This is a genomic window from Campylobacter sp. MG1, assembly GCF_026616895.1.
Taxonomy (GTDB): Bacteria; Campylobacterota; Campylobacteria; order Campylobacterales; family Campylobacteraceae; genus Campylobacter_E.
The window spans coordinates 1-57,671 of the sequence record NZ_JANYME010000009.1; the positions used below are offsets into that span (position 1 = coordinate 1).

Genomic DNA, 57,671 nt, shown 5'->3' on the forward strand with positions numbered 1-57,671 from the left:
AAACCAGTTGATGTAGTAACTCCAGTAGAACCTAAACCTGAACCAACTCCAGTAGAACCTGAAGATAAACCAGTTGATAATTCAACTAATGGAATGAAAGTTACTATTTTAGTAGGTGATGAATCAGGCTCATTTAATAATCAAACTCCAGTAGAACCTGGAACAAAAACAGAAGATAGAACCCCAACATTTGTTGGTGAATTTGATGCTAAAGGTGCACAAAGTGTTGTAATTACTATAGTTGAACCAAATGGTAAAATGACTCAAGATTCATTCATATCAATTGATGGTAAATTTACATATACTCCAACATTACCTTGCAATGAATTTGGTAATTATGAATATCACTTTGCTGTAGTAGGTAATACAAATGTATCAGCTAGTACAAATCTAGTTTATGCTGATTTATCAGGTAATGTAGTTGATAATAATATGAAAATTGAATTCTTTGAAAATAATGGTGCATTTGGTAGTATTTTAAATATTGAAGCAAAAGCTACTGATGATTTAAGTCCGATAGTAAAAGGTGAATTTAATGGTAAAGGACATCAAATAGTAAATATTGAAATTAAAACTCCAACAGGTTTTGTTTCAGCACATGTAGAAGCTATTGATGGTAAATTTACTTATAAACCTGTATTTGGTTGTGGTAATTTTGGTAATTATGACTTTAGTTTTGAGGTTGTAGGACAAGAACATATTAATGCTAAAGAAACATTAGCAATATCTTTATATGTTCCATCTACTTCAGCTGAATTAGACAACAAACCAGCTGATACAGTAGTTGTTCCTGAAGATAAACCAGTTGATAATTCAACTAATGGAATGAAAGTTACTATTTTAGTAGGTGATGAATCAGGCTCATTTAATAATCAAACTCCAGTAGAACCTGGAACAAAAACAGAAGATAGAACCCCAACATTTGTTGGTGAATTTGATGCTAAAGGTGCACAAAGTGTTGTAATTACTATAGTTGAACCAAATGGTAAAATGACTCAAGATTCATTCATATCAATTGATGGTAAATTTACATATACTCCAACATTACCTTGCAATGAATTTGGTAATTATGAATATCACTTTGCTGTAGTAGGTAATACAAATGTATCAGCTAGTACAAATCTAGTTTATGCTGATTTATCAGGTAATAATTTAATAAGTGACGATAGTGGGTTTAATTTAAGCTTTGATAATGTAGTTAGTAATCAGGTTGCAAATACGACTACTATTGATGCTAATGATGTTTTAGATACAACTAAAGATGTATTTGGCAAAACTGAAACTAAATCTTATGAAGTTCAAGAGGGCTATATAAATCTTGATTTAAGTAAAAATTATAGCTTAGCTGATAAAAATTTACATAATATGGATGATTTTAATAACATAAATAATCATTCATAATTTTCTTATTCTACCTTGAGAAATCAAGGTAGAAATTTTAAATATTTCAATTATTTAGTTTTTTACTTTTAAACAATTCAAGCTACAATCAAACAAAAATTATAGGAATTTTATATGCAAAAAATAATGTTAATAGGAAAGCCAAATGTTGGCAAAAGCTCACTATTTAATCGCTTGGCAAAAGAACGCTTAGCGATAACTTCTGATATTAGTGGCACTACTAGAGATACTAATAGAAAAATAGTTGATATTAATGGAAAAAAGGCTATTTTAGTAGATAGCGGTGGGCTTGATGATAAAGATGAATTATTTCAAAATGTTAAAAAGAACACCTTAAAAGAAGCAAAAGACGCTGATATAATCGTTTATATGGTAGATTGTAAATTGGGTGCAAATGATGATGATAGGGCTTATTTTTATGATTTATTAAAGCTTAAAAAACCAACAGCTTTAGTAATTAATAAAGTAGATAGTAAAAAAGATGAAGAAAGAAGCTTGGAATTTACTCGTTTTGGATTTAAAAATGTATTTAATATAAGCGTATCTCACGCAACGGGAATTGATGAATTAAATGATTTTTTAAGCTCACATTTGCGTGATACTTTCGTGCCTGATAATTCAGAGCTTAGCTTAGAAGATTTCTTAGATGAAAATATAGCTGGTGAATATGATGAAGAAGGCATTAACGAAGTTAGCGAAATTGATGAAAATCATATAAAAATCTCAATTTTAGGGCGTGTAAATGTAGGTAAAAGCTCACTTTTAAACGCACTTGTAAATGATGAAAGATGTGTTGTAAGTAGCATTGCAGGAACTACGATTGATCCTGTAAATGAAAGTATTGAATATAATGGCAAAACGCTTGAATTTGTTGATACCGCAGGAATTAGAAGAAGAAGTAAAATTTTAGGTATAGAAAAATACGCTCTAAATCGCACCGAAAAAATGCTAGAAAACTCTCAAATTGCTCTTCTTGTATTAGATGCGGCTGAAGGATTTAACGAGCTTGATGAAAGAATAGCTGGGCTTTTAGGTAAGAATTATTTAGGCGTGATTATAGTTTTAAATAAATGGGATTTATGTGGTAAGAGTGATAAAGAATTTGATGAAGTTTGCAAACATTTAAGACTTGATAGATTTAAATTCTTAGCCTATGCACCAATTATTAGTGTTTCAGCACTTAGCAAAAAGCGTATTAAAAATCTTTTGGATTTAATCTTAAAAGTGCATTCAAACTACATTCAAAAAATCCAAACTTCAAAACTAAATCAAATCATAGAAGAAGCTTGTCTAGCTCATCCATTACCACACGATAAAGGCAAACTTGTTAAGATTTATTACGCTACTCAATATAGCGTTGCGCCACCAAAAATCGCACTTGTAATGAATAGACCAAAAGCACTTCATTTTTCTTACAAACGCTATTTACAAAATGTATTAAGAAAGCATTATGATTTAAGTGGAGTTCCATTAATCATAGCAGCTCGTAAAAAAGGCGAAAAGGACTTATTAGAAGAATAATGTAACGCTTTGTTTATTTGCTAAAATTAAAATATTTTTATATAGAATTTAAAGGAATTAAATGTTAGATGTAATGCAAATTCAAGAAATTTTACCACATAGACCACCATTTTTGTTAGTTGATAAAATCACAGAAATTAATTTAGATGAAGGCTATGTTATAGGTTATAAGAATGTTAGTATAAGTGATCAAGTATTTGCAGGTCATTTTCCAGGTCATCCTATTTATCCAGGAGTAATGATATTAGAAGGAATGGCTCAAACGGGTGGAATTTTAGCTTTTCAGAGTATGAAAGATAGTGTTGATCCTAAAAGCAAGGTAGTGTATTTTACAGGAATGGAAGAAGTAAAATTCAAATCACCAGTAAGACCAGGCGATAAATTAGTATATAAAATGAGCGTTGTTAAAAATCGTGGAGCAATGTGGGTGTTTAGTGGCGAGGCTTATGTAGATGATACATTATGCACTCAAGCAATTTTAAAAGCGATGATAGTAGATAAATGATTTCAGATTTAGCAATAATAGAAAATGGTGCAAAAATAGGCAAAAATGTTAGCATTGAGCCTTTTGCATATATAGGAAGTAATGTAGAAATTGGTGATAATTGCATTATTAAAAGTGGTGCAAGAATTTTAGGAAATACAAAAATAGGAAATAATTGCAAGATTTTTTCTTATGCTATTTTAGGTGATATTCCACAAGATATTTCTTATAAAAACGATGATTTTTCAGCTTTAATAATAGGTGATAACACAACTATTCGTGAGTTTTGCACTATAAATTGTGGTACACAAAAAGGCGATGGATACACAAGAGTTGGAAATAATAATTTCATAATGGCTTATGTTCATATTGCACACGATTGCACCTTAGCTGATAATATAATTTTAGCAAACAATGTAACCTTAGCAGGGCATGTTGAAGTTGGCTCATTTAGTGTGATTGGCGGACTTACTCCGGTTCATCAATGGGTTAAAATAGGCGATTATTGTATGCTTGGAGGTGCTTCAGCATTATCTCAAGATTTACCACATTTTTGTCTAGCTGAAGGTAATCGTGCTTATGTTAGAAGTCTTAATTTAGTAGGGCTTAGAAGACATTTAGAAAAAGATAAAATAAATGAATTAAGTGAAGCATTTAGTAAGATTTTTAGAAGCAAAACAGGGCTAATTAGCGATAGAGCAAAAGCTTTATATGAGAGTTCAAATTCTGCCGAAGTTGTTAAATTATGCTCGTTTATTTTAAATACAAAGCGTGGAATTCCAGTGAAAGGAAATGATAATGAGTAATAATATTTGTAGTTTTTGTGGCAAATCTTATCCGTTTGATTTGGTTTCTAGTAGTAAGAGTGCGATTTGTCCTACATGTGCTGGTGTCATATTTAAAATGTATGATGCTAAAGATAAGCGTTTGTCCGTAGATGAAGTTAAAAATACTTTGAAAGATATTAGTTCAAAAAATTTAAAAAAATACTTGGACAATTATGTAATCGGTCAAGATAGAGCAAAAAAAGTTTTAAGTGTAAGCGTTCATAATCATTATAAAAGGCTTATGAGTAATACTGATGAGAGTGATGTTGAATTAGCAAAATCAAATATATTATTAGTTGGACCTACAGGAAGTGGTAAGACACTTTTAGCTCAAACTATGGCAAAAGCACTTGATATTCCTATAGCAATTTGCGATGCTACGAGTTTAACTGAAGCTGGATATGTAGGAGAAGATGTTGAAAATATCTTAACAAGACTTTTACAAGTGGCTGATTATAATGTTGAACGTGCTGAATGTGGGATAATTTTCATTGATGAAATTGATAAAATCGCAAGAAAGGGAGAAAACCGCTCAATTACAAGAGATGTAAGTGGAGAAGGCGTTCAGCAAGCATTGCTTAAGATAATAGAAGGTAGCGTTGTAAATGTCCCACCACAAGGCGGTAGAAAACACCCAAATCAAGAATTTATTCAAGTTGATACTTCAAATATTTTATTTATCTGTGGTGGTGCTTTTGATGGAATTGAAGAGATTTTAAAGCAAAAGCAAGGCGAGAATGTAATGGGTTTTGATACTACTAGTGTTAAACTTAGTGAAGATGAATTGTATTCACATATTGAGCCTGATGATTTGATTAAATTTGGTCTAATTCCTGAATTAGTTGGAAGATTGCACGCAATTGCAAGTCTTAATGAAATTAGCGAAGAAGATATGGTAAGAATTTTAATTGAGCCAAAAAATTCAATAATCAAGCAATATCAAAAGATTTTTGATTTTGATGGTGTTAAATTAGAATTTGATAAAGACGCACTTTTAGCTATTGCTAAAAAAGCTCTTGATAGAAAAACAGGAGCAAGAGGTCTTCGTGGGATATTAGAGCAATTGTTACTTGATTTAATGTTTGATTTAGATAAATATGAAGGTTATGAAATCGTTATAAATAAAGATTTTGTTAATGGCGAAGGCGATGCTATTTTTTTAAAAATTAAGGATAATAAATGATACTAGACCATTTAATAGGGTTATTTTCAAGTGATATGGGTATTGATTTAGGTACAGCAAATACCCTTGTGTTAGTAAAAGATAAGGGCGTAGTAATTGATGAGCCAAGTGTTGTAGCAGTTCAGCATACAAAATATGGTAAGAGTAAAATACTAGCAGTGGGTAAAGAAGCCAAGGAAATGCTAGGCAAAACTCCTAGTGAAATTCAAGCAATTCGTCCTATGAGAGATGGGGTTATAGCTGATTTTGATATGACTGAAAAAATGATTAGATATTTTATTGAAAAAACACATAAAAGAAAGAGTTTTTTGCGTCCTAGAATATTAATATCAGTTCCTTATGGTCTAACTCAAGTAGAACGAAAAGCAGTTCGTGAAAGTGCTTTGAGTGCAGGTGCAAGAGAAGTGTATTTGGTTGAAGAGCCAATGGCAGCAGCAATTGGTGCAAATCTTCCAGTACAAGAACCTATAGGTTCATTAGTAGTTGACATTGGTGGTGGAACTACTGAAATAGGAGTTATTACTTTAGGTGGGCTTCATACTGCAAAAAGTATTAGGACAGCAGGAGATAAGTTAGATAGCTCAATTGTAAATTATGTAAAAGAAAAATACAATTTAATAATAGGCGAAAGAACTAGCGAAGATATTAAAATTAAAGTAGGTTCAGCTATACAATTAGATGAAGAATTAACTATAGTTGTTAAAGGAAAAGACCAAGTAAAAGGGCTTTTAAGTAAGGTTGAATTAAGTAGTGAAGATATTCGTGAAGCTATAAAAGAGCCTTTAAAAGAAATTGCTGATGCACTTAAATTTGTATTAGAAAATACAAAACCAGAACTTGCAGGTGATATTGTAGAAAATGGTATAGTGCTAACTGGTGGTGGAGCATTAATTCGTGGAATTGATAAATATTTAAGCGATATTGTAAAATTACCTGTTTATGTTGCTGATGAGCCACTTCACGCAGTAGCAAGGGGAACTGGAAAAATACTTGAAGAGATTTCTTTACTCAAACAAATAACAAACGATGAATAAATTAAAATTAATACTCCTAATTTGCGTATTATTTATTAGTTCTTATTATTTTTCAACGAATGTAAAAAATACGGTTTTAGGGGTTAATGATTTTGTTATAAATAAATTTTATGATACTTTTGATACTATCTCTAATAATGTAAAAAGTTATTTTAATCAAATTGAACAGATTAATTCTTTGCAAGTTGAAAATAATAAGCTTAAAAAATATGAGATTTTATATAATAATTTATTGATTGAATATAAAAGTTTGCTTAAAGCACATAATCTTAAAGAATATGAATATGACTTAAAATTAGCAAGGATTTTAAGCTACGAAAAGATGAATGAGCTTAATAAATTTTGGGTAAGTTATGGAAATATTCAAAATAATAAAACTTATGGTTTAATTTATAATAATAGTGTAGTCGGTGTTATGTATAGCAATAATGATAGAGCTTATGCCTTAAGTCTTAATAGTAATCAATGTGCTTTTTCTGTAAGAGTTGGTGAAAATAATGTCCCAGCAATAGTTCAAGGCACTAATAATGCTAGTTATGTAAATTTCATTAGAGATTATGAAAGTATTAAAGTAGGAGATAAGGTTTATACTAGTGGAATGGATGGTATTTTTGTTGATGGTATTTATGTTGGAACAGTTTCTAAGATTATTGATGAAGCAGGATATAAAAAAGCTTTATTAGAAGATACTAAAATGTTACGTCCATATAGGTATGTTTATGTTATAGATATAAAACAATAAGGAGTTAAAATGTATAGAAATAATTATTTGATTCAAATGTATGGAATGGATATTGAGCGTAATTTGAATATTGCTTGTTCTAAGTCTTGTAATATTAGTGTTGATGATTTTATTAAATTAGATTTAGAAGTAAAAATGAATAATTATGCAAATGAACTCATAGCAGACACTTTAGAAGTTTTTCAAATTTTTTCTAAAGATATTTTAGATCACGGTTGGGTGTATGATATTATATCTTCTAGAAAATTTGTATTAGAAAAAAATTCTATTAATTATCCTTGTTCATTTTTAAATTTTCAATTTTATTTAGAAGGGCAAAAATTTGTTATTGAAAATTTAATTAAAATTTCTGAAAATAAGGAATATACTGATTTGCTTAAATTTTTAAATAGAAATTTCGTTGATATTAAGGATGAGACCGAATTTTTTTCTAATTTATTAATAAATTTTGTGGATTTAATAAAAAATGACCAAGAAATTTCGTATTATTTTGCATTTTTAGATACATTAGCATTTATATTTTTTAGGTGTGCTGGAGTGGTTTCATTAGAAATTTTAAAAAATAGAGAAATTTTTCATAATTTTGATAAAGTAGAATATTTTTTAAATAAAATTTCTTTAATGTCAAATCATATAAATATGAATACAAAAGCTTTAAATAAGGATTTATTACCTTATGTATTAAATGATTTAGATGGATTTTTGAGTGATGAGAAAAAAATAAATATTTGTGAGTTACATTTAAATAATATTATTAATAATTCAAAAAACAAATAAAAGAGTATGGTATGTTATCAACTGTAATTAAAAAATACGAATTAGATATTTTTAATTTATACAATTTAAAACTTGGCGATAATAATGAATTAGCGTATGACATAGAAAGATTATTAGATGAACTCTCACTACAAAAAAATAATGAAAATTTTTATTCTTGTTTGATGAGAATATTGGACTTAAATACAACATTATTTATTAATACTTGCAAAAAAGAAAATATAAATTTAAATCTAGCTAAAGATAAAAGTTTTAAATTCACTCGTAATTTTTGGGAAAAAAATCAATGTAGGTTATTAGAAGATATCACACCTTGTTTAGATAAATTTTATGTAGATTTATTAAATCTAGTGCATAAAATCGGTCTTGTTTTTAATAGTATTCAGCCTAAATGGGATAAGGCAATTGAAAAAAATAATGAATTTTTTAAAAGTTTAGAAAATCCTTATGAGTTTATAAAAAATAATAAGCTTTATTATCTTGATGAAAATGATGAAATAGCTACTAGGATTTATGCAATAGCAATTAATTTGGATACTAAACCAGAGCTTTTACCATATTCTTTATATTTTGAAGAAGAATTTAAAAAGATTGATGAATACTTTAATGAGTTTTTTAAATTAAATCATAAAAATGAAGCATATATAAAATATCTTAAAGCATTGCAAAATGCTTTAATGAGTAAAGAGCTTAGCCTAAAGCCTTGGCAAAATGCTGAAATAGCTTGGATGGGGGCAAAAGACTTCATTCAAGTTGGGCATTTTTTAGAATATTACGAAGACGCTTTTACTCATTCAGTAGCACTTGAGTGGGATATTAGAATTGATGATAATTATGATTTTAATAGTGAAAGTTTTGTTAATAAGATGAAAAATAGCTTAAATAAAGCTTATAAAAACGCTAATATAACTAATCAAAACGCATTAAATCTAAGCCTAGCTAATTTAGACAAAATTGAACTTCATATTAGCAAACCTATACTTTATTATGGAGCAGAATTAAATGGCTTATTTTCAGCTCAAGTTGTGCCAAATGATGAATTTGTATCGGCAAATTATGGCAAAAAAATATTTGCATTTTTAGATTTTGTCTATAAAAAAACAAAATCAAAACCAAGAACAATGCTAAATCAAAAAGTATTTGATAAAGCCTTTAACGACTACAATAAAAGCGTATTAAATGATGAGTTTTTATGGAAAAAGATTTATGAGATTAGCACCATTGGACACGAAGCAGGACATATTTTCTTTATAGGTAGCGATACAGAAAGCTTAATGAATACTAATGGGGTATTTAAAAATATTGAAGAATTTAAAGCAAGTGCTGGTGGGATATATGATTTTTGCAATCATTTTGATGAAAAATACAAAAAGGCCTTATTAGCAAATATAACAAGTAGAGCAGTATCTTTAATGGCTTATAAAAGCACTAAAGAAATAGAGCCTTATTATTGTGAAGGTTTGATATTTTTAGCGATATTGTTTAAGAGCAAGGTTTTAAGCTTTTCAGATGATACTTTATTAAGTGTTGATTTAGAAAAATTTGAAGATTTTCAAAAGGAATTTTTAAATGTATATAACGAACTTGCAAAAACTTATCTTAAAAAAGAAAATGCAAATAATTTTTTAAAAGATTATGCAGTGTTAAAGGATTTAGAATACATTAGCACAAATAAAGATTTAGTAAAACTTGGCGATGAATATAGAAAATTATATGATGAATTTGCCAATGTTTTAATCAAGGAGAACGAATGAGTAATACCCTAATAATAGTAGAATCACCAAGCAAAGCTAAAACAATTTCAAGATTTGTAGGTAGTGAATATAGCGTAATTGCGTCTAAAGGTCATATTAGGGATTTGCCTAAAAATAAATTAGGAATTGATATAGAAGATGGACATTTTAAACCTAATTATGAAATCAGTAAAACTCACTCAAGCATAGTAAAAGAATTAAAAAGCCTTAGCAAAGGTGCTAAAGTCTTACTAGCAACCGATGAAGATAGAGAAGGAGAAGCAATTGCATATCATCTAGCAAATATCTTAGGCGGAGATGTTTTAGGCTATGATAGAATAGTTTTTCACGAAATTACAAAAGACGCTATTTTAAACGCTATTAAACACCCAAGAAAAATAGATTTAAATAGCGTAAATGCTCAACAAGCTAGGCGTATGCTAGATAGAATTGTGGGCTTTAAATTAAGTGGCTTATTATCAAGCAAGGTAGCAAGCAAGCTTAGTGCTGGTAGGGTTCAAAGTGCGGCTTTAAGATTAATTATCTTAAAAGAGCGAGAAATAAGAAATTTCGTAAGCATTGAGTATTATGAACTTGATACTAAGTTTAAAACAGATTTAGAAGTAGAATTAATAGAATTTGATAACAAGAAATTATCAAAAACAAGCATTACTGAAAAAGCCTTAGCCGAAGAAATCCTAAAACACATTAAAAGCTCGGATTTTATCGTAGATGAAATCAGTATAAAAGAGCGTAAAGATAGTCCAAAACCACCTTTTATGACTTCTACTTTACAACAAGCTGCTAGTTCTAAATTAGGTTTTTCTCCTAAAAAAACTATGATGTTAGCACAGACTTTATATGAAGGCGTTCAAACTCACGCAGGATTTATGGGTGCAATTACTTATATGAGAACTGATAGCTTAAACTTAAGCGAAGAAGCAATAAAATCAGCAAGAGAGCAAATCGCAAAAGACTATGGCAAAGAATATTTACCGACTAAAGCAAGAGTTTATGAGACTAAGAGCAAAGGCGCTCAAGAAGCTCACGAAGCTATTCGTGTAACTAATGTTAGCTTTACTCCTGAAATTGCTAAAGAGTATTTAAAGGCTGATGAATATAAATTGTATAAATTAATTTATGATAGATTTTTAATGACCCAAATGGCTGATGCGAAGATAGAAAACAATACAATTTATATCACAAGTAATAAGGCGAAGTTTAAACTAAGTGGAAGAAGAGTGCTTTTTGATGGGCATTTAAGATTGAATGATGATGCTAGTGGAGATAAGATTTTACCTGCTTTAAATAAAGGCGATAAAATGACTTTACAAAGCTCAAAAATAAAGACCTTACACACAGAGCCACCTGCAAGATACAACGAAGCAAGTCTTATTAAGCAACTTGAAGAATTAGGCATAGGTCGTCCTAGCACTTACGCACCTACAACAAGCCTTTTAATTGATAGAGATTATGTGAAGTTAGAGAAAAAACAACTAATCCCTACAGAAAAAGGCGAAAAAATCATAGAATTTTTAGAAGAACATTTTATGCAAATAGTAGATGCGAAATTTACTAGCAATATGGAAGAGCGTTTAGATGAGATTGCAACCCATGGGCGTGATTTAGATGAGGTTTTAAATGAATTTTATGAACCATTTATCACTAAAATCAACGATGGAAAAACAAGTATTCAAAGTCAAAAACAAGTAGAAAAACTAGGAGAAAATTGCCCTGATTGTGGTAAAGAATTGCTAATTCGTGAAGGCAAATTCGGTAAATTCGTAGCTTGTAGTGGTTATCCAAAATGCAAATATTCAAGGAATTTAAACGATACAAAAACCGAAAACAAAGAAGAAAAACCTAAAAAAGAATTAGTAAAACTAGAAGTCCCTTGCCCTAAATGTGGTAGCGATTTGGTGCAAAGATTTTCTAAAAGGGGTGCATTTTATGGATGTAGTTCTTATCCTAAATGTAATTTCATTAGCTCATACCCACTAGCTAAAGAAAAATGCGCTAATTGTGGCGGAATAATGATTATAAAAGAACTTAAAAAAGGCACATTTATAGAGTGCTTAGATTGTAAAACAAAAATAGAAAAATAATAAAAGAATTTGTAATTAATCCTAATTACAAATTCTATTTTAATTTACTTAAAAGCTCCATTGCTAGAATGTGCTTGCATATAGCGTAATATTCTATCCTTTTGCTCATCAGTAATTTTTGCATTCATTTGCATTGCTCCTAAATAAGCGTCCCATTCATCAATTGCGTGTTCGCTTGGAGCGTGTGCTGCGTGACAACTCGTGCAAGAATCATAATAAAACACCTCAACACCTTCAAAAGCAGCGTCTTTATCAGTAGTTAAAGAGCTTGATTTTACCCAAAAGCTCATTTCAGGCTTAGCGTTTTTACTTTCTAAATAGACAAATTCCGCATTTTTATTAAATGCTAATTTATCTCCTACAACTTCTCCACTAATGCTAACCTTAGCTAAATCTCCCTTAGTTTCAATTAGCTTCACCATAGTTCCTTCATAAATCGTTCCGATTTGCTTTTGATTTTCATCTAGCATTGTCGCTTTTTCATCTAAGATAAATCTAATATCTTTAGCAAATTCTTGCTTTTTTATCTCAACTTTTGCAGGAGTTGGTAAAAATATTTGCTGATAATCAGGCTTATATGCAAAAGCACTTAAAGTAATTAATGATAATCCTATAATTTTTCTCATTTTACGCTCCTATAATTGTTGGTGGTGTTGTGTTTTTATATGGTTTAACAGCTTCATTTTTATCAAGTTTTCTAATCGCTACTAAGCAAGTATTTACGCTAGTTGCTTGTGCCATTTGAGAAGTTGGGCGAGATGAAGTAAGCACATTTACATGACCTTGATTACATCTTGCATTATCTTTATCATCTTCAGGGTCATACCAAGCACCCTCTTGAATAGCTACAACGCCACTTCTAATATCATCACTTACAAATGCACCAGCTAATAATCTACCACGATTATTATATACTTCTACCACTTCGCCGTGCTTAATACCAAGCTTTTTAGCATCTTCAGTATTAATTACTACAGGCTCACGACCTTGGATTTTGTAAAGCTCTCTTACCCAAGTATTATCAAGTTGAGAATGAATTCTATATCTTGGGTGTGGGCTTAATAAATGGAATGGATATTTTTTGCTTAATTCTTGATTTCCTAAATATTCAGCCGGTTCAAACCAAGTTATATGACCTTTAAAATCAGGTAAATTATAATCAGCAAATTTTTGTGAATAGATTTGGAATTTTCCACTTTCTGTTGCTAATTTATTATTTACTGGGTCTTTTCTAAAATCAGCGTGGCGAACAAATTCATAAGCTTCTTTTGGAATTTCAAAATGAAGTGAGCCTTTCTCCCAAAACTCATCAAATTCCATTTCATTTATACAATCACTCTTCTCATAAAAACTTCTTATCCATTCTAAATGGTCTTTCTTGCCACCACTAAACTTAGCCAATTCTCTTTCGCCAAATCTCTTTGCTAATTCATAGAAAACATCGTAATCATTGCGGCTTTCATACACAGGCTCGATTACTTTTTTCATAGCATACACCCAATCTTGCGAATATGAACCACCAAAACTTATATCATCACGCTCAAGTGTTGTTGTAGCTGGGATTACTATATCAGCCATTTTTGCCATCGGCGTCCACCAAGGCTCATGAACAACTATTGTTTCAAGTTGTCTTAAAGCATGAATTAATTCATTAGTATTTGGATGATGACCTAAAACACTAGCACCTGCTACATAAAACATTTTAATCTCTGGATATGTAAAGGTTTTGCCTTTAAAATTGATAGTTTTATTTGGATTTAGGATAGCTTCGCTAACACGACTTGCAGGGATATTTATATTTACGCTATTTTTTCCTTGTGGTAATCCAACAGGAAGTAACGCTCCACTAAACGCTCCACCAGCCGAGCAATAATGCATAGAAAAGCCAAATCCACCACCAGGCAGTCCTACTTGACCAATCATACAAGCTAAAGTTATGATAGCCCAGTCAGCTTGTTCGCCGTGATGCGCTCTTTGATTTGCCCAGTTACCTGCTAAAAATGTTCTTTTACTAACAAATAAATCGCATAATTCTTTAATCTTAGTCACATCAATTCCACAAATCTTAGCCGCCCATTCAGGAGTTTTTTCTACTCCATCAGTTTTACCTAGTAAATATGGTAAAAACTTATCAAATCCATCTGTATATTTAGCTATAAATTCTTTATCATATTTTCCACTTGTATATAAATAATGGCACATTCCAAGTATCATTGCAACATCGGTATTTGGGACGATTTTTATCCATTCAGCCTTTGTAATTTCTGCTGCTTTTGTGTATTGTGGGTCAATGTTAATAAACTTTATATTACTAGCTGCGTATTTTTTAAGCCAACTATCATTCTCACGATTAGCTACCTTAAAATCTATTTGATTATCCTTGTAAATATCACAACCCCACATTACATAAACTTCGCAGTTTTTAATCATTTGCTCGTAATTTGTTTGCAAACTATAAACTTCTAAATCCCCTGCTATAGCAGTATTTACTTTACCCGCTGCTCCGTTACTATACTCTCCATCAGTGCCTATTGCTCCACCTAAAACGGTGTTAAAAAATCTACCTGCAACTGCGTTACAATTATGAAGTAAGCCAACATGACCCCATCCACCATAACTTGCGTTAAAGATATTTTCTGGTTTTGTAGCTTTAAGCTTTTTATATAATAAATCAAGCACTACATCCCAACTAACACGAACGAAAGGCTCACGACCCCTTAAATCAGGGCGATTTTTACCTTCTAAAAAACTTTTTCTAACACTTGGATATTTTACCCTTGTATCTGAATATGTTCTATCTATGATAGCTTTAGTGATTACGCTTGGGTTTTTATCACTTTCGTGTGGGATAAGATTGATTATTTTTCCTTCGCTATTTACTTCGGCTGTAAATGCACCAAAATGTGTAGCGTGTGGGATTTGCTTGATATCATAAAAATTTGTATCAGCACTCAAAGGACAAGTAATCGCACTAGCTGTAATTGCTGAACCTTTAAGGAATGTTCTTCTTGAAATTGCCATAATTTCTCCTTTTTAAAATATAAAAGAACATTTTATATAGTAAGTATTATCATAAAGTTATAAGGTATTTTTAGTCTTCTTTGAATAATTAGAATTTGAAAAATATTATTAATTAGTAAAACATAGCATCTTACTAATTTTTATAAATTTGTTAATTATTTATATTTTTAACTCCCATTCGTAAGCACTTTTGCAAATTAATTCAAGGTTGTCGTTACTATATTTCCAATCTGTTAAAGAAGTTATTTTTTTATTAGATGCTACAAGTGAGCTAGGATCTCCTGTGCGTCTATCTGCCATTTCTACTTTAAAATCATTACCACTGATTTTTTTCATAATATCAATTACTTCTTTTACGCTAGTTCCTTTTGAGTACCCAACATTAAAGGCTTGACTTGTTTTTTGGTTTTTTAAATATTTTAATGCTTCAATATGTGCGATAGCCAAGTCATCAACATGTATATAATCTCTTACGCAAGTTCCATCAGGGGTATTATAATCATTACCATATAAATACATTTTATCTCTTTTATTAGCAGCACATTCAGCAGCTATTTTTATAAGTAAGCTAGATTTACTAAATTGACCTAAAGGTGCAATTAGGCTTGCTCCTGCAACATTAAAGTATCTTAATGCTATGAAATTAAATTCTTTCTTTGCATTTGATAAATCATTTAATATATATTCGCCTATTAGCTTTGTTAAACCATAAGGATTTATAGGATTTTTTGGAGTATCTTCTGTGATTAATTCATTAGTTTTTGGTTCTCCATAAGTTGCAGCAGAACTTGAGAAAATAAAATTATTAATATCATATTTTTCACAAATTTTTAATAAATTAATCATATTTGATACATTATTATCATGATATTTTAATGGATTTTGTGTGCTTTCAAATACGCTAGTATTAGCTGCAAAATGCACTACAAAATCTATTTTATTATTGGTTACTATTTGTTCTAATAGTTCTAAATTTCCAAAATTTCCTTCGTAGAATTTAAAATTATCAAATTTATTTAACACTTCTAAAGCCCTTGCATTTCCAGTGCTAATATTATCAATACCTATAACTTTATAATTATTCTTTAAAAAATGATAACTTGTAATTGAGCCAATATAACCTGCTGCACCTGTAATTAAAATCATTCTTCGTTCCTTTCTAAATGTATTATTTCATCAAGCACGACTGTTGCGTATGAGCCTTTTTGTAGGCTAAATTCAAGGCTAAGTTGTGCTAATTCTTCATTATAGTTAATTTTTTCATCATTTGTGTAAGTCCATAAATATCTTCTTGAACCATTTTGAGTTTTTAATAAATCAAAATAATCTTTATATATGCTATTTTCAATTTCGCCTAAAAAACCTTCATTTAATTTAGGTTTATTTCCTAGTATCAATCCAGAAGGGCTAATATCTCTTGCTAAAAATCTTTTTAAACCATCTTCTAAATTCTCATTAAATACCTTGCCGTAAGGATAATGCTCATATATTTCATTATCAAATAATTTAAAAAATTGTTCTTGTTTTTTTAGATTTTCAACTAAAGTTTTATCCTTATAAAGTGCTAATAATTCTTGTTTAGAAAAATCATTGCTAAATCTTGAAATTTCTATTCTTTTTGATAAATATGTATTGAATAATTCGCTTTGAAATGCAGAAATTAAAAAGTTATTTAATTTATTATTTTTAAATTTTAATTCGTTTTTTAATATTTCTAATCCTGTTTTTGCATTATCATTATCTTTGCCAAAACGCTGATAGCCATAATAATTAGGAAAGCCATTTTCTTTAATATTTGTAAAAATTTGCTCAATTTTTAAGGCGTCAATTTTATTAACTTTTTTTAATCTTATAAAAAATGAATTACCTTTTAAATGTCCGATTTTTAATTTATTATTGTGTAAAAAAGTATCAATAATTTTACATTTTTCATGAGAAAATTTAGCTAATTCTTTCTCGTATTTTTTAGGCATTGAAATGTATTGAAATGTAAGTCCTTGCTTGTCTTTAAGACCTGCGTAACCAAAATCTTTTGCTTTAATTCCTGTTGCTGCACTTAAATCTTTTAAAAGTTCATTTGTGCTTAAATCTTTCTTTTGTATATGTAAAATCAAATGCTCTCCAGAGCCACTAAATTCGTATAATGGTATTTCACGCACTACGAAATCGCTAGAATTTTTTGAAAAATAAACATTGATTTTTGAATGAGTGTTTGCTCTTAAATACATATTAAATCCTTTTAATAATTTATAACATTTTTTTGATATAAATTAGTAAAAAAGGAATTTTGTTATGAGAAGTTTTATTTTAAGAGTATTTAGATTTGATGCTAGTAGAGATTATGAGTTTTACTATAAGCCATATGAGATTAATTTAAAAGACATTAACGATAGTTCTACACTTTACGATGTTTTAGGGTTAGTAAAACAACAAGATAGATATTTTAATATGCCAGATTGTAATGAATTTGTAAGGATTGAAAATAAAGTTTTATCACTTAATACAAACATAAATGAACTTATTAAAAAATTTGGAAATGATTTTTGTGTAAGTGCAATTGATTTAAAAAGAGCAAAGCTTGATTTAATGTGTGATGATAGTGATTTTATAAAAGTTTTTGATTATTTTAAAAATATTTGCAATGCAGATGATTATAAAGATTATTTAACTTATAAATTTTTATATTATGCAAGTGATATTCATGAATATAATGATGAATTTTTAGGTGATAGTGCGTTTGTGTTTGCAAATAAATTATTAGAAAAATATCCTAATAAAAGAAAAGATATTTTAGATATTGTTTTTGATAAGGAAAAAGGAATTGAGTATAGTGTAAGCTTAAAACCATTTTTATATAGTGATTATGAAAAATATGAAGAAATTAAAAATTCTTTAAAACATCAAAAGGAGATTAGATGATAACTTTAATAAATGATGATTTTAATTTTTCTAATTTATTAAAAGGTGATTATAGAAAAACCTATGTAAAAACACCTAGTTTTATGAGTGAATATAAAGCAGATGAATATAAAAAAGAATTTGATTCTTGTTTAGGAGAGATGAATTTAATCTGCGATACTAGTATTTTAGATTATGCAAAGAAAAATTATAAAAACGCTTCATGTGTTATTCAAGATTTACAAAATATAGAAATTAAAAACGATTTTAATGGTTTTAATGTAGCTGTTTATCGTGGTTTTACCATTGATTTATTTTTACATTTTTTAGAAAAGACTAAGGCAAAATTAATAAATTACGAAACTCAAGAATTTGAAAATGGTTTTAGATTTTTAGATTTTGATAAACAAGTAGCATATAAAAAAGCAGCTAAGATAGTTTTAGATGCTTATGATAGCGGTGCTGATTTTTTAGTAGTTGGCGATAGTTTAAGCTTTAAAATGTTTGATACTTTAAGTGGCGAATTACAAAAAGTATCTAATAGAGATTTTAGTGATTTTTATATTTTACATATGGCTGAGTTCATAGCTTTAGCTAATGGTAATATTCCAGCTAGTCTTAAAGAACATAAATTAAAGGTTAGTTTGGTATGAAAATAGCCATTGCGTGCAAAGATATTTTATTAGAAAAGACTTTAATATTATTTTTACAAGATTATTTAGCAAATAAAAAAGATTGCGATTTTTTAATCACTGATGAAAAATTAATGCACGCAAAAAAACCACAATTTATAATAGGTTTTAATAATGCACATTTAAAATTGCCTTTTAGTAAAGAGCAATTAATTGATGCTTTATATGAGTTTTCAAGCACAATAAATCAAGATGATAATAAGGTTTTAAGTTTTGAAGAAAAACTTGATAAATTACTTAATAAATTTAAATATGATTTACTTCAATTAATGTATGAAAAATAATGTTTTAAGAGTTCAGAGCGGTTTTTTAAAAGGTAAAATTTTAGAAAATCCATCAAAAGATACCACAAGAGCTACAAAAAGTATAGTTAAGTCTTGTGTTTTTAATGTTTTAAGAGATGAATTAAGGGAATATGTTTTTATAGAAGCATTTGGCGGTAGTGCTAGTATGGCGATTGAAGCTATTAGTAATTATGCTAAAAAGGCGTTTGCTATTGAGATTGATAAATTAGCGTATAAAAGTGCTTTAAAAAATACAAAAGATTTAAATATAGAAGTTTTAAATGACGATACTTTTAAAGCTTTATCTAATATTATTGCTAAATTACAAAATGAAAAAACTATTCTTTATTTAGATCCGCCATTTGATATTAGAGATGGTTTTAGCGATGTATATTTGAAAATCAAGAATTTATATGAGAATTTAGATTGTGATATTGTCATTATAGAGCATTCTAGCAAGGTTGAATTTGCATCTTTAAAATATACCTTATTTAAGGTAAAAAAATTCGGCAACACAACTCTTAGTTTTTTTACTAGGTCTTAATTTATTTACTTTAGCTTAATAGAATATAGAGCATAATTTTTGTATGGCTATTAGCCTGAAAAAATTAAATTGATTTAAGGAGACTTTTATGAAAAGGTTTGTGTTGCTATTACTTGCGTTTTCAAGTGTTTTATTTGCTGCTGAAACTCAAGTTATAAACGAGTCATTAAAAGCTTACTCGTCTTTAGCTGCTGGTTTAGGTTTAGGTGCTGCTGCTTGTGGTGGTGCTATTGGTATTGGTAATGCTGCTGCTGCTACTATAGGTGGTATTGCTAGAAATCCTAGTTTAAGTGGAAAATTAACAACTACAATGTTTCTTGTAATTGCGTTAATTGAAGCTCAAGTTATTTATGCACTTGTTATAGGCTTATTGTTATTATACGGAAATCCATTCTTAGGATAATTTTTTTAGGCTACTTTTGTAGCCTTTTTTGCGTTTATGGTGGAATTGGTAGACACGCTATCTTGAGGGGGTAGTGCCAACAGGTGTGCGAGTTCAAATCTCGCTAAACGCACCAGTTAAGGATAAATTGTGAAGTTATTAGTAGTTGATGATAGTTCTACAATGAGGAGAATTATAAAAAATACTCTAAGAAATTTAGGTTATTGCGATGTTTTAGAAGCTGAAAATGGTGTTGAAGCTTGGAATGTTTTGATATCTCAACCCGATATAAAGTTATTGATTACTGATTGGAATATGCCAGAAATGAATGGGTTAGAGTTGGTTAAAAAGATTAGAGCGTTGGATATTTATGATGATATGCCAATAATTATGATTACGACTGAAGGTGGTAAAGCAGAAGTTATTACAGCATTAAAAGCTGGTGTTAATAATTATATATTAAAACCATTTACACCACAGATTTTAAAAGAAAAATTAGATGATGTTTTGGAATGAGTATGAATAATAAATATAATGAATTAGTGATAGTAACTAATAATTTAAATTTTGTTAGTGATTTTGTATTTGCCTTTGATATAGATGCTATTGAAGAAAAAGATAATACTTTAATAATTAGAAGTGATAGTAGTCTTGATGATTTAATATATGCTTTGGATGAATTAAAAATGCGTTTAGAAGATATAAATTTAAATATTAGTATTTCATATCAATTAAGCGAAAAGGAAAACAAAGATTGGATTGATGAGTATAGAAAAAATATAAATCCCATTTTAATAGATAATATATATATACATACTACTTGGCAAGAACCTAAAGCAGGCTATGTAAATCTAAAAATAGACCCAGCTTTAGCTTTTGGCTCAGGTCATCATGAAAGCACTAGTTCTTGTGTTGAATTTTTGCAAAAATATTATAAAGGTTGCAAAACAGGTCTTGATGTAGGGTGTGGTAGTGGAATTTTATCTTTAGTGATGGCTAATTATGGTATTAGTGTTGATTCTTGTGATACTGATGAATTGGCAATTATGAGTACTAAAAATAATTTTGAGTTAAATAATCTTAAAATTAATGATATTTGGCAAGGTTCTTGCGATAAGGCAAATAAAAAATATGATATAGTTGTTGCTAATATAATAGCCGATATTATATTGATTATTAAAAATGACTTATTAAAATCATTGAGTGATAATGGATTTTTAATTCTTTCTGGAATTTTAAATGTATATGAAGAAAGAATTAAAAGTCAATTCAACTCTTTAAAATTAATTGATGAAAAAAAGAAAGGTGATTGGCTAACTTTAGTTTATAAGGTGAGAAATGAATAATAATGAAAATAAAAATTTGAATGGAAAAAATCCAATTGTTATATTTTTGATTTTTTCTTTGGTTGTTTTTGGTGCTTTTTCTATGTTTTTTGAAGGGAAAAATTTTGGTGAAGTTAGTCAAAATATAAGTTATTCAGAATTTAAAAATAAAATAGAATCAGGTGAAATAAAAAAGGTAGAAATAGGTCAGAGCAAAATTAAAGGTAGTGGTCTTAACTCAAGTTATACAGCTAATTTGGTTCATAATGATATAAATTTAACAAAAATGTTAGATGAAAAAAATGTAAATTACACATCTTATTCTGAAAATAACTTTTTATCTAATTTATTATTTACTTGGATAATTCCAATTTTTATATTTTTTGCTATTTGGGGATTTATTACAAACAGAATGCAAAAGAAAATGGGTGGCGGAATTTTAGGAATTGGAAACTCAAAAAAATTAGTAAATTCTGAAAAACCAAAAGTAAAATTTGATGATGTAGCAGGTGTAGAAGAAGCAAAAGAAGAAGTAAAGGAAATAGTAGATTTTCTAAAATATCCAGAAAGATATATTAAATTAGGTGCTAAAATTCCAAAAGGTTTATTATTAGTTGGACCTCCAGGCACAGGTAAAACTCTTTTAGCAAAAGCAGTTGCAGGTGAAGCTGATGTTCCATTTTTTAGTGTTTCGGGTTCAAGTTTTATAGAAATGTTTGTAGGTGTTGGCGCTAGCCGTGTTAGAGATTTATTTGAAAACGCTAAAAAAGAAGCTCCGGCAATTATTTTTATAGATGAAATTGATGCTATTGGTAAATCTCGTGCAGCAGGTTCACATATGGGCGGGCACGATGAAAGGGAACAAACTTTAAATCAGCTTTTAGCTGAAATGGATGGGTTTGGTTCAGAAAGCCCTGTAATTGTATTAGCGGCTACAAATAGACCTGAAGTGCTAGATGCAGCATTACTTAGACCGGGTCGTTTTGATAGACAAGTTTTAGTTGATAAGCCAGATTTTAAAGGAAGATGCGATATTTTAAGCGTTCATATGAAAGATGTAAAAATCGCTAAAGAAGTTAAAGTTGAAGATATTGCAAGACTTACAGCAGGGCTTGCTGGGGCTGATTTGGCAAATATAATAAATGAAGCAGCATTACTTGCGGGAAGAAATAATAAAAAAGAAGTAGAGCAAGGCGATTTAACTGAAGCAGTTGAAAGAGCTATTGCAGGACTTGAGAAAAAATCAAGAAGAATAAGTGATAAAGAGAAAAAAATTGTAACATATCATGAGTGTGGACATGCTTTAATAGCAGAGACAACAAAAGGTGCTAAAAAAGTTACAAAAGTTTCTGTTATTCCTAGAGGTTTAGCAGCGCTTGGTTATACTTTAAATACTCCTGAAGAAAATAAATTCTTAATGCAAAGACACGAGTTGATTGCAGAAGTTGATGTTCTTTTAGGTGGTCGTGCAGCTGAGCATGTGTTTATTAAAGAGATTTCAACAGGTGCTAGTAATGATTTAGAAAGAGCAACCGATATTATAAAAGCAATGGTTTCTATGTATGGTATGAGTGATATTGCTGGGCTTATGGTTTTAGAAAAACAAAGAAATCAATTCTTAGGTGGTGGTCAAACTATCAAGGATTATTCAGATGATATGGCTCATAAATTAGATGAATATGTTAAAAACTTACTTGATGAGAGATTTAAATCTGTTGTTGCTACTTTAGAACAATATAGTGGAGCAATTGAAACAATGGTTGAAAAACTTTATGAAAAAGAAGTAATAGAAGGTAGTGAAGTAAGAGAAATAATTAAAAATTATGAAATAGAAAATAATTTTGAAACTAGATTAAGTGAGATAGAAAAATGAATTTAATATTAAAAGAAGGTAGAAGTATTGTTTTAGTAAGTTTTATAGCTTTTGTAGTAAGCTATTTAATCTCTGATCTATATTTTTACTTTTTTTTATTATTTTTGTTTTTTATTTTTATTTTTAGAAATTATGAACGAGAATTAGAAGATTATTCAGATGATATAGTAGTTAGTCCAGCTGATATGACTATATTAGACATTAAGGCAAATGAGGATAAGAGTAATATAGAGTTACTATGTAAAAAGTCAGTATTTTCTATAAATTCTTTAAGAGCCATTTTAAAATCTAGTAAGCTTGATTATAAAATAAATAAAGGTCTTATTTATGCTAACGATGAGAATGCTAAATATATTGAATTTAATTTTAATGATAAAGTTTCTATGATTTGTATTAATGGTTTTTTTACAAAAAAAGTTTTGGTAATAAAGGATAATGACTTATTAAAGGGAAATAAATTTGCATTTTTTATGGATGGATTTATTAAAATTGTGTTACCATATAATTCTAAAATTTTAGTAGGGTTAGGTGATAAGATTTTAGCGAATACTAAAATAGCTGAAATAGGAGAATATAATGATTGATAAAAATACTCATAAAGTAGCTTATATATTGCCAAATTTATTTACAGCTTCTTCTATTTTTTTGGCTGTGTTAAGTATGATTGCTTCAATTAATAATGACTATGACAAAGCTATGATTTTAATTATAGTAAGTTTGATTTGTGATGGCTTAGATGGTCGCGTAGCAAGACTTACAAATACTACTTCAAAATTTGGAGTAGAATTTGATAGTTTAGCTGATATTGTGGCTTTTGGCGTAGCACCTGCAGTATTATTTTATTTTAATTTAGGTCAAGATTATGGGCGATTTGGCTCTTTAGCAATGGCTGTATTTATAATATTTGGCGCTATTCGTTTGGCAAGATTCAATGTAACTACTGGTACTTATGATCCTAGATTTTTTATAGGTCTTCCAATTCCAACGGCTGCGGTTGTTTTGGGTATTTGGGTGGTTTTTTATAAACACTATTTTGATGGAGATACTATTGTAGGTGTTTTTATTATCTTATTATCGTTTTTATTATCATTTTTAATGGTTAGTAATGTTAGATACCATAGTTTTAAAAAGATAGAATTGCATAAAACAATGATGTTAAAGGTATTAGTAATTTTAATTTTTGCTTGTTCTTTAATATGGTTGTTTCCATTAGAAATTTTTACATTATTAGTTAGCGTTTATGTTATTTATGGTTTATCAAGAGCGATTTATAATTTATATATAAAAAAGATTAAAAAAGTAGGATAAATATGTTGGATAATAGTAGCGTAGCAGTATTTATAGATGCAGAAAACATACCTGCAAAATATGCTAGAGAAATATTTGACTATGCTTCTAATTATGGAAATGTTATTATTAAAAGAATATATGCTGATTGGAGTAAAGAAAATATTCAAAATTGGCGTGAAAAAATATTTGATTATGGCATTATTGCAATGCAGCAATTTTCTACTTCATCGGGTAAAAACTCATCTGATATGTATCTTACAACTGAAGCTTTAAGCATATTTTATGAAAAACAAATAGATGTTTTTGTTATAGTTTCAGGTGATAGTGATTATACGAGTTTGGCTCAAAAATTAAGAGAAAACAAAAAATTAGTAATCGGAATAGGAACTAATAAATCTTTAAAATCATATGTAAATTCATTTAATGAGTTTTTTTATTTGGATAATGAAAAAGTCAAATGCAATGATAAAGATAGATTAAAGGCAATTCCAAAAGAGCAATTAAAAGAATTAGAGCAAATAATAGATAATTTAATTGATGAAAAAACTAGAGCAGAATATGCAGTAATAAATACATATATGCAGAAAAAATATTCTGATTTTCACGCTAAAAATTATGGTTTTAGTAGTTTTAGACAATTAATTGAGAATTTTATTTTAAAACATAATGAATACCAAGAAAAAGTATCTGATGATAAATGTACTTATTATCTTGTAAAAAATTCTACACTCCTTCGCCCATAAGGGCGAACTATAGTCATTTTTAATTTTAAAAATTTATAATATATATTAAAAAATAAGGAAAGAAAAAATGAAAGAAAGAATTATAATATTTGATACAACTTTAAGAGATGGTGAGCAAAGTCCAGGTGCTTCAATGAATACAGAAGAAAAAATCCAAATAGCTTTAGCGCTTGAGCGTTTGGGTGTTGATGTTATGGAAGTAGGGTTTGCAGCATCTAGTCCAGGAGATTACGAAGCGATTAATAAAATTGCACAAATTATTAAAAGCTCAAGCGTTTGTTCTCTTGCAAGATGTGTAGAAAACGACATTATTCAAGCAGGTAAAGCACTTGAACCAGCAGCTAAAAAACGCATTCATACTTTTATTGCGACAAGCCCAATTCATATGGAATACAAGCTTAAAAAAACTCCAGCAGAAGTTTTAGCAACTGCAGTTAAGAATGTAAAATTAGCTAAGAGTTTATGTGATGATGTTGAGTTTTCTTGTGAAGACGCTTTAAGAAGTGATGTAAATTTTTTAAAAGAAATGGCTGATGCAGTCTATGAAGCAGGTGCAAGGACATTAAATTTGCCAGATACAGTTGGATATAGAATGCCAAATGAAATTTATAAAGTATTTAAAGAGATTAGTGATTATACTAAAGGAAGGCTTATAGTATCAGCACATCATCATAATGATTTAGGTTTAGCTACTGCAAATACTATATATTCAGTTTTAGCAGGTGCAAGACAGGTTGAAGTTACTTTAAACGGTCTAGGAGAACGTGCTGGTAATGCTGCACTTGAAGAATTAGTAATGGCATTTAAAGTAAGAGGCGATGAACTTGGTGAATTTGATATGAATATAAATACTAAAGAGATTTATCCAGCAAGTAGATTGTTATCAAATATAATTGGTGTAAATCCACAGCCGAATAAAGCAATAGTAGGTAAAAACGCATTTACACACGAAAGTGGAATCCATCAAGATGGTGTTTTAAAATGTCGTGAAACTTATGAGATTATGAAAGCTAGTGATATAGGCTTAGTTCAAGATAATTTAGTCTTAGGAAAACACAGCGGAAGAGCAGCGTTTAATGATAAATTAAAATCTCTTGGTTTTACATTAGATACTGATGAGTTAAATCGTGCATTTGCAGAGTTTAAAGACCTTTGCGATAAGAAAAAGGAAGTATTTGATGATGACTTGATAGCAATAGTAGCTGCTGATAAGATTAAAATAGAAGAAAGATTCAAATTATTAAATTTACAAGTAACTGATTGTTCTTCAGGTTTAGCAACTGCAGCTGTTACTATGGATTGTGATGGTGTAATAATTAGCGAAGCTGCTATTGGAGATGGTGTAATTGATGCTGTGTTTAAAGTAATTGATAGAACTAGTAAAGTTGGTGGTAATTTACTTGATTATAAGGTTGATGCGGTTACTAAGGGCAAGGATGCATTAGCACAAGTTAGTGTAAAAGTTAGCTTTGAAGGTCAGCGTGCAATTATTGGACATGGGCTTGATTTTGATACAATGAAAGCAAGTGCTAAAGCATATTTAGGTGCATTAAATAGCTATATTTCAATGAATAGATAATGCAAGAAGAAGTTAAAAAATTAGCAACTGAATTCAATAAGTTCGTAAAGGATAATTCTTTAGAACTTATTGAATTAGAACAAGCTAATTTTATATTAGCCTGTGAAAATAATGTTAGACTTGATAGGATTGCTGAAAATTTGGTATCGCAAAATTTACTTAAAATTTATTCTTTGATTAAATTTAATGATATTGAATATTATGTTGATAGTATTAGGAAATCTCATTTTTCTTTTAATGACAAAAGGAATGCTATTCTTTTAATTCTTGCTAGTCGCTGCAATAGGTATGCTAATACATTAGTAAATGTATTAAAAGATGATGAGATTAAATTTATACACTCTTATATTAAGGCTAATAAGGATTTTGTTAATTATTGTTTTAATAATGAAAATGATTTAGCACTATTTTTGCATGATATGAATGCATTTAGAAAGTATTTTAGTAATGATAAATTTTTAATGCCTTTAAAACTTAGCAATTCTTTTAATTCTATAAAAAGGGAAATAAATTTAAAAAATATTTTGAAAATTAAAGAAAGTTTATTTTTATCTCGTAGAAAATTTTATAATAAATTAGATATACATAAAGATATTATTAAAAAATACGAAAAATTTGAAAAAAAACTCAATAATATAATTGAAAGTTATAAAAATTAATCTTGTTTGATTTTTACTTTATTATTGTGGATTTTTTCAATTTTTACAATTTCACCTTCTTTTAAGGTTAAATTATCAGTTGTTTGCCAAAATGAGCCTTTATAATAAATCATACCATTTTTAACAACGCCTTCGCCTTGAGTATTTAAAAAATCATCGTCATAATTCTCTACTTTTTTAGTTTTAACAAAAAATTTAAAAATTATAAGTAAAACAAGAGATATAACAGCAATTAATATTATTTGTAATTCTAAATCTAATGGCTTTATTAAATTAATTGCACCGACAATAATAAATCCTATAGCAAAAAATATTATATAAAAACTACCGACTAATAATTCTAAAATTCCTAAAAATATTCCTATACAAAGTAAATATAGGCTACTCATTTTTTGCCTACAAATTCTTTTAATACACTTAAAGCTCCTATTAATTCAGTGCTTTCATAAGGAACTAATATTTTATCTTTATTTTCACTTTTTGCTAAAGCTAAAAATGCTTCTACTCTGCCTTTAGCTAATAAAAACTCAGCTGCATTAATGTTTTGTGCCATTGCTTCATTTATGTTATTCATAGCTTCTTTTTGACCTTGAGCTAATGCAATTTGTTCGTATTTTTTAGCATCAGCCATTCTTTCTATTGCTTCAGCGTTTAAAACTTGCTCTTGCTTTAATGCTTCAGCATTTTTTATAAGTGCTACTTTTTGTGCTTCAGCGTTTAATTCTATAGCTCTTTTTTCTCTTTCAGCTTTCATTTGTAAATTCATTGCTTCTTCTATGCCACTAGGAACTGAAATTTCAGAAATTTCTACTCTCATAATTTTTACACCCCAGTTATCAGCAGCATCTCCAAGTGCAATTTGTAAAGCACTATTTAAACTATCACGACTACTTAAAGTATCATCAAGATACATACCGCCAATCTCACCCCTAAGAGTTGTCATAGCTAAATTTGATATAGCTTTTTTATAATTTTCAACATTATAAAATGCCATTTTTCCATTTGTTACTTTTAGAAAAACTATCCCATCAACTAAAATATTTACATTATCTTTTGTAATAACTTGTTGTTTTTCTATATCTATTAGTTGCTCTTTAATAGTAATTATTGATTTAACCATATCAATAAAAGGAAAGATTAAATGAAATCCTCCGCTTAATTCTTTGTGAAATTTACCTAATCGCTCAACTATTACAATATCGCTTTGCGACACTATAATTATAGACTTTATTAAAATGACTATTATTAAAGCTAGTAAAACTCCAACAAAAATTAAAAATTCCATCATCTCTCCTAATTTAAATTAAATAAACATATTACTTAAATTAACATTTGCATTTTTAGTTAAAACACGCTTTCTATATACATTAGAAACTTCGCTCTCATCTCCAACTAAAAGTGCATTTGTAGCACATACAGCAGCACAAATAGGCACTCTTCCTTCGCTTATGCGGTTTTGTCCGTAAAGCTCTCTTTCTTCATCACTATTTGTCTCTTCAGGACCTCCTGCACACATTGTACATTTATCCATTTCGCCTTTAATTCCAAACGCTCCATCTCTTGGAAATTGTGGAGCACCAAATGGACAAGCATATAAGCAATAACCACAACCAATACATTCTTTTTTATCGTGTAATACGATACCATCTTCACGAATATAAAAGCATTTAACAGGGCAAACTTGAGCACAAGGTGCGTCAGTGCAATGCTGACATGCTATTGTCATTGACACTTCTTTGCCTTCAATACCATCATTTAAAGTAATTACTTTTCTTCTTTTAATACCAATAGGAACTTCATGTCCGCTTGAACACGCAACTTGACAAGCAAAACAACCAATACAACGATTTTTATCAACAAAAAACTTCATTCTAGCCATTTTTATGCCCTTTCTATCTTGCAAAGTCCAGCGTTAAATTCGCTAATTTGTGTATTTGGATCAAAACCATAGTTTGTAACCGTATTTGACATTTCGCCTATTGTATAAGGTTTAGTGCCTTCTGGATAGTTATGACTTAAATCAACTCCTTGTAAAACACCAGCGAAGTTGTAAGGTAAGCAAATTCTATCTGGAGTTACACTTCTATTGTGAATACATTTTACTTTAATCTTAGTTCCTTGCGGGCTATGTATCCACATCATTTCTCCATCGCCAATATTGTGTTGCATTGCAAGCTCTGGATGAACATTAGCAAACATTTCAGGTGTAATATCAGCTAAATATTTACTAGTTCTCTCAAGCATACCAGCACCACTTAGATTTACTAAACGCATTGAGCTAATGATAATAGGAAAATCCTTGCTCCAGTCTTGTTTTTGTTGCTCGCTCTTAAACATTGTAGTAACACGGAAATTTGGAGTTGTTTGGTCGTCAAATGTTGGATATTTTTGCACCAAATCCCATCTTGGTGAATGCACTGGCTCTCTATGTTTTGGAATTTGGTCGCTAAATTCCCAAACTATAGTTCTAGCTCTTGCATTTCCTAAGCAACAAGCACTTTTTTCACGGCATTTTTCTAATATAATTCCTGAAATATCTGTGCTCCAAGAATTACCCATTAATTCTTTTTCTTCATCACTTAATGTAATACCAAATACTTGCTCAATATTATCTTTTTTAATTTCAGGATAACCACCTTTAACTTTAGAACCAACAGGAGTGAATGAATTATCAGCTAACTGACTAACTCCATTATGCTCAAGTCCAAATCTATTTCTAAAGCCCATTCCACCTTTTTCATAAGGAACATTTGGGTTCCATAAAATAGCAGTTCCAGGGTGTTTTGCATCCCATACAGGCCAAGGTAAGCCATAGTATTCGCCTTTTACATCTCCACCAATACCCATTAAAGTATCAGGGTCAAAATTAGCCCAATTTGCTTGATGTTTTCTTAAACGCTCTGCACTAATACCACGAAGACCAATTGATAATAAACCATTACTCATTTCTCTTGTAGCATCATCAGGCCATTTTGCATCAACATCATCAGGAATTACCTGAACTAATTTATGATTTTGAAGTTCAAGTTTCATACCACGAGTATATTCTGTATAAAAGCCAAATTTCTTAGCAAACATAAACATAATCTCTTGGTCTTCTTTACTTTCATAAATTGGTTTTACTACTTGGCTTCTCCATTGCATAGAACGATTTGTAGCTGTTACATATCCTTCTGTTTCAAATTGAGTTGAAGCAGGAAGTATATAAATTCCATCAGGGCGGTCTGCTAAAACTGCAACTTCATTTACAAATGGTTCAGCAACTACTATTAAATCAAGTTTTTTAAGTGCTTCTTGAATTTTAACAGTGTGAGCCATAGAAGTAATTCCAGTTCCTTGAACCCAAAGAACTCTAACAGGAGCATTTGAATGAGTTGTATCCGTGCCATAAGGAACTACGCCTTTAACACCTTGCCACCAGCGAGATAAACTAAATCCTTTTTCGTGCATCCATTTTTTGCCACCATTTGCACTATCATCTACGAAGCGTTTTTGCATATATTCATAGCTAACTCCCCAAAAATTGCAAAAATGTTTCCAAGCACCTTCAGCTAAGCCATAATAAGCAGGAAGTGTGTCTGCTAAACATCCCATATCTGTTGCACCTTGAACATTATCGTGACCACGAATAATATTAGTTCCGCCACCAGGTTTTCCAATATTTCCTAACACTAATTGTAAAATAGCTAAAATACGAGTATTTGAACTACCAACTGAATGTTGAGTAATACCTAATGACCAAAATAGTGTAGCAGGTTTTGTAGTCGCAAATAATTTTGTAACTTGAATTAGAATTTCTTCACTACATCCGCAAATATCAGCAACTTCGCTAGGAGTATATTTTTTAGCTTCTTCACGAATTAAATCAACTCCATAAGACCTATTTTTGATTATTTCTTTGTCTTCCCAACCATTTTCAAAAATAAGATTTAACATTCCATATACAAATGCAATGTCAGTTCCTGGACGAATTCTTACATAAATATCAGCATGAGCTGCACTTCTTGTAAAAATAGGATCAACTACGATTAAAGGAGCATTATTTCTATCTTTAGCTTGTAAAATATGCTTAAATCCAATAGGGTTTGCAACTGCTGAGTTTGCACCAAACATAATCATACATTTTGTATTACCTACAACATCACCAAAGTGATTTGTCATAGCGCCATATCCCCAAGTATTAGCCACACCGGCTACTGTTGCGCTGTGTCAAATTCTAGCTACGTGATCTATTGAGTTTGTTCCCCAAAATGCAGCAAATTTTCTAAAATAATATGCTTGTTGATTGTTAAACTTAGCTGAACCTAAAAACATTACGCTATCAGGACCGCTTTCTTTTCTAATATCTAGCATTTTATCGCCGATTTCATTTACAGCTTGTTCCCAGCTAATTCTTTCCCATTTACCATTAACTCTTTTTAATGGGTATTTAACACGACATTTTGATTTGGTTAAATCAATTTGGTCAATTCCCTTACAGCAATGACTTCCAAGTGAAATTGGATGGTCTATTGCGTTATTTTGTCTAACCCAAACACCATTTACTACTTCAGCTTCTATACCACAACCAGCACTACAAATAGAGCAAACTGTGCGAACACTTTTACTACCTTCATAAGGCATTTTAACTTTTTCATCTGCCTTTAAGGTTGCGTTTGTCGCACCAAATGCGGTAGTGCTTGCACCTGCAACTGCTGCAAGTTTTAAAAAGCTTCTTCTACCTAAATTACGCATTTAAATCCTTTCTATAAATTAATATGCAATTTTATAAAATTTTTCCCAGTGAAGGGTCTTTTTATATAACACTTCTTTTTTCTTTGCACGACCAGATACTACACCAGAGCTATTATTTTCGCTACTTGTTGCTGCATTTAAACCTACGCTAGCAACAGCACAGGTAGCTCCAGCACTTAATGCTTTTTTAAGAAAAGCTCTTCTTTTGTTCTCCATGGCTGCCTCCTTACTAAAAATTTAATTTTAAATTATAATATAATGCTTTAAATTAAGCCTTAAGACAAATCATTAATTTAATTTATAGATTTTAAAAAAAGAGTGAAGAATTGTTACAAAAATTTAAAAGAGTTAAAAGGTATTATAAAAATATTTATGTAATAACATCTAGCATTGCTTGTGGTAAATCTACATTTTTAAATATTGCTAAAGAAAATGAAATATTTTGCATTAGTGCTGATGAAATTTCTTCAAAAGTTTTTTGCTACAAATGGAAACAAATTCGTAAAAAATTAAATATTTCAAATTCCTATTTCAAATTCTTAAAAGAAAAAAAACGAGCAGTAGCAAATGTGATTTTTAATGACAAAACAGCTAAGAAAAAATTAGAAAAAATAATGCACTCAAAAATCAAAAAAGAAATTCTCAAAAAAATCAAACAAAATAAAAATAAAATAATTTTTGTAGAAATTCCCTTGTTTTTTGAAAATAGCAATTATAATTTTTTGCTTAATAAAATTGTGATTTATTGCCCTTATGAATTATCTTTAACAAGACTTATGAATAGAAATAATTTAACAGAATTTGAAGCAAAACTAAGATTAAATTCTCAATTACACATAGACAAAAAAATAAAATTTGCAAGTTATTTAATCAAAAACGATGGTAATTTAGAAGATTTTAAAGATAACTCGCTAAAACTTATCCAAAAACTAAAGGAAAAACATGGAATTTCATAAATACTACGCAAATGGAAATGATTTTATTATTTTTCAAACTAATAATTTAGATGAAAATTATTTAAGTAAATTAGCCATAAAATTATGCAATAGACATAGTGGAATAGGTGCTGATGGGCTTATTGTAATCAAAAAAAATGATAAAGATTATGATTTTACTTGGGGATTTTACAATCAAGATGGCTCAAAAGCTAATATGTGTGGTAATGGTGCAAGAGCTGCGGCACATTTTGCTTACACTCAAAATTTAGCAAATAAAAATATGAGTTTTTTAACTGGTGCAGGGATTATTAAGGCGACAATTTTTGATGATGATTTTGTAGAAATTAGATTAACTAAAGCTAAGGTTATACACGAAAATTTAGTGGAATTTCAAAATGTATTTTGCCTAATTGATACAGGTGTGCCACACCTAGTAACTCTTGATGGAGTGCAAAACTACAACGAAGAAAATGCTAAATATTTAAGAGAAAAATATGATGCAAATGTAAATTACGCAACTTTTAAAGACGGGGTTTTATATGTTAGAACTTATGAGCGTGGAGTTGGAGAAACTTTAGCTTGTGGAACTGGAATGAACGCTTGTTTTTATTATGCTAGAATGCTTAAATTAGTTGATGAAAAGGCTACTATTTATCCAAAAAGCAATGATATTTGCGAAGTGAGTTTTAAAGATGATTATTTATATTTTAAAGCACAAGTTAAAAAAATTTTTAGCACTACGCTTGATTGTTAAATAATTTTGCTAGTATTTTGATATTTTTTGATGTAGAAGGGATGATGAAATTACAATATACTAATGATATGTTAAGCTTACAGCAAGCTTTAAATAACGCAACTTGCGGAATTGGTTGGGAAAAAGGTTATACAAAGGAAAATCGCTTAATTGATTTTGCTCGTTGTATTTATATGGAATGTGCTGAACTCGTTGATTCTATGCCTTGGAAACATTGGAAAAGCATAGATGCTAGTTGGGATTTAGAAAATATTCAAATTGAATTAGTTGATATTTGGCATTTTATTTTAAGCCTTGCAATTATGCAAAATCAACAAAAAGAACTTATAAACACGATTTCAGAATTTAAATTCAATAAAACAAATAAAAATTTAAATGATATTTTAGAACTTTCAAGAGAATTAATTCACACAAGTAGTGCAAAAGAGCTAAACATAACGCAAATTACAGAAATATTTTTAAAGCTAATGTGTAGTTGTGAGTTAGAATTTACAAGACTTTATAAAATCTACATTGGTAAAAATGTCTTAAATAAATTCCGCCAAGATAACGGCTATAAAAATGGAACTTATAAAAAACTTTGGAATGGTAAAGAAGACAATGTAATCTTATATGAACTACTAGAGCAAAATGATATAAACTATGATAGTTTGTATAAAAATCTTAATGAAATTTATAAAAATTTAAAGGATTAATAATGGAAATAATAGGATATTACGATAAAGATAAAAATATTTATGATACTTTAAGCACTGATGGAGCAGGACTTGAGCCAATTTTCTATGATGATAGTCCTATGGCACTTGAAATCATTCGCCATAGCTGTGCTCACCTTTTAGCTGAAGCTATTACACAATTATATAAAAATGCTAAATTTTTCGTAGGACCTTGCGTTGATGAAGGTTTTTATTATGATTTTAAAGTAGATGAAAAAATCAGCGAAGAAGATTTAAAAGTAATTGAAGATAAAATGAAAGAGCTTGCAAAAAAAGGCTCTCCTATGATAAAAAATACAATGAGCTATGAAGCTGCTTGTGAAAAGTTTAAAAATGATGAATTAAAACAAGCAGTTTTAAGTCGTTTAAGTGGAGAAATTAGCACATATTCTCAAGGTGAATTTACCGACCTATGTCGTGGGCCACATTTACCACACACTAAAATGCTTAAGAATTTTAAATTAACAAAATTAGCAGGTGCTTATTTAGGCGGCGATGAAAAAAATGAAATGCTAGTTAGAATTTATGGTATCGCATTTGCAACAAAAGAAGCTTTAAAAGACTATCTAACAATGATAGAAGAAGCTAAAAAAAGAGACCATAGAAAACTAGGAAATGATTTAAAATTATTCACATTTAGCGAACAAATTGGTGGCGGCTTACCATTATGGCTTAAAAATGGTGCAAGAGTTAGAAATAAATTAGAGCATATTTTATATAAAGCTCATAGGGTTAGATTTTATGAGCCTGTTCGTGGCCCTGAATTACTAAATTCTAGCGTTTGGAAAACAAGCGGACATTATGCAAACTATAAAGAAAATATGTATTTTACTAGAATTGATGAGCAAGAATACGGAATAAAACCAATGAACTGCGTAGGACATGTATTCTGCTATAAAAGTGAAGGTAGAAGTTATAAAGATTTGCCTATTAAATTCTTTGAATACGGAATGGTTCATCGCCATGAAATGAGTGGGGCTTTACACGGGCTTTTAAGAGTTCGTGAATTTACTCAAGATGATAGCCATATTTTCTGTATGCCAAGTCAAATAAAAACCTTAGTAAAAGAGATTTTAGATTTTGCTAAAAAAATTATGGTAACTTTTGGATTTGAATGGGAACTAGAAATCTCAACAAAACCTGAAAAATCAATAGGAAGTGATGAGATTTGGGAAGTTGCTACAAAAGCTTTAATGGAAGCTTTAGATGAAGAAGGTATTAAATACGGAGTTGATGAAGGTGGTGGAGCTTTCTATGGTCCAAAAATTGATATTAAAATCCTAGACGCACTTAAACGCAAATGGCAATGTGGAACTATTCAAGTAGATTTTAACCTACCTGAAAGATTTGAGCTTGAATATACAGATGAAAACAATGAGAAAAAACGCCCTGTAATGCTTCATCGTGCTTTACTTGGAAGTTTTGAAAGATTTTTAGGCATATTGCTTGAACATACAGCAGGAGAATTACCATTCTTTATAGCTCCAATTCAAGTTATGATTTTACCAGTAGGTGAAAAGCATATTGAGTATTCAAAAGCATTACAAAAAGAATTATTAGAGCTTGGAGTTGATGCTGATATTAATGAGAAAAACGATACTTTAGGTAAAAAGATAAGAAATGCAGAAATGTTAAAAGTGCCTTATATAGCAGTAATCGGAGATGAAGAAATAAACAATAATCAAGTAGCTTTAAGAGATAGAAGAGCTAAACAACAATCAACACTTACAATGGAGGAATTTTTGAAACTAATTAAAGAAAAACAAAACGAGGTAGTATTTTGAGTAAAGAAAAAGATGTATTGTTAAATGAAGAAATAGATTTAGTAGAGGTTAGATGTATAGGTGATGATGGCACTCAGTATGGAATAATTAGCAGTGATGAGGCAAATCAAATTGCTGCTAATTTAGGACTTGATTTAGTATTAATCGCAAAAGATGCTAAGCCACCTGTTTGTAAAATTGTTGACTATAGTAAATTATGCTATCAACAAGAAAAAAAGCTAAAAGATGCTAAGAAAAAACAAAAAGTAATTGAAGTTAAAGAAATTAAACTTTCTGTAAAAATAGCTCAAAATGATATTAACTATAAAGTTAAACACGCTATTGATTTTCTAAAATCAGGAAAGCATGTTAAATTTAGAGTATTTTTAAAGGGTCGTGAATTAAGCAATCCACAATTAGGTGATGAATTACTTTTGAAAATATATCAAGATATTAGTGAAATTGCTAATATGGACAAAGAGCCTGTTTTAGAAGGAAAGTATGTGAGTATGCTTTGCACTCCAAAAGCCACTAAAAAATAGGCAAAATTTTATGATTAAGGCAAGTAATTTGCCTTAATTTTTATAATTATTTTTTTATAAATAGTAGTTTATTTTTTTTTATTAATATTTCAGCAAATAATGGTAGTTATTTATGTACTGGAAATCGGATAGTGAAAATATCGGTAACAGCGGTTCAGATATCAACGCAAAACCTATATCGACAAATGATTTTATAAAGTCTATTAATATTAATGATAATGCTAAATCTAAAACACAAGTTTTAACAAAATTTAAATTTTATTCATAATTTAGTATGGAATAATTTAAATAAAAGACTAGGTGAGATTAGAAACCTAGATGCTGATATAGGTGTATAGATTAGACTTTATCACACAAATGCTAGTGTTTTAGATGAGATTGATTTAAATTTACTTGAATTACAACTTGGTGCTGATAATGTAATGGAGATTAAAAATTGTAAGGAGTAAATGTATATGTTACACATAAAAAGTAGCGAATTTTTTAAATACTTAGTTGTAAAAATTGCTTAAAGCTTTATGTGGTAAGGCTTTAATAGTTTTTGATGTAGTTTAAATTAACGCACAAAAATACGCATGTGTAACGAATGCAAATTTCATAAAACGCACAAAATTGAATTAACATTGTGAAGTCCTTGAATTCGTATTTTAATAGTTTTAATATAACTTAAGGTTCTAAAAATAATATCAAAATAAATTTGAAAAATACTGATTTATCAAAATAACTTTGAAATTCTACTTCAACATAGTTTCAAGCCATTTGCAATATAAAAAAAGTTTAGTTTAAACTAGCGTTTAAAGGATACTAGGCTAAAAATGATAAAAAAAATATCAAATAAAATTAAAGCTTAATATTTTTTTTATTTATTTTAAAAATACCAAAAGTAACAAAGCTACTCTAACTAAATATAACACTAAGTTAAAAATCTTTTTTAATATCCTTTAGATAAATACAATGTATAAAACAAATCTATCGCTAATGTATGGGCTAATTACTAGCAAAAACCTATTTTTAGATTTTGTATAATAAGTAGATAGTCGCTAACTTGTGTGAGTGCGGTTGATAAATCAATTATGTGTAAAAGTAGTTTCATCGCTTTATATTTTTTTCGTTTTTTCTATTTGCAAAGTTCATAAATCTTTAATTTTTATGCCTTTATTGTAAAAATACTAAATTTACTCAGGTGTTTTATGTAGTGTATCAAAAGCAAAAGCTGATGATATTTTAAAGAGCACAGGGTTTGGCGTAGGTTTATATGTAATGCAGTAGCTGATAATGGCTATTATGCTGATTTAGTAGCTAAAGTTAATTACTGAGAATGACTTTTAATACAGTAAGTTTAGACAAAGTAAAACAAAACAAAACAGGAATTTTAGCGAGTTTAGAGCTTGGAAAAAGATTTGATATGGATAAATTTTATTTAGAGCCTAGTGTTGAAGCTATCGTTGATTATACCCCATCTGTAAAAGTAGAAAATGATAAAATTGCTATTAATACAAAATCAAGCACAAATTTACATTTCAAACCAGCTCTAGTAGCAGGTTTAAATATAAATGATAATGCAAATTTAAGATTTGGTGCAGGATATATAATTGATGTTAATAAGCCAAAAAATACCACAATAACAGTTAAAAATTCAAAAGTAAAAGAAATAATTAAAGGTGAAAGAGATAACAAATTTTATCTTAACTTAGGTGGAAGTTATAAATTTAATGATAACTTAAGATTAAATCTTGGTTATGAAAGAACTTTCGGAGCTGATTTTAATATTGACAATTAAATTAACGCTGTTGTAAGATATACATTCTAATTACAAAATCTTTAGCCTTAGTGCTAAAGATTTTTTTAAATATTTTACAAATTAAATTAAATTTTTATTTAATTATTTTTAAATATCATTTAAAAAATACTTTTTTGGTTAATGGCTTATTTTTATAAATACTAGATAAATGATTGAAATTGTTGTATAAATTTCACTGATTTCGTTAATTTAGCCTTGTTACACTGAAAAACATTTCAAAACAAGGAGATAGTATGAAAATTAAAACGAGTTTTAATTCAGCGGTTTTTATACCTAGTATTATTTTTATAATTATACTTGCATTATTTAGTATATTCATACCAAAAGAAACTAGCGAAATTTTAGGAAAATTAAGACAATTAAATTTTAATAATTTTTCTTGGTTTTATGTTTTAAGCGTTAGTTTTTTTGTAGGTTTCATGCTTTTATTAGCATTATCTAAATTTGGCAACATAAAATTAGGCACTCAAGATGATGAACCTAGATTTTCTTTTTTGTCATGGCTTTCAATGCTTTTTGCAGCAGGTATGGGCGTAGGCCTTATGTATTTTGGGGTTGCTGAGCCATTAATTCATAAAAAATCTTTAATAACTAATGATGATAATGCAATGATTCATACATTGTTTCATTGGGGAATTCATCCTTGGTCAATTTATGGAGTGTGTGCTTTAGCTATGGCATATTTTGGTTTTAGATATAAAATGCCATTATCATTAAGAAGTGCATTTTATCCTTTTTTAAAAGATAAAATTTATGGTTTTTGGGGACATATTATAGATATTTTAGCATTGGTTGTAACTGTCTTTGGTATAAGCACAACTTTAGGATATTCAGCATCACAGCTTAATGCAGGTATGGTAAAACTTGGATTTTTAAGCAATGATGGATATTTAGAACAAGTCATTATTATTTGTGTAATAGTTTTAATTTCTACAATATCATCTATTAGTGGTGTTGGAAAAGGTGTAAAAAAATTAAGTGAAATAAATTTATTTTTAGCATTTATTTTAATGCTTTTTGTTTTATTTAGCGGTAATACGGTCAGGCTTTTATCAGATTTTAGTTCAAATTTAGGGAATTATTTTTCAAGTATAGTTGAGTTAAGTTTTAAAACCTATGTATATGAGGAAAATCAAATTTCATGGTTTAATTCTTGGACTGTATTTTATTGGGCTTGGTGGCTTAGTTGGGCACCTTTTGTTGGATTTTTTATAGCAAAAATTTCTCGTGGTAGAACTATTAGGGAATTTATTTTTGGGGTATTAATAGTTCCTACTACCTTTAATATTTTATGGTTTAGTATATTTGGTAATTCAGCATTGTCACTAGATATTAATAATATTCTTAGTTCTTTATCATCAAGTCCAGAAAAATTATTATTTGAGTTTTTAGGATTGTTACCATTTGCAAAAATTAGTAGTTTGGTAGCATTGTTAGTTTTGGCAATATTTTTTATAACTTCAGCAGATAGTGGTATTTTAGTATTAAATTCAATAGCGAGTGGTGGAAAAGATAAGGATATTAAATGGCAAAATATTTTATGGGGAATTAGCTTAGTTATTTTATCATCATCTTTACTTTATTCAGGTGGATTAGGGGCTATATTGAGTGTTACAATGTTAGTTGCATTACCATTTGCTTTGTTAATGGTGATTATGTGTTTTAGTACTTTAAAGGGATTAATAGTTGATGATAGATATTTTAATACAGATTTAACTAATTCTAGCGTATATTGGTCAGGTGAATATTGGGAAAAAAGACTTGATACAATTTTGCATCAACCACAAGAAAAAGATATTAAAAATTTTATAAATACTAAAGTAAAAAATGCAATGAAACAAGTAAAAGATAAATTAGATGAATATGGTTTAATATCTTATGTAGAAGAAAGCGATAATAATATTAAATTTATTATAGAAAAAGAATTATCTAAAGATTTTATATATGGTGTTAGTATGGTAAAAAAAGAAGTAAATAAAATTTTATTAGATGATGAAAAATTACCTAATCATTCTAAAAAAATAATTTATGAACCTATAACTTTTTTTGGTGATAGTAGGGTAGGTTATAATATTAAATATATGAACACTAAAGAAATCATTGTGGATATTTTAAAACAATATGAAAGATATTTAAATTTAATTGATGATTGTAGTAATGATATTTTCGTTCAAGATTATAAAAACAATTAATATAAATTGATAAGAGAATAAAATCTCTTATCAATTAGTTATATTTTTACAAAATATATTTTAGTGTTACAAATTTTCACAATCTTTATAAAAATATTTTTAATTAGTTACAAAAATACTAAACTTATTTTATTATTCAATAATACAAAACAAAGGATTATTATGTTTAATGAATTTGTAATTACTAGTGAAACTACATTGACTTTATATTCTAGCTCTAAAATTTCTATAGAGCAACAAAAAATATGCTGGTCTTTTGAGCGTTTAGCAAAAAGTTTAGATAATGTTTTAAATGTTGTAGTTGGTATGAATACTATTTGCGTATATACAAATGATGTTAATTATAAAGAATTGTGTAAATTAAAATTGCATTTAGATTCTTTATATAAAGAAACAAAGCCTATTGAACTTGATGGAAAATTAATAGAAATTCCAGTGGATTATGGTGGGGAATTAGGTTTTGACTTATTAAATTTAGCAAAATTAAAAAAATTAAGTATAAAAGAAGTTGTTGATATACATACTAAGCCAATTTATACTGTGTATTTTATAGGATTTTTACCGGGGTTTGCGTATTTAGGTGGATTAGATAATATTTTAAATACTCCAAGACTTAGTATTCCAAGAACAAAAATTCCAGCTGGTTCAGTAGGAATAGGTGGTGCACAAACTGGTATTTATCCATTAGAAGCCCCTGGTGGTTGGAATATTATAGGTAATACTAGTGTAAAATTATTTGATATAAATAAAGAGCAACCTAGTTTATTAAAAGCTGGTGATAGGCTTAAATTTGTGGTAAATAGTATAAAGGAAAGCTTATGAGAATTAATAAAATTTCTGCCATAGCAAGTATTCAAGATTTAGGTAGGAAAAATTATAAACAATATGGTGTAAATGAATCAGGAGCACTAGATAAATGGAGTTTTATGCTAGGCAATGTTTTAGTAGGAAATGAGCCAAACACTCCTGCTATTGAGATAATTTTAGGCGGAATTGAAATTTATTGTGATAAGCCTATGACTTTTTGTATTAGTGGTGCAAATTATGAGGCATTTATTGACGAAAAGCCAATACATAATAATTATAGATTAAGAATTGAAGCTGGAAAAACGTTAAGACTTGTTCGTGCAATGTCAGGAATGTGTGCTTATATTTGTTGTTATGGTGGTTTTAAAGCTGATTTTGTATTAGATTCTTATTCTACAAATTTTGTAGCTGGTTTTGGTGGATATGGTGGAAGAGCGTTAAAAATTGGAGATGAGGTAATAGCAAATTCAAAAATGAATTTATCTCAAATTGCAGTAGCTGGTATAAAACAGCAAGACAAAATTAGAATAATTCAAGGTAGTGAATGGGATTTATTTACAGATGAGGCAAAGTATAGTTTATTAAATAATGAATTTATAGTATCAAGTAAAAGCAATAGAATGGGGTATAGATTAAATTGTGATAAAAAATTGAATTTAGAAAATGAAATTAGCTTAGCATCACATGGTGTAAAAGCTGGTGTGATACAAGTACCATCAAGTGGTGAGCCTATAGTATTAATGCAAGATTCTCAAACTACTGGTGGTTATCCTAAAATAGCTTCTATTATAGAGGCTGATTTAGGGTTGTTTTCTCAATATAGATTTAATTCTAAGGTTAAATTTGAATTAGTAGATATACAAACAGCATTGCAGGCAAAAAAAGAAAGAATCAATCATATTAATAATATTAAGGAGTATGCTAGTGAGAATTGATTTTAATAGTGATTTAGCAGAGGGTTTAGGCGTAGAAAACGATATTATGCCTATTATTAGTTCAGCTAATATTTCGTGTGCTTTGCATGCTGGTAGCGTTAATGATACTTATAATGCTTTGTTATTAGCGAAAAAATACGGCGTAAGAGTTGGAGCTCATCCTAGTTTTGATGATAGATTAAATTTTGGTAGGACTAATGTAAATTTAAATTTAGATGATTTAAAGGCATTGTTGTTTTATCAATTAGGAGCATTTAAGCAATTATGCGATTTAGTTGGCGTGAAAATGAGCTATGTAAAACCGCATGGAGCCTTATACAATATGGCTTGTGTTGATTATGATTTGGCAAAAAATATAGTAAAAATTGTTAAAAGTTTTGACAGCTCATTGTTACTAATGGGACTTAGTAATTCAAATTTAATAAAAGCTTGTGATGATTATGGATTAGGAAGCATTAGCGAAGTTTTTGCTGATAGAAGATATCAAGATAATGGAATGTTAGTTCCTAGAACACAGCAAAATGCTTTAATAGTAGATGAAGATGAAGCTATTTTACAGGTTATTAATATGGTAAAACATTCTTATGTAATCAGTGAAAATAATAATAAAATTTACATAAAAGCCGAAAGTATTTGCATACACGGAGATGGTGAAAAAGCATTAGAATTTGCTAAAAAAATTAAATTGGTTTTAAATTTACAAGAATAAGGAGAAAAAATTGAATAAAAAGAATGCTATTTTAGGTGCGGCGTTTTTAACCGCTACATCAGCTGTTGGACCTGGATTTTTGACACAAACGGCTACTTTTACGCAGAATTTAGGTGCTAGTTTTGCATTTATAATATTAATTGCAATTTTTATGCATATAGTTGTGCAGTTTAATATTTGGAGAGTAATAGCTGTAAGTAAGTTAAAAGCACAAGATATTGCTAATAAAGTTTGTTTTGGCGTTGGATATTTTTTGTCGTTTTTAATTATTTTAGGTGGTTTAGCATTTAATATTGGAAATGTTGCAGGAGCTGGTTTAGGTATTAATACTATTTTTGGAATTTCTCCTATTTTAGGTGCTTGCATAAGTGCTTTAATAGCTGTAGCAATTTTTATAAACAAAGATGCTGGTGGATATATGGATAAATTTGCTAAATTATTAGGTGGATTTTTAATTATTATGATTTTTTACATAGTTTTTGAATCTAATCCACCATTAGGTAAGGCAGCAAAGGAATTAATATCACCATCTAATTTTGATGCTTTTACATTAGTTACATTAGTAGGTGGAACTGTTGGTGGATATATTACTTTTTCAGGAGCACATAGATTAGTGGATGCTGGAATTTGTGGTAAGGAAAATTTAAGTGAAGTTAATAAAAGTGCTACAAGTGGAATAATCATAGCAAATATTATTAGAATATTTTTATTCTTAGCTGTTTTAGGAGTTGTTAGTTTAGGTGTTAAATTAGAGCCTAGCAATCCAGCATTAACACCGTTTGAACATGCATTAGGAAATTTAGGTTTAATATTGTTTGGATTAGTTATATGGGCTGCTTCAATCACTTCTGTTGTTGGTTGTGCTTATACTTCAGTTAGTTTTATTACAAGTTTTCATCCAAGTATTAAGAAGAATGAAAATTTAATAATTATAATATTTATAATTTTTTCTACCCTAGTATTTGCAACTATAGGAAAGCCTGTTGAAATTTTAGTTTTAGTTGGAACGTTAAATGGATTAATATTACCAATAGCTTTATTTGTGATATTGATAGCGGCATATAAAAAGGATATAGTTGGGGATTATAAACACTCTAAAATATTAGCTATATTAGGATTTGTAATTACAATAGCAATGGCTATTTTAAGTTTTATTACTATTAAAGATTATTTACTTCAATTATAATTTAAAGCCTTTTTAGGCTTTAAATTATTTAAACCACGATTTAATTGTATCAAATATACCTTGTTGTTCTACATTAGAATCGTTTTTTATGCCAAAACTCTCATTTAGTTTTTTTAACAATTCTATTTGTTCATCATTTATATGATTAGGATATTTAATGCTTAATTGCACATATTGATTACCTATTTGTCTTGTATGTGGATCTTTTACACCTTCTCCTTTTATTTTCACTAATTCTTTATCGCTTAGTCCTAATGGAATTTTAATCTCCTTCCAACCCCTTATTGTAGGAACTTTTATTGTTGAACCTAATGCAGCTTGAGTGAATAATATAGGAATATCTATATAAATATCATTACCTTTTCTAATAAATTTATCATCTTTTCTAACTCTTAGTTTTACATATAAATCGGAGCGTTGTTTATTATCTCTTTCATTACCCTTTGAATTACATCTAAGAGTTACTCCGTTATCAACTCCTTCTGGTATTGTTATATCTACTTTTTCATTTTTATTTATAGAACCTGTTCCATTACAATTACTACATTTATCTTTTATAATAGTACCTTTGCCTTTACAAGAATCACAGGTGCTAACCATTTGAAAAAATCCTTGTCTAATTGCAATTTTTCCACGACCTTTACATTTAGGGCATGTTTCAGGTTTTTTACTAGCTGAACCAGTCCCAGCACATTTTTCGCAAGATGATTTGTAGGTATATGAAACTTGCTTTTTGCAACCAAATATCGCTTCTTTAAAGTCTAAATCTAGTGTTATAAATAAGTCATCATCAATTTCATCATCTTCGCTAGCTCCAAATCCGCCACCGAAAATATCATTAAAAATATCGCTAAAATTTGCAAATCCACTAAACCCATTGCTAAAACCAGAATTAGCATTTAAGCCTTCTTCACCAAATCTATCATATTTAGCTCTTTTTTCACTATCACTTAAAACTTCATATGCTACATTTATTTCTTTAAATTTTTCTTCAGCATCTTTATTTCCTTGGTTTCTATCAGGGTGATATTTTAGTGCTAGTTTTCTATAGGCTGATTTTATTTCATCATAACTAGCGTTCTTATTAACACCAAGAATTTTATAAAAATCACGCATTTTTTTCCTTTTGTAATTTATCGTTTATAAATTAAATAATGTTAGAATGAGTGTGAATTTAATAAATAAAGGTGAAAAAATGATTAATGTAATTATGATTGAAGATGATGTGCAGTATGCAGAGTTAATTACAGAATTTTTAAGTCAGGTTAATATCAATGTAACTAATTTTTCAAATCCAGCCGAAGGTTTGCAAGAAGAAATTAGTAATTATGATTGTATGATATTGGACCTTACATTGCCTGGTACGGATGGTCTTGAAGTTTGTAAAGAGATTCGTAAAAAATCAGATATCCCTATTATTATTTCAAGTGCTAGAAGTGATTTAAGCGATAAAGTTTTAGGACTTGGTCTTGGTGCTGATGATTATTTATCAAAACCTTATAAACCACAAGAAATGCAAGCAAGGATAGCATCTTTAGTTAGAAGATATAAAAAAGGTTTATTGCCTATAGAAGAAGAAATAGATACATTATTCAAAGTTGAGCATGAAAAACATGAAATTTATTACAATAATGAAACATTAAGTCTAACACCAGCTGAATATGATATTTTAAGTTATTTAGTAAAAAGGCATGGATTTTCAGTTTCTCGTGAAGAACTAGCACTTAATTGTAAATCTTTAAGGGAAAAAGATAGTAAAAGCTTAGATGTAATAATTGGAAGATTAAGGGCAAAAATAGGAGATAGTTCTAAAGAACCTAAGCATATTTTTTCAGTTCGTGGAATAGGTTATAGATTGCTTGGTTAATGTTTAAGAATTTTTTTTTAAAAACTAAGAATATATTTCTTTTTATATTCTTAGCTTGTTTTGTATTTCTTTATTGGTTTTCTTACAGTACTAACAAAATAGCTTTAAAAAATGAGGAATTAAATAGACAGTATTTGATTATAAAACAATTAAACAAGATATATGAAAATGGTTTATTTAAAGAAATAGATGAATATTTAAGGTATTCAGAATATATTGAAATAGATAATAAGTATTATATTGATATTATAAGCAATGGCGTAGCTTTTTATGACGATGATAAATGTAATTGTTTGAGCGGGTATGAATATGATGATAATTTTTTTATACTTGTAAAAAACGATGAACAATCTTCATATAAACTATATAAAAGTAATCATAATTTTGATAAAGTTCCATTTATCTTGAAATTTTTACTTATTGCAGTATTTATTGTTATATGTTTTTATTCTTATTTGATTAGTAAAGATTCGCAGCAGATTTTAAAATTATCTAAACATATTGCTAAGTGGTCTAAAGGCGAAACAAAGTCTCCTTTTAAATACAACACAAATAGCGAAATAAATTCATTAGTTAAAGAATTTAATAGAGCATCAGAAAGAATTGATGAATTAATTTTATCAAGACAGTTTTTTTTAAGAGCTATTATGCATGAATTAAAAACTCCTATTGGCAAGGGTATGATTATCACTGATTTACCATATAGTGAAAAAAATAATAATATATTAAAACAGATTTTTGAAAGGCTTAGTGTTTTAACTAATGAATTTGGAAAAATAGAGCAAGTATTGTCAAAAAATCATATTTTAAATTTACAAGAATATAGTTTTTTAATTTTGTTTGAGCAAGTAAAAGATATTATGTTTTTAGAAGATGAAAGTATTATAAATATTGAATATTTAAATGATGAAAATATTTTTGTTGATGCCGAACTTTTTACATTATTACTCAAAAATTTATTAGATAATGCTTTAAAATATTCTAAAGACGGAAAATGCCATTTGAGTTTTGATAAAAATGAAATTACTATAAAAAATAGTGGTGATAAATTAGAATATGATATTAAAGAGTATTTTAAACCTTTTATTAGAGGTAGTAGCACAAAACCCGGTTTAGGTTTGGGATTATATTTAATAAAGTATATTTGTGATATACATAATTTTACTATTGATTATTCTTATGAGAGTGAATTTCATATTTTTAGGGTAAAACTTTGAAACATTTTGATAATCTTTGTAAAAGTATAGGTAAGATACAAGGCATAGGTAAAAAAACTTCATTAAAGATGGCTTATTATTTATGCTATGAAAATAAAAATTTATTAGTAGAATTAATGCATTCTTTAGAAAACGCTAGTAAAAACATACAAGAATGTAGTGTTTGTGGTTGTTTGAGTGAAAATGAATTATGTGATTTTTGTGTTAGTGATAGCTTAAGCGATAGTATTTGTTTAGTAGAAAATCCAAAAGATGTTTTTTTTATTAATGAATGTAAGGTTTATGATGGTAGATTTTTTGTATTTTCTAAGGTAAATGAATTTTATTTAAAAAAATTAGAAAAGATGATATGTAAATTTAATGCAAAAGAATTAATTTTAGCATATACTCCTAGTGTAAGTACTGATGCATTATGTTTTTATTTAGAAGATTATTATAAGAATTTAAATATTAAAGTTAGCAAGATTGCACAAGGTGTTCCAAATGGTATTAAAATTTCTGATATAGATATTAGTTCTTTAAGTAGTGCTATATTAAATAGGGTTAGTTTTTAATGAAAAAAATTATAAATATTTTTGCATTTACATCAATTATTTGTGTTGTTATTGCTGGTTTTATAACTTACAATTTATTAGATAAATTTATAGATTATAAACACAATAAAATGATAGAAAATATTGCAATATCAGATGGTAAGGAGATAGTAGATAGAATACATTATAATGCAAATAATGCTTATAATAATTTAATTTTAAGTAGAAATGAGATATTAAGTTATATTAAAAAGTATATTAATGATATTAATGCAAAAAAACATAATGCAAAAATTTATGCATTTAATAGTTATGGAATTTATTTAGCACATTATTTAACAGATTATAAAAAGTATAATGCTTTTTTAGAAAAAGATATTAATGGAAAATTTTATATTAAAGATTTATTGCGAAATATTGGCGATGATGGGGTGTATAATGATGAGGTAATAATGTCGTTTAATAATACTAAAAAACATATTGTTACCTATATTAAAAAGGATAAAAATTTAAATATATATTATGGAAGCATTGTTGATTTAGATGAGTTTATAAATAATAATAATTTTCATAAAAATGATAAAACAAATATTAAAATTTTAATTATTATTAGTGTTTTTATTTTTATAATTTTGATAATATTATTAAAAATAATGTATGAAAATAGGATTAAAAAATGAAGTATATATTTAGTATAATAATGTTTGTAGTTTGTGCTTATTCTTCGCCACTTACACCAGATGAAGCATTTAAATTTAGCGTAAATGAAGATACTCAATCATTTAATATAAATTTAAATATATCTAAAGGTGTATATTTATATAAAAGTGAGCTAAAAATAATTAAAAATAATAATGATATTACAAATACTTTTAATTTTCACCAAGTTGATTTTAAAGATAATAATGAAGTATTTTTTAATAATTTAAAATTTGACTTTCCTAAATTTACTATAAAAAATAACGATAATATTAAAATACATTATCAAGCTTGTTCTTTAGATGGCTTATGTTATCAACCATTAGTAACTAATTTTGTATATGAAGATGGTGTAATGGTTTTAAAATATGCAAATAAAGAACTTAGAAAAAATAATGATTTTAATGATTATGAAAATGTTTTATCATCATCATTTTTTATAGCTTTGCTTACATTTTTTGTGTATGGTTTATTATTATCATTAACCCCTTGTACTCTCCCTATGGTGCCTATTATATCAAGTATTTTAGTAAAAAGTAGTGGAAAAAATCCTATTGTTTCTAGTATTGTTTATGTTTTAGGAATGTCTATTAGTTACACTATTATTGGTATTATAGCAGCATCAATAGGTAGTGGCGTTCAATCATTTTTTCAAAACAAATATGTTATCATATCTTTTTCTTTAATATTTATTATATTAGCTTTTTCAATGTTTGGCTTTTATGAGATTAAAATTCCTAGTTTTATAACAAATAAGCTAAATAATAAAATTTCAAAATTAAGCGGTATTTTAGGTATTTTTTTTATGGGTATTTTGAGTGCTTTAATAGTTGGACCTTGTGTGGCTGCACCACTTGCAGGTTTGCTTATTTATATAGCTAAGACAAACGATATTTTATTAGGAGCTAGTACCTTATTTGTAATGAGTATAGGTATGGGGATTCCATTAATAGCTATTGGTTTTGGGTTTAAATTTATTACTGGTGCTTGGATGCAAGAAATAAATAAATTTTTCGCTTTTGTTATGTTAGCACTTGCAATTTTTTTCTTAGATAGAATTTTGTATGAAGAAATTATAAATGTTTTATATGCTATTTTAGGAATTATTTTTGTTATATCATTTAGGCTTTTTGAGAGTACTAAATCTAAATTTAGATTATGTTTTAAAGTAGTATTATTGGCAGTTTTAGCGTTTTGTATTATTTTATTATATAAAACTTTTAATAAACAAGAAATTTCGGTACAAGAGAATTTAAATTTTGAGATAGTAAAGTCTAGCGAAGAATTGATATTAGAGGATAAAAATATTATTTATTTTACGGCTGATTGGTGTGATAATTGTAAAATAATGGCTAAAACTACATTTAAAGATTCAAATATAGTTAACTCTTTTAAAAAATTTAAGTTAATAAAAATTGATTTGACAAACCCAAATGATTTTGAAGATAAAATTTCTAAAAAATATAATATTTTTGGACCTCCAGTTATAACTATAGTTAATAAAGATGGAGTTGTATTAAAACAAATAATTGGATTGGTTGATGCAAAAACTTTATTAAAAGAATTAGAAATTTAAACTATAATTAATTTATTTTTGTATAATATCGGTTTTTATTTTAAGGAGATTTAATGCAAAGAACTTTATCTATCATTAAGCCTGACGCTGTTAAGAAAGGTGTTATAGGTCAAATTTTAAGTCGTTTTGAAGCAAATGGCTTAAGAATTGCAGCTATTAAAAAGCTTTATTTAACAAAAGAACAAGCAGGAGAATTTTACGCAGTTCATAAAGAAAGACCATTTTATAAAGATTTAGTTGAATTTATGACTAGTGGTCCTGTTGTAGTATCTGTTTTAGAAGGCGAAAATGCAGTTGCTAAAAATCGTGAATTAATGGGAGCAACTAATCCAAAAGAAGCAGCTAAGGGAACAATAAGAGCTGATTTTGCTGAAAGTATTGACGCAAACGCAGTTCATGGTAGTGATAGTTTAGAAAATGCTAAAATAGAAATAGAGTTTTTCTTTAATAAACTTGAAATAAATTAAAATGAAAATTGCTTTTAGTAAAATTAATTCGGTAAAATACCCTTTTAAGTTAGATTTTGATAATTTAATATTAGAAGGCTTTTTAAAGAGAAAAGATAATAAAATAGTTACGCTAGACGCAGTTTTAGTAGGCAATGTAATTCATTATTGTGATAGTTGTGCTGCTGAAATTGAGATTGAAATTAACGAAAAAATTAATTTAGATTTAAGCGATGGTGTATTTAAAGATGAAGAAAACGAATTAAGCGACACTATGGAATTTTATGATGGTGAAATAGACTTAATTGAAGTATTAAAAAGCGAATTAGCTTTATATTTAAGCGATTATTTTTATTGTCAAAAATGTAAATAAGGAGAATAACATGGCAGTTCCAAAGAGAAGAGTTAGTAAAACAAGAGCAGCAAAAAGACGCACTCATTACAAAATTGAGCTAGTAAGACCAATTAAAGATAAAGATGGTAGTTGGAAATTACCTCATAGAATTAATCCAACAACTGGCGAATATTAATACTTATGATAAAAATTGCTATTGATGCTATGGGGGGCGACTTTTCGTATACCCCTATAATTGAAGGAGCTATTAGTGCTTTAAGAGAGAAAAGTGATTTTATTGCAATTCTTGTAGGCGATGAGAATTGTATAAGAAAACTTATTCCAGATGATTTATTACATAGAGTTGAATTTGTTAATACACTAGATGTGTTTGAAATGAAAGAAAATTCCACTGATGTATTAAAACGCAAAGATAGCAGTATTTATAAGGCTGTAGAATTAGTAAAGAACGGTGAGGCTAATGCGGTAGTATCAGCTGGACATAGTGGTGCTACTATGAGTTTAGCTACTTTAAAAATAGGTAGAGTTAAAGGTGTTTTAAGACCAGCTATAGCAACACTTATGCCTACTATTAATGGTAGGGTGTTAGTGCTTGATGTAGGTGCTAATGTTGATTGCGAAGAAGAAAATTTATTACAATTTGCAATAATGGGCGAAGCTTATGCAAAAGAAGTAATGAATATAAAAAATCCTAAAATTGCACTGCTTTCAAATGGAGAAGAAGATTGCAAAGGAAACAAACTTACAAAAGACACACATAAATTATTAAGAGAACATTTAAGCAATTTTATAGGCAATGTTGAAGGCGGACATATATTTGCTGGAGAGTGTGATGTAGTAGTTTGCGATGGATTTACTGGAAATATATTATTAAAAACTGCAGAAGGTGCTGTTAGCATTTTTGCTAAGCTATTAAAAGATGAAATAAAAAAGAGAAATGTAGCAAAATTTGGTTATGTGCTTAGCAAAGGTGCATTCAATGCTCTTAAAGAACATTTGGATTATGACCAATATGGAGGAGCACCTTTACTTGGGGTTAATGCTTGTACTATAATAAGTCATGGGAAAAGTAATGCTGAGGCTATTAAAAATGCAATTTTTCAAGCTTTAAAATTTGCTAATTCAAATGTAAATAAAGTGATTGAAGATGAAATTAAAAGCTTGCATTAAAAGTATTGCTTCGTATTTACCAGAAAAAACACTAACAAATAAAGATTTTGAAAGTTTTTTAGATACAAGTGATGAATGGATATTAAAAAGAACAGGAATTAAGCAAAGATATATTGCTAGTGAAACTGAAAACACTAGCGATTTAGCATATAAAGCAGCTATAAAAGCTATACAAAGAGCTAAAATTCAAACTAATGATATAGATTTAATAATAGTAGCTACATTAAGTCCTGATTATTTTACTATGCCATCAACTGCGGTAGTTGTAGCAAATAAACTTGGATTAAAAGGTGTAAGTGCATTTGATATAAGTGCTGCTTGTTCTGGATTTATTTATATGCTTGAGCTTGCTCGTTCTATGGTTGAAAGTGGTGCTAAAAAAAATGTATTAATAATAGGAGCTGAAAAAATATCTTCAATTCTTGATTATACAGATAGAACTACTTGTGTTTTATTTGGAGATGGTGCTGGAGCTTGCGTTGTAAGTGCAAGTGAAGGTAAAGGAATTATAGATATTCATACAGGAAGCGATGGAGAATTTAAAGATTTATTATGCACTAAGCGTTCAAATCAAACAAAACAATTAGAGCCTATTAAACTTGAAATGAAAGGCAATGAAGTATTTAAGGTAGCTGTTAAAACATTATCAGATGATGTGTCGTATTTATTAGATAAAAACAAACTTAAAACAAGTGATATAGATTTATTTATACCGCATCAAGCAAATCTTAGAATTATCTCTTATGTTCAAGAAAAACTTGGCTTAAGTGATGAGCAATGTGTTGTATGTGTTGATAAATTTGGTAATACTTCAGCTGCGTCAATTCCAATAGCTATCAATGAAGCTTACGAACAAGGTCGTTTAACAAATGGCAAATTAATGCTTTTAGACGCATTTGGCGGTGGATTTACTTGGGGTAGTGCTTTAGCTTATTTTGATGGAATTAATTATAAGGAACAATAACCTTATTTGGGTTATTGTATTTTTTTACCTAGTTTAAATCCTAAATTTTCTAAATCATCTTTAATATTTTCATCATATTCACTAAGACTTATATATTTATAATCATCACTTATGTTAAAATCGCAAATGCCATTTAAGGCATTTTTGATTTTTGATACGCAATGATTGCAATTTACATTAAAAATTTCAAATTTATACATAATTACTCCATAATTTACGAACTAGCACCTTTTAATTGCTTTCCATATTTTGGAAATTTAAGTTTCTTAATGGCTGTACTTTCAATTTGTCTTACTCTTTCTCTAGTTATATTTAGTTGAGAGCCTATTTCTTCAAGCGTTCTATCACTTTCATCATCTGTTAATCCGAAACGATATTTTATAACAGTCTTTTCACGTTCATTTAGTTGTTCTAAAACTCCGTTAATTTGTTCTTTTAAATCTTCTTTTAAAATATGTTCTAATGGGCTTATATTGCTTCTATCTTCAACACTATCACCAAATCTTCCATCATCATCACTACCAACAGGTGCATCAAGACTTACAGGCTCTTTTGCTATTTTCATAACTTGTTTAACCTTATCTTCACTCATTCCGATTTCTTTAGCAATTTCTTCTATTGTAGGTTCTTTACCACATTCTTGAACACGCTTTTTGCTAAATTTGTTAATCTTATTAATTGTATCAATCATATGGATTGGAATTCTAATAGTTCTAGCCTGATCAGCTACTGCACGACTAATTGCTTGTCTAATCCACCAAGTTGCATAAGTTGAAAATTTAAATCCTCTTTTATATTCAAATTTATCAACTGCTTTCATAAGCCCGATATTCCCTTCTTGAATAAGGTCAAGAAATGCTAAACCACGATTAGTATAGCGTTTAGCAATACTTACAACTAATCTTAAATTTGATCTAGCCATTTTACCTTTTGCAGTATCACTAATATTTTTACCACGCTTGATTTGTTCTAAAATTTCTTTTAATTTTTCCTTGTCCATATCAAAAGAATTTTCACTAGCTTCTTTTGTTTGGAATAGCTTTTTAATCTCCATATATGTGCTAACCATAGTATTTTCTAAAGCTAATTCCGTGATTTCTTCTTTACTTAAATTAGTAATATTATCTAAAATTTTTTTATGTCTTTCTTTTAATTCATCACTAAACATAGGTAATCTATATTCTAATCTTTTTAATTCTCTATCAAAATCTACATCACTTTTTAATACAGCTTCCATAGATTTTACAATTTCATTAATTAATTTAGAAGTTGGTCCTAAAGCTAATAATTTTTCTTTTAAAATATTTTTTTTAAAAGCAATATTTATATTATTTTGCAATTCATCTTTACCTAATTGTTCTTTATGAGAACTTTTTACCCATTCTTTTTTTGCTTTTTCTAGCGCTTTAAAGCTTTCTATAACTTTTATAGCTCTTTTATCTTCTTTTATAGATTTAGCTTGTTTTTTATCATTATTTTCTTCATCATCTTCATTATCTAAATCTTCGTTATCTAAATCATCACTATCTAAATCATCTTCTTCATCTTCTTCATTATCAAAGTTTTTAAATAGTTCTTTTACTCTACGTTCACGATTAATTAATGCATCTTTATAATCTAGTATAAAATCTATTAAATAAGGAACACTACAAAAAGCGTCAATTATAATATCTTCGCCAAGTTCAATTCTTTTGCTTATTTCAACTTCTTCTTCTTTGCTAAGCAAATCAATCTGCCCCATCTCTCTTAAATACATTCTAACAGGGCTTTCGCTTCTACTAATTTCATTTAAATCGTAGTCTTTACTTAAATCTCCGTCAAGTTCATTTTCTCTTAAAATTTCTCTTTGCTTAGCTCTTTCTTTTGCTTCTTTAAGGTTTCTCATTTTAGCAATTTCTGCCGAGCTTAATAAATTTACATTATATTCTTTTACTAAATTTTTAATAGTCTTAACATTTGATATTGTTGGAGCTTTTGTAAATAGTTTTACTATCATTTCATAAGTTAGATAATCATCTTGATTATCTTTAAATAGTACGGTTAATTCCTTGTCTAAATCTGCCATTTTTTCTCCTTATAAAAAATTGCTTATTGTAACAAAAAAATATAAATTAAACTTTATTTTTATTTTGCATTAAATAATTATTTGCAAATTGTATTATTTGCAAATAATTAAAACTTATTTCTTTTTGATAATTTTTAATGATTTTATGCTATTAGATTGCATTTGTTTTACTTCATAAAAACAAAATTCATCTTCGCAACGTTCTTTTTCACTAGGAACATGTCCTAATCTATTAAAAACATATCCACCTATTGTAAGTTCTTCTAATTCATCATCATATTTTATACCGAGTAAATCCTCAACACTTTCAATGTCTAATCTACCATTTACTATGAATACGTTGTCGTTGATTTGTTTTACTTCTAGTTCTTTTTTGTCGTGTTCGTCATTAATTTCTCCAACAAGCTCTTCTATAATGTCTTCCATTGTCAATAAACCAGCAGTTCCACCGTATTCATCTATAACTATTGCTGTATGAATTTGTTCTTTATTCATTTGTAATAAAACTTTAGATATGCTTATATTCTCAGGTACAAATAATACTTTTCTAACACAATTATTTAAATTTCTTCCATCATCATCTAATAAATCACGGATATGTATCATTCCTAATATATTATCTTTACTAGAATCTATAAAAGGAAATCTAGTATGTTTAAATTCATGAACTATTTTTAAATTATCCTCATATGTCAAGCCTTTATTAAGACAAATCATATCTTTTCTAGGCGTCATTATTTCTTTTGCAACTATATCACTAAAATCTACAGCATTTTGTATAATTTCAGTTTCAAATTCATCTAATACACCACTTTTTTGACTTTCACTAGCTATAAATTTTATTTCTTCTTCTGAATGTGCTAAATTTTCGTTAGTCTTTATTTTTATAAGCTTTAAAATTGAAAGTGATAAAAAATCAAATGTTAAAATAAAAGGTGCGAAAATTATTCTAAATAAATATAGAGGTTTAGCTATCCATAATACAACGCTTTCAGTTTTTGCTATAGCTATACTTTTTGGAACAATTTCACCTAAAACTACATGTAAAAGTGTAATAAAAATAAAAGATATAACAACTGACATGCTATGAATTGCTACCTGATTTAAATTAAAATTTATTAATAATTTATCAAGCAATACAGCTACAGAACTCTCACCTAACCATCCAAGCGCTAAAGAACTTAATGTAATTCCTAACTGAGTAGCTGATAGATAAGTATCTAAATTATTATACATATGAAGTGCTAATTTTGCGTTCGTTTTATTTTGACTTACAAATTCTTCTAATTTACTTTTTCTAATTTTAACAATACTAAACTCAGAGAGTACGAAAAAACCATTTAAAAATACACAAAATAACGCTAAAAATAGCATTAGTGTCGTATAACTGGGGTCCAAAAAATCTCCTTTTTAAAAAATAATTTAAAATTATAGAATTAGAAACTTAAAAATAAGTAAGTTTATTGAATAGTTTTTATTTTTTAATCACCCAAAAAATTGAGTGATTAAAAAAATTAATTTTTTTCAGCTATTTTTTCAATATAAAGACTAGTTGATGGGAAAGCAAATGATGCTTTATTTTTATCTACTATGTCCATTACTTTTAGCATAACATCTTCTTTTACTTGTAAAAATTCAGATCCAACAATGGTTTTTGCAAAGCAATATATAGTTATATTTATAGATGAATCAGCAAATTCATCAAGATACACCAATAAAGTATTTTTATATCCATCTAAGTCATCTACACTAACCATGCTTTGTTTATATTTTGCTTTAAAGTCTTTTGTGTTAAGTGAATTGTCAATTGAAGGTTGAGCTATGCCATCATGATTTTGTAACATTTCTTTTACGTCTTTTATTATATTTTGTATTTGTTCTTTAGTGCTTCCATATTCGATTCCAAAAGTAAATTTAATTATACGACCTAGTTTTCTTCTATTCCAGTTTTTAATATTTTCTGCCATTATTTTTGAATTCGGTATAAATACTAAACAATTATCAAATGTTCTTATGGTTGTTTTTCTAAGACCTGTTTCAACTATTGTTCCTTCTACACCATCAACTATTACCCAATCACCTTGAGAAAATGAATTATCAAATAGTAATAAAACAGAAGCAAAAAAATTAGCAATGATATCTTTAGTTGCTAATGCTACAGCTAAACCACCTATACCTAATGATGCTATTATTGTTGAAATATCAAATCCTAATTTGCTTAAAATTACTAGTACAGCTATTATAACTATTATAAAATAGGCTATTTTTAACATTAAATTTATTACTTCTTTTTTTCCACTTTTTCTAGCTATTTTTGATACTAGTAAAATTCCATATCCGTTTAAAATTGTTATAATTAGCCAAGTAAAAATTATAATATTAATTATACTAACTATTCTTAGTATTAATGGCATTACAGGTGCAGGATAAAATCCAATTAGACAACATAGCCAAATTCCATGTACATATATAAATATTCCTATTGGTTTAGTAAGGTTTGCTAACAGGTGTAAATTATGTTCATTATTTTCTTTTTTAAATATTTTTAATATTATTGCAAAAAATAATTTTATTAATAAATTTTTAAAAATAAATACAAATAATA

At 28.3% G+C, this 57,671-nt stretch carries 59 protein-coding genes and 1 tRNA gene (1 of these 60 running past the window's edge); 46 read left to right on the forward strand and 14 right to left on the reverse strand.

Annotation, left to right across the window (positions count from 1 at the left end; translation table 11 throughout):
- The 10 genes from NY022_RS07620 to topA all read left to right on the forward strand — a co-directional run.
- Positions 1 to 1,401, forward strand: a 1,401-nt coding sequence (locus tag NY022_RS07620; RefSeq protein WP_267524972.1) for a hypothetical protein, incomplete at its 5' end; no start/stop codon positions are given.
- A 114-nt stretch (positions 1,402 to 1,515) separates the two neighbouring features.
- Positions 1,516 to 2,922 (forward strand): ribosome biogenesis GTPase Der, encoded by a 1,407-nt coding sequence (der, locus tag NY022_RS07625; RefSeq protein ID WP_267524974.1) that lies wholly within the window; start codon positions 1,516 to 1,518, stop codon positions 2,920 to 2,922.
- Between the two features lie 61 nt (positions 2,923 to 2,983).
- Positions 2,984 to 3,427, forward strand: coding sequence for a 3-hydroxyacyl-ACP dehydratase FabZ (fabZ, locus tag NY022_RS07630; protein ID WP_267524976.1), 444 nt, complete (start codon positions 2,984 to 2,986; stop codon positions 3,425 to 3,427).
- Positions 3,424 to 4,212 (forward strand): acyl-ACP--UDP-N-acetylglucosamine O-acyltransferase, encoded by a 789-nt coding sequence (lpxA, locus tag NY022_RS07635; RefSeq protein WP_267524978.1) that lies wholly within the window; start codon positions 3,424 to 3,426, stop codon positions 4,210 to 4,212. Before fabZ ends, lpxA begins: the two co-directional genes overlap by 4 nt.
- The gene (gene clpX / locus NY022_RS07640; protein WP_267524980.1) at positions 4,205 to 5,416 is read left to right on the forward strand and encodes an ATP-dependent Clp protease ATP-binding subunit ClpX; all 1,212 of its coding nucleotides are present in this window, start codon (positions 4,205 to 4,207) and stop codon (positions 5,414 to 5,416) included. The genes lpxA and clpX overlap by 8 nt, the downstream gene beginning before the upstream one ends.
- Entirely contained in the window at positions 5,413 to 6,450 is a 1,038-nt protein-coding gene (locus tag NY022_RS07645; protein WP_267524982.1) for a rod shape-determining protein, read from the forward strand. The genes clpX and NY022_RS07645 overlap by 4 nt, the downstream gene beginning before the upstream one ends.
- Positions 6,443 to 7,192: a rod shape-determining protein MreC gene (gene mreC / locus NY022_RS07650; protein WP_267524984.1), complete on the forward strand. Its 750-nt coding sequence runs from the start codon at positions 6,443 to 6,445 to the stop codon at positions 7,190 to 7,192. Before NY022_RS07645 ends, mreC begins: the two co-directional genes overlap by 8 nt.
- Positions 7,193 to 7,201: 9 nt before the next feature.
- Positions 7,202 to 7,969, forward strand: coding sequence for a hypothetical protein (locus NY022_RS07655; RefSeq protein WP_267524986.1), 768 nt, complete (start codon positions 7,202 to 7,204; stop codon positions 7,967 to 7,969).
- Between the two features lie 11 nt (positions 7,970 to 7,980).
- A complete protein-coding gene (gene ciaB / locus NY022_RS07660; RefSeq protein WP_267524987.1) occupies positions 7,981 to 9,723 on the forward strand; it encodes an invasion protein CiaB in 1,743 nt (580 codons plus the stop codon).
- Positions 9,720 to 11,807: a type I DNA topoisomerase gene (gene topA, locus NY022_RS07665; RefSeq protein ID WP_267524989.1), complete on the forward strand. Its 2,088-nt coding sequence runs from the start codon at positions 9,720 to 9,722 to the stop codon at positions 11,805 to 11,807. Before ciaB ends, topA begins: the two co-directional genes overlap by 4 nt.
- Before the next feature lie 44 nt (positions 11,808 to 11,851).
- On the opposite strand, the gene NY022_RS07670 is transcribed toward topA, so the two are convergent.
- The 4 genes from NY022_RS07670 to truD form a co-directional block, all read right to left on the reverse strand.
- Positions 11,852 to 12,433 carry a hypothetical protein gene (locus NY022_RS07670; RefSeq protein ID WP_267524991.1) on the reverse strand — a complete coding sequence of 194 codons (582 nt, stop codon included), beginning with the start codon at positions 12,431 to 12,433 and terminating at the stop codon, positions 11,852 to 11,854.
- Between the two features lies 1 nt (position 12,434).
- Positions 12,435 to 14,828, reverse strand: a complete 2,394-nt coding sequence (locus tag NY022_RS07675) for a molybdopterin-dependent oxidoreductase (protein WP_267524993.1) — start codon at positions 14,826 to 14,828, stop codon at positions 12,435 to 12,437.
- Positions 14,829 to 14,987: 159 nt separating this feature from the next.
- Entirely contained in the window at positions 14,988 to 15,974 is a 987-nt protein-coding gene (gene galE, locus NY022_RS07680; RefSeq protein ID WP_267524995.1) for a UDP-glucose 4-epimerase GalE, read from the reverse strand.
- Positions 15,971 to 17,056: a tRNA pseudouridine(13) synthase TruD gene (gene truD, locus NY022_RS07685; RefSeq protein WP_214115891.1), complete on the reverse strand. Its 1,086-nt coding sequence runs from the start codon at positions 17,054 to 17,056 to the stop codon at positions 15,971 to 15,973. Before truD ends, galE begins: the two co-directional genes overlap by 4 nt.
- A gap of 64 nt (positions 17,057 to 17,120) precedes the next feature.
- Here truD and NY022_RS07690 point away from each other — a divergent pair, with 64 nt between their 5' ends.
- The 14 genes from NY022_RS07690 to NY022_RS07755 all read left to right on the forward strand — a co-directional run bounded on the left by NY022_RS07690 (position 17,121) and on the right by NY022_RS07755 (position 27,097).
- Entirely contained in the window at positions 17,121 to 17,747 is a 627-nt protein-coding gene (locus tag NY022_RS07690) for a DUF5644 domain-containing protein (protein WP_267524997.1), read from the forward strand.
- Positions 17,744 to 18,379 carry a hypothetical protein gene (locus NY022_RS07695; RefSeq protein ID WP_267524999.1) on the forward strand — a complete coding sequence of 212 codons (636 nt, stop codon included), beginning with the start codon at positions 17,744 to 17,746 and terminating at the stop codon, positions 18,377 to 18,379. The genes NY022_RS07690 and NY022_RS07695 overlap by 4 nt, the downstream gene beginning before the upstream one ends.
- On the forward strand, positions 18,376 to 18,702 hold the full coding sequence (locus NY022_RS07700; protein WP_214115885.1) for an ornithine carbamoyltransferase: 327 nt from the start codon (positions 18,376 to 18,378) through the stop codon (positions 18,700 to 18,702). The genes NY022_RS07695 and NY022_RS07700 overlap by 4 nt, the downstream gene beginning before the upstream one ends.
- Positions 18,692 to 19,246, forward strand: coding sequence for an RsmD family RNA methyltransferase (locus NY022_RS07705; RefSeq protein ID WP_267525001.1), 555 nt, complete (start codon positions 18,692 to 18,694; stop codon positions 19,244 to 19,246). The genes NY022_RS07700 and NY022_RS07705 overlap by 11 nt, the downstream gene beginning before the upstream one ends.
- An 88-nt stretch (positions 19,247 to 19,334) precedes the next feature.
- Entirely contained in the window at positions 19,335 to 19,649 is a 315-nt protein-coding gene (gene atpE, locus NY022_RS07710) for an ATP synthase F0 subunit C (RefSeq protein ID WP_267525003.1), read from the forward strand.
- A gap of 30 nt (positions 19,650 to 19,679) precedes the next feature.
- Positions 19,680 to 19,764, forward strand: a tRNA-Leu gene (locus tag NY022_RS07715).
- 14 nt (positions 19,765 to 19,778) lie between these two features.
- Positions 19,779 to 20,144, forward strand: coding sequence for a response regulator (locus tag NY022_RS07720; protein ID WP_267525006.1), 366 nt, complete (start codon positions 19,779 to 19,781; stop codon positions 20,142 to 20,144).
- Between the two features lie 2 nt (positions 20,145 to 20,146).
- A complete protein-coding gene (locus NY022_RS07725; protein WP_267525007.1) occupies positions 20,147 to 20,974 on the forward strand; it encodes a 50S ribosomal protein L11 methyltransferase in 828 nt (275 codons plus the stop codon).
- Complete coding sequence (ftsH, locus tag NY022_RS07730) at positions 20,967 to 22,826, forward strand: ATP-dependent zinc metalloprotease FtsH (protein ID WP_267525009.1); 1,860 nt, start codon at positions 20,967 to 20,969, stop codon at positions 22,824 to 22,826. Before NY022_RS07725 ends, ftsH begins: the two co-directional genes overlap by 8 nt.
- Positions 22,823 to 23,410, forward strand: coding sequence for a phosphatidylserine decarboxylase (locus NY022_RS07735; protein WP_267525012.1), 588 nt, complete (start codon positions 22,823 to 22,825; stop codon positions 23,408 to 23,410). Before ftsH ends, NY022_RS07735 begins: the two co-directional genes overlap by 4 nt.
- Positions 23,403 to 24,134: a CDP-diacylglycerol--serine O-phosphatidyltransferase gene (pssA, locus tag NY022_RS07740; RefSeq protein ID WP_267525014.1), complete on the forward strand. Its 732-nt coding sequence runs from the start codon at positions 23,403 to 23,405 to the stop codon at positions 24,132 to 24,134. The genes NY022_RS07735 and pssA overlap by 8 nt, the downstream gene beginning before the upstream one ends.
- 5 nt (positions 24,135 to 24,139) lie before the next feature.
- Entirely contained in the window at positions 24,140 to 24,859 is a 720-nt protein-coding gene (locus tag NY022_RS07745; protein WP_267525085.1) for an NYN domain-containing protein, read from the forward strand.
- Between the two features lie 67 nt (positions 24,860 to 24,926).
- Positions 24,927 to 26,438, forward strand: a complete 1,512-nt coding sequence (locus NY022_RS07750) for a 2-isopropylmalate synthase (RefSeq protein ID WP_267525016.1) — start codon at positions 24,927 to 24,929, stop codon at positions 26,436 to 26,438.
- Positions 26,438 to 27,097 (forward strand): hypothetical protein, encoded by a 660-nt coding sequence (locus NY022_RS07755; RefSeq protein ID WP_267525018.1) that lies wholly within the window; start codon positions 26,438 to 26,440, stop codon positions 27,095 to 27,097. The genes NY022_RS07750 and NY022_RS07755 overlap by 1 nt, the downstream gene beginning before the upstream one ends.
- Here NY022_RS07755 and NY022_RS07760 read toward each other — a convergent pair.
- The 5 genes from NY022_RS07760 to NY022_RS07780 are packed head-to-tail and all read right to left on the reverse strand — an operon-like array spanning position 27,094 to position 32,047.
- On the reverse strand, positions 27,094 to 27,486 hold the full coding sequence (locus tag NY022_RS07760; protein ID WP_214116980.1) for an NfeD family protein: 393 nt from the start codon (positions 27,484 to 27,486) through the stop codon (positions 27,094 to 27,096). The genes NY022_RS07755 and NY022_RS07760 overlap by 4 nt on opposite strands.
- Positions 27,483 to 28,385 carry an SPFH domain-containing protein gene (locus NY022_RS07765; protein ID WP_214116983.1) on the reverse strand — a complete coding sequence of 301 codons (903 nt, stop codon included), beginning with the start codon at positions 28,383 to 28,385 and terminating at the stop codon, positions 27,483 to 27,485. The genes NY022_RS07760 and NY022_RS07765 overlap by 4 nt, the downstream gene beginning before the upstream one ends.
- Positions 28,386 to 28,400: 15 nt before the next feature.
- Positions 28,401 to 28,976: a formate dehydrogenase FDH3 subunit beta gene (fdh3B, locus tag NY022_RS07770; protein WP_267525087.1), complete on the reverse strand. Its 576-nt coding sequence runs from the start codon at positions 28,974 to 28,976 to the stop codon at positions 28,401 to 28,403.
- A 2-nt stretch (positions 28,977 to 28,978) separates the two neighbouring features.
- Positions 28,979 to 31,831 (reverse strand): formate dehydrogenase subunit alpha, encoded by a 2,853-nt coding sequence (locus NY022_RS07775; protein WP_267525021.1) that lies wholly within the window; start codon positions 31,829 to 31,831, stop codon positions 28,979 to 28,981.
- 18 nt (positions 31,832 to 31,849) lie between these two features.
- The gene (locus NY022_RS07780) at positions 31,850 to 32,047 is read right to left on the reverse strand and encodes a twin-arginine translocation signal domain-containing protein (RefSeq protein WP_214116989.1); all 198 of its coding nucleotides are present in this window, start codon (positions 32,045 to 32,047) and stop codon (positions 31,850 to 31,852) included.
- A gap of 110 nt (positions 32,048 to 32,157) precedes the next feature.
- Between NY022_RS07780 and coaE the strand changes: the two genes are divergently transcribed.
- The 12 genes from coaE (at position 32,158) to NY022_RS07840 (ending at position 44,174) form a co-directional block, all read left to right on the forward strand.
- Positions 32,158 to 32,787: a dephospho-CoA kinase gene (gene coaE, locus NY022_RS07785; protein WP_267525024.1), complete on the forward strand. Its 630-nt coding sequence runs from the start codon at positions 32,158 to 32,160 to the stop codon at positions 32,785 to 32,787.
- Positions 32,774 to 33,523, forward strand: coding sequence for a diaminopimelate epimerase (dapF, locus tag NY022_RS07790; RefSeq protein WP_267525025.1), 750 nt, complete (start codon positions 32,774 to 32,776; stop codon positions 33,521 to 33,523). The genes coaE and dapF overlap by 14 nt, the downstream gene beginning before the upstream one ends.
- Positions 33,517 to 34,218, forward strand: coding sequence for a dUTP diphosphatase (locus NY022_RS07795; protein WP_420707988.1), 702 nt, complete (start codon positions 33,517 to 33,519; stop codon positions 34,216 to 34,218). Before dapF ends, NY022_RS07795 begins: the two co-directional genes overlap by 7 nt.
- 2 nt (positions 34,219 to 34,220) lie before the next feature.
- Complete coding sequence (gene thrS / locus NY022_RS07800) at positions 34,221 to 36,023, forward strand: threonine--tRNA ligase (protein ID WP_214117010.1); 1,803 nt, start codon at positions 34,221 to 34,223, stop codon at positions 36,021 to 36,023.
- Positions 36,020 to 36,544 carry a translation initiation factor IF-3 gene (gene infC, locus NY022_RS07805; RefSeq protein WP_267525028.1) on the forward strand — a complete coding sequence of 175 codons (525 nt, stop codon included), beginning with the start codon at positions 36,020 to 36,022 and terminating at the stop codon, positions 36,542 to 36,544. The genes thrS and infC overlap by 4 nt, the downstream gene beginning before the upstream one ends.
- A gap of 112 nt (positions 36,545 to 36,656) precedes the next feature.
- The gene (locus tag NY022_RS07810; protein WP_267525030.1) at positions 36,657 to 36,812 is read left to right on the forward strand and encodes a hypothetical protein; all 156 of its coding nucleotides are present in this window, start codon (positions 36,657 to 36,659) and stop codon (positions 36,810 to 36,812) included.
- Positions 36,813 to 37,862: 1,050 nt separating this feature from the next.
- Positions 37,863 to 38,324: an autotransporter outer membrane beta-barrel domain-containing protein gene (locus tag NY022_RS07815; RefSeq protein ID WP_267525032.1), complete on the forward strand. Its 462-nt coding sequence runs from the start codon at positions 37,863 to 37,865 to the stop codon at positions 38,322 to 38,324.
- Between the two features lie 254 nt (positions 38,325 to 38,578).
- Positions 38,579 to 40,537 carry a BCCT family transporter gene (locus tag NY022_RS07820; protein WP_267525033.1) on the forward strand — a complete coding sequence of 653 codons (1,959 nt, stop codon included), beginning with the start codon at positions 38,579 to 38,581 and terminating at the stop codon, positions 40,535 to 40,537.
- A 162-nt stretch (positions 40,538 to 40,699) separates the two neighbouring features.
- A complete protein-coding gene (gene pxpB / locus NY022_RS07825; protein WP_267525034.1) occupies positions 40,700 to 41,359 on the forward strand; it encodes a 5-oxoprolinase subunit PxpB in 660 nt (219 codons plus the stop codon).
- The gene (locus tag NY022_RS07830; protein WP_267525036.1) at positions 41,356 to 42,279 is read left to right on the forward strand and encodes a biotin-dependent carboxyltransferase family protein; all 924 of its coding nucleotides are present in this window, start codon (positions 41,356 to 41,358) and stop codon (positions 42,277 to 42,279) included. Before pxpB ends, NY022_RS07830 begins: the two co-directional genes overlap by 4 nt.
- Complete coding sequence (locus tag NY022_RS07835) at positions 42,269 to 42,988, forward strand: 5-oxoprolinase subunit PxpA (RefSeq protein ID WP_267525037.1); 720 nt, start codon at positions 42,269 to 42,271, stop codon at positions 42,986 to 42,988. The genes NY022_RS07830 and NY022_RS07835 overlap by 11 nt, the downstream gene beginning before the upstream one ends.
- Positions 42,989 to 42,998: 10 nt before the next feature.
- Positions 42,999 to 44,174: an NRAMP family divalent metal transporter gene (locus NY022_RS07840; protein ID WP_267525039.1), complete on the forward strand. Its 1,176-nt coding sequence runs from the start codon at positions 42,999 to 43,001 to the stop codon at positions 44,172 to 44,174.
- Positions 44,175 to 44,198: 24 nt separating this feature from the next.
- Here the strand turns inward: NY022_RS07840 and dnaJ are convergent, their stop codons facing one another.
- Positions 44,199 to 45,290, reverse strand: a complete 1,092-nt coding sequence (gene dnaJ, locus NY022_RS07845; protein WP_267525041.1) for a molecular chaperone DnaJ — start codon at positions 45,288 to 45,290, stop codon at positions 44,199 to 44,201.
- Between the two features lie 79 nt (positions 45,291 to 45,369).
- Here dnaJ and NY022_RS07850 point away from each other — a divergent pair, with 79 nt between their 5' ends.
- Genes NY022_RS07850 through NY022_RS07895 form a run of 10 tightly spaced genes read left to right on the forward strand, consistent with a single transcriptional unit; the run spans position 45,370 to position 53,001 of the window.
- Entirely contained in the window at positions 45,370 to 46,041 is a 672-nt protein-coding gene (locus tag NY022_RS07850) for a response regulator transcription factor (RefSeq protein WP_267525042.1), read from the forward strand.
- Positions 46,041 to 47,258 (forward strand): ArsS family sensor histidine kinase, encoded by a 1,218-nt coding sequence (locus tag NY022_RS07855; protein WP_267525044.1) that lies wholly within the window; start codon positions 46,041 to 46,043, stop codon positions 47,256 to 47,258. Before NY022_RS07850 ends, NY022_RS07855 begins: the two co-directional genes overlap by 1 nt.
- Entirely contained in the window at positions 47,255 to 47,812 is a 558-nt protein-coding gene (locus NY022_RS07860; protein WP_267525046.1) for a recombination protein RecR, read from the forward strand. The genes NY022_RS07855 and NY022_RS07860 overlap by 4 nt, the downstream gene beginning before the upstream one ends.
- Entirely contained in the window at positions 47,812 to 48,471 is a 660-nt protein-coding gene (locus NY022_RS07865; RefSeq protein ID WP_267525048.1) for a hypothetical protein, read from the forward strand. The genes NY022_RS07860 and NY022_RS07865 overlap by 1 nt, the downstream gene beginning before the upstream one ends.
- Positions 48,468 to 50,066 carry a protein-disulfide reductase DsbD gene (dsbD, locus tag NY022_RS07870; protein ID WP_267525050.1) on the forward strand — a complete coding sequence of 533 codons (1,599 nt, stop codon included), beginning with the start codon at positions 48,468 to 48,470 and terminating at the stop codon, positions 50,064 to 50,066. The genes NY022_RS07865 and dsbD overlap by 4 nt, the downstream gene beginning before the upstream one ends.
- A gap of 53 nt (positions 50,067 to 50,119) precedes the next feature.
- A complete protein-coding gene (gene ndk / locus NY022_RS07875) occupies positions 50,120 to 50,533 on the forward strand; it encodes a nucleoside-diphosphate kinase (RefSeq protein WP_214116937.1) in 414 nt (137 codons plus the stop codon).
- A gap of 1 nt (position 50,534) precedes the next feature.
- Positions 50,535 to 50,885: a hypothetical protein gene (locus NY022_RS07880; RefSeq protein ID WP_267525052.1), complete on the forward strand. Its 351-nt coding sequence runs from the start codon at positions 50,535 to 50,537 to the stop codon at positions 50,883 to 50,885.
- A 10-nt stretch (positions 50,886 to 50,895) separates the two neighbouring features.
- Positions 50,896 to 51,042 carry a 50S ribosomal protein L32 gene (rpmF, locus tag NY022_RS07885; RefSeq protein WP_214116941.1) on the forward strand — a complete coding sequence of 49 codons (147 nt, stop codon included), beginning with the start codon at positions 50,896 to 50,898 and terminating at the stop codon, positions 51,040 to 51,042.
- A 5-nt stretch (positions 51,043 to 51,047) separates the two neighbouring features.
- Positions 51,048 to 52,037: a phosphate acyltransferase PlsX gene (gene plsX, locus NY022_RS07890; RefSeq protein WP_267525055.1), complete on the forward strand. Its 990-nt coding sequence runs from the start codon at positions 51,048 to 51,050 to the stop codon at positions 52,035 to 52,037.
- A complete protein-coding gene (locus NY022_RS07895) occupies positions 52,015 to 53,001 on the forward strand; it encodes a beta-ketoacyl-ACP synthase III (protein ID WP_267525058.1) in 987 nt (328 codons plus the stop codon). The genes plsX and NY022_RS07895 overlap by 23 nt, the downstream gene beginning before the upstream one ends.
- 11 nt (positions 53,002 to 53,012) lie before the next feature.
- Here the strand turns inward: NY022_RS07895 and NY022_RS07900 are convergent, their stop codons facing one another.
- The 4 genes from NY022_RS07900 to NY022_RS07915 all read right to left on the reverse strand — a co-directional run.
- Entirely contained in the window at positions 53,013 to 53,201 is a 189-nt protein-coding gene (locus NY022_RS07900; protein ID WP_267525060.1) for a hypothetical protein, read from the reverse strand.
- A 14-nt stretch (positions 53,202 to 53,215) separates the two neighbouring features.
- Positions 53,216 to 55,066 carry an RNA polymerase sigma factor RpoD gene (gene rpoD / locus NY022_RS07905; RefSeq protein ID WP_267525062.1) on the reverse strand — a complete coding sequence of 617 codons (1,851 nt, stop codon included), beginning with the start codon at positions 55,064 to 55,066 and terminating at the stop codon, positions 53,216 to 53,218.
- Positions 55,067 to 55,180: 114 nt separating this feature from the next.
- Positions 55,181 to 56,440, reverse strand: coding sequence for a hemolysin family protein (locus NY022_RS07910; protein WP_267525089.1), 1,260 nt, complete (start codon positions 56,438 to 56,440; stop codon positions 55,181 to 55,183).
- Between the two features lie 140 nt (positions 56,441 to 56,580).
- A protein-coding gene (locus NY022_RS07915; RefSeq protein WP_267525064.1) for a mechanosensitive ion channel family protein crosses the window boundary here: on the reverse strand, positions 56,581 to 57,671 show its 3' portion. 622 nt of this gene lie beyond the right edge of the window; only the last 1,091 of its 1,713 coding nucleotides appear in the window; its start codon lies beyond the right edge, outside the window; it ends in the stop codon at positions 56,581 to 56,583.

Bases quoted from the DNA above. Each gene is read 5' to 3' on its own strand.
- der (WP_267524974.1), top strand. From the start codon at position 1,516: ATGCAAAAAATAATGTTAATAGGAAAGCCAAATGTTGGCAAAAGCTCA.
- fabZ (WP_267524976.1), top strand. From the start codon at position 2,984: ATGTTAGATGTAATGCAAATTCAAGAAATTTTACCACATAGACCACCA.
- lpxA (WP_267524978.1), top strand. From the start codon at position 3,424: ATGATTTCAGATTTAGCAATAATAGAAAATGGTGCAAAAATAGGCAAA.
- clpX (WP_267524980.1), top strand. From the start codon at position 4,205: ATGAGTAATAATATTTGTAGTTTTTGTGGCAAATCTTATCCGTTTGAT.
- NY022_RS07645 (WP_267524982.1), top strand. From the start codon at position 5,413: ATGATACTAGACCATTTAATAGGGTTATTTTCAAGTGATATGGGTATT.
- mreC (WP_267524984.1), top strand. From the start codon at position 6,443: ATGAATAAATTAAAATTAATACTCCTAATTTGCGTATTATTTATTAGT.
- NY022_RS07655 (WP_267524986.1), top strand. From the start codon at position 7,202: ATGTATAGAAATAATTATTTGATTCAAATGTATGGAATGGATATTGAG.
- ciaB (WP_267524987.1), top strand. From the start codon at position 7,981: ATGTTATCAACTGTAATTAAAAAATACGAATTAGATATTTTTAATTTA.
- topA (WP_267524989.1), top strand. From the start codon at position 9,720: ATGAGTAATACCCTAATAATAGTAGAATCACCAAGCAAAGCTAAAACA.
- NY022_RS07670 (WP_267524991.1), bottom strand. From the start codon at position 12,433: ATGAGAAAAATTATAGGATTATCATTAATTACTTTAAGTGCTTTTGCA.
- NY022_RS07675 (WP_267524993.1), bottom strand. From the start codon at position 14,828: ATGGCAATTTCAAGAAGAACATTCCTTAAAGGTTCAGCAATTACAGCT.
- galE (WP_267524995.1), bottom strand. From the start codon at position 15,974: ATGATTTTAATTACAGGTGCAGCAGGTTATATTGGCTCAATTACAAGT.
- truD (WP_214115891.1), bottom strand. From the start codon at position 17,056: ATGTATTTAAGAGCAAACACTCATTCAAAAATCAATGTTTATTTTTCA.
- NY022_RS07690 (WP_267524997.1), top strand. From the start codon at position 17,121: ATGAGAAGTTTTATTTTAAGAGTATTTAGATTTGATGCTAGTAGAGAT.
- NY022_RS07695 (WP_267524999.1), top strand. From the start codon at position 17,744: ATGATAACTTTAATAAATGATGATTTTAATTTTTCTAATTTATTAAAA.
- NY022_RS07700 (WP_214115885.1), top strand. From the start codon at position 18,376: ATGAAAATAGCCATTGCGTGCAAAGATATTTTATTAGAAAAGACTTTA.
- NY022_RS07705 (WP_267525001.1), top strand. From the start codon at position 18,692: ATGAAAAATAATGTTTTAAGAGTTCAGAGCGGTTTTTTAAAAGGTAAA.
- atpE (WP_267525003.1), top strand. From the start codon at position 19,335: ATGAAAAGGTTTGTGTTGCTATTACTTGCGTTTTCAAGTGTTTTATTT.
- NY022_RS07725 (WP_267525007.1), top strand. From the start codon at position 20,147: ATGAATAATAAATATAATGAATTAGTGATAGTAACTAATAATTTAAAT.
- ftsH (WP_267525009.1), top strand. From the start codon at position 20,967: ATGAATAATAATGAAAATAAAAATTTGAATGGAAAAAATCCAATTGTT.
- NY022_RS07735 (WP_267525012.1), top strand. From the start codon at position 22,823: ATGAATTTAATATTAAAAGAAGGTAGAAGTATTGTTTTAGTAAGTTTT.
- pssA (WP_267525014.1), top strand. From the start codon at position 23,403: ATGATTGATAAAAATACTCATAAAGTAGCTTATATATTGCCAAATTTA.
- NY022_RS07750 (WP_267525016.1), top strand. From the start codon at position 24,927: ATGAAAGAAAGAATTATAATATTTGATACAACTTTAAGAGATGGTGAG.
- NY022_RS07755 (WP_267525018.1), top strand. From the start codon at position 26,438: ATGCAAGAAGAAGTTAAAAAATTAGCAACTGAATTCAATAAGTTCGTA.
- NY022_RS07760 (WP_214116980.1), bottom strand. From the start codon at position 27,486: ATGAGTAGCCTATATTTACTTTGTATAGGAATATTTTTAGGAATTTTA.
- NY022_RS07765 (WP_214116983.1), bottom strand. From the start codon at position 28,385: ATGATGGAATTTTTAATTTTTGTTGGAGTTTTACTAGCTTTAATAATA.
- fdh3B (WP_267525087.1), bottom strand. From the start codon at position 28,976: ATGGCTAGAATGAAGTTTTTTGTTGATAAAAATCGTTGTATTGGTTGT.
- NY022_RS07780 (WP_214116989.1), bottom strand. From the start codon at position 32,047: ATGGAGAACAAAAGAAGAGCTTTTCTTAAAAAAGCATTAAGTGCTGGA.
- dapF (WP_267525025.1), top strand. From the start codon at position 32,774: ATGGAATTTCATAAATACTACGCAAATGGAAATGATTTTATTATTTTT.
- thrS (WP_214117010.1), top strand. From the start codon at position 34,221: ATGGAAATAATAGGATATTACGATAAAGATAAAAATATTTATGATACT.
- NY022_RS07810 (WP_267525030.1), top strand. From the start codon at position 36,657: ATGTACTGGAAATCGGATAGTGAAAATATCGGTAACAGCGGTTCAGAT.
- NY022_RS07815 (WP_267525032.1), top strand. From the start codon at position 37,863: ATGACTTTTAATACAGTAAGTTTAGACAAAGTAAAACAAAACAAAACA.
- NY022_RS07820 (WP_267525033.1), top strand. From the start codon at position 38,579: ATGAAAATTAAAACGAGTTTTAATTCAGCGGTTTTTATACCTAGTATT.
- pxpB (WP_267525034.1), top strand. From the start codon at position 40,700: ATGTTTAATGAATTTGTAATTACTAGTGAAACTACATTGACTTTATAT.
- NY022_RS07830 (WP_267525036.1), top strand. From the start codon at position 41,356: ATGAGAATTAATAAAATTTCTGCCATAGCAAGTATTCAAGATTTAGGT.
- dnaJ (WP_267525041.1), bottom strand. From the start codon at position 45,290: ATGCGTGATTTTTATAAAATTCTTGGTGTTAATAAGAACGCTAGTTAT.
- NY022_RS07850 (WP_267525042.1), top strand. From the start codon at position 45,370: ATGATTAATGTAATTATGATTGAAGATGATGTGCAGTATGCAGAGTTA.
- NY022_RS07855 (WP_267525044.1), top strand. From the start codon at position 46,041: ATGTTTAAGAATTTTTTTTTAAAAACTAAGAATATATTTCTTTTTATA.
- NY022_RS07865 (WP_267525048.1), top strand. From the start codon at position 47,812: ATGAAAAAAATTATAAATATTTTTGCATTTACATCAATTATTTGTGTT.
- dsbD (WP_267525050.1), top strand. From the start codon at position 48,468: ATGAAGTATATATTTAGTATAATAATGTTTGTAGTTTGTGCTTATTCT.
- ndk (WP_214116937.1), top strand. From the start codon at position 50,120: ATGCAAAGAACTTTATCTATCATTAAGCCTGACGCTGTTAAGAAAGGT.
- NY022_RS07880 (WP_267525052.1), top strand. From the start codon at position 50,535: ATGAAAATTGCTTTTAGTAAAATTAATTCGGTAAAATACCCTTTTAAG.
- rpmF (WP_214116941.1), top strand. From the start codon at position 50,896: ATGGCAGTTCCAAAGAGAAGAGTTAGTAAAACAAGAGCAGCAAAAAGA.
- plsX (WP_267525055.1), top strand. From the start codon at position 51,048: ATGATAAAAATTGCTATTGATGCTATGGGGGGCGACTTTTCGTATACC.
- NY022_RS07895 (WP_267525058.1), top strand. From the start codon at position 52,015: ATGAAATTAAAAGCTTGCATTAAAAGTATTGCTTCGTATTTACCAGAA.
- NY022_RS07900 (WP_267525060.1), bottom strand. From the start codon at position 53,201: ATGTATAAATTTGAAATTTTTAATGTAAATTGCAATCATTGCGTATCA.
- rpoD (WP_267525062.1), bottom strand. From the start codon at position 55,066: ATGGCAGATTTAGACAAGGAATTAACCGTACTATTTAAAGATAATCAA.
- NY022_RS07910 (WP_267525089.1), bottom strand. From the start codon at position 56,440: ATGCTATTTTTAGCGTTATTTTGTGTATTTTTAAATGGTTTTTTCGTA.